This window comes from Lutimonas vermicola, from assembly GCF_038433205.1.
In the GTDB taxonomy this organism is placed as follows: Bacteria; Bacteroidota; Bacteroidia; order Flavobacteriales; family Flavobacteriaceae; genus Lutimonas; species Lutimonas vermicola.
On sequence record NZ_JBCDNA010000001.1, the window covers coordinates 1,609,396 to 1,667,066 of the forward strand.

The window sequence follows — 57,671 nt, forward strand, 5'->3', positions numbered from 1 at the left end:
AGGGGAATCAGCATGAGTCCTGATAGAATAAACAAAACGAATGCAGCTTGCAAACCAAAAATATGGGCCAAATACCCTACTAATGGCGGGCCTATCAGCATGCCAACTATACCATATGTTGAGATAATTGATATGGCCATACCGGGTGAATATTTTTTTGAGCTTCCGGCCAAAGAAAATGTCATTGGAAATACAGCTGAAACACCGATTCCCACTAAAGAAAAACCAATCAATACAGGTGTGAAATAAGGGAATATTATTGCCAGTAGCATACCAAATGTTACAATCGCCGCACCCAAAACATAGGTTTTTCTCATTCCGATAAGGTCAATTAACCGATCGGAGAAAAACCGCGAAAAAGCCATAAAGGTCATAAAGATCAAATAACCAAGCGTAAAGATCTCTTCTCCTACAACTTCCCTGAAATATACTCCACTCCAGTCAAACATCCCTCCTTCGCACAAAGCGGCAAAAAATACCATCAACCCGAGATATAACATGTATTTATCCGGCTTACCGAGAACCAGCCTGTTTCCAATAGCTGATTTGTCTTTTTTAAGAAGAAACGGGTATGCGATAATCCCAAAAAATAAACTTATCAGTGCCACATAGAGAAAATGCTCTTTCATGGGCACTTCTAATTTGACCATTACAGTCGAAAAAAGAGCTCCACCCAATCCTCCCAGGCTCCAAAGCCCGTGAAAAGAACCCATGATTTTCTTATCTCTCATCTTTTGGACGGCAAGTGATTGGGTATTTACCGAAATATTTGCGATGCGCATGCAAAATGAAAACACAGCTACTGCAATGACAAGGAATTCGAGTTTGGAACTATATCCAATGGCAAGTAAAGAAATAGAAAAGAATATATATGAAACAAACAGAGGTACCCTGCTATTATATTTAGAAACCAGCCAACCGGAAATAGGAAGACCTATTAAAGAGCTGATCGGCATCACCAAAAGCAAGTTACCTAATTCAGCTTCATTAAAGTCAAAGTTCGTCTTGATACTTGGTATTCGGGATGCCCAGGATGCAAAACCAAAACCAAGCAGGAAGAAATAACCACTCAAAGAAATCCGTTGCCTTGAAACTTCGCTCATTATTTTTATTAAATTGCAAATATCAGACCTGTTTTCGAAATAATCTATACAATTTAAAAGAAATATTATGCTGAAAAGCGCTGTCTTACATTTCTTCAATGAAGAAAAGATTTTGCTAAAAAAAAAGCCGAAGTATTTCATATACTTCAGCTTTATCTCATAAAAAAGGGCTTAAAAAAGACAATATCAACCCTAAACCATTAAAGTGAACAACTTATAGGCTTTAAATTCTTAACATCCTTATTGCTAGAAACAGTTTTATTTTTTTTCTCCTGGTTCAATACCCCTTCCTTTAGGCTCAATAGATTTTCCCTTAGGTTCTATTGATCTGCCTTTGGGCTCAATTGACCTTCCTTTGGGCTCGATTGATCTGCCCTTGGGCTCAATTGATCTGCCTTTAGGCTCAATAGATCTGCCCTTAGGCTCAATAGATTTACCCTTAGGCTCAATAGATTTACCCTTGGGTTCAATTGATCTGCCTTTAGGTTCAATTGATCTGCCATGCGGCTCAATGCCCTTTCCTTTGGGTTCAATCGATTTTGATTTTTCTTGCTTTGTCATGTTAAAGTTTGTTTGAAATTTTATCTATATTAGTCAAAAATATGGACTTTTCCAAGCAAATCCTGAATATAGGATGTAAGCCCTACAAATTATTGTATGAAATTTAATGAGTTTTTAAAAATATGTCATGAAAAGGAAGTTTTTAAAAAACTCTCTTTATACATTGTCTTTAGCTGGGTTTTGATTCAGGTAATCTCAGTAATATGGGAGCCAATGGGTTTGTCAAAAGATGCCATGACCTATTCGCTTATCCTTTTGCTCGTTGGTTTTCCAACCTATATTTTTTACGTTTGGAAGACCTACCTGAAAAATATTTATTCCACAATCAAAGAAGGAAGTGAACCCGGGAAAAAGAAAAAAATATCACGCAATCATTTTAATTTCCAGACCTACTATTTTGTTTCTCTGGGTATCATAAGCTTTATCGTGGGCTCAATGGTTGTGTTCGTTTATGACAATAAATTCAAAGACGATTATGTTATTGAAGAAATTGAACTGGAGGATAAAATCGCCGTTCTAAAATTTGGTAATAAAACAGGCCTTGTTGAAATGGACCCGATAGGTGACATGGCCGCTGACTGGATCATTCATGGCATTTCACAATATCAGGTCGCGCAGGTAATCACCCCTGAAACCTATGAGGAGTATACAAAACTCTATAAAGCGTCTTTGTTTCCTCTTGAAGGGACCAAATCCTTAAGGGAGTATTTTAATCCGAAGCAAATAATCACCGGTAACTACTTTTTGAAAAATGACCGCTTGATTTTTCAGGGTTCAATTCTTGACGGCAAAGCAAATACAGTGTCATTTTCATTTGAGTCAGTTGAATGTGATTCTCAAAATCCTTTAGACTGCATCGAGTTATTGAAGCAGAAGATATTGGGATTTTTAGTAACCGAGAAAAATGATGAACTTAATCTTCAGGAATCACCGCCAAATTACGAAGCCTATAGAAAATTACTCGAAGCAAAAGCCAATATTGATGATAATGATAAATACATTCGATTGCTCAATGAATCAATTGAAATAGATAAAGATTTTTTTGAACCTAAATATTTGAGGGTCGAGTTTTACTATAACAGGGCCAAATATGCAACCGCAGATTCATTATTGAAGGCTATCGAACCTACGTCATTAAACAACTTAAGGCAAAAAAATATTCTGGAATTATTGGAAGCACTTTTGGAAGGCAATAATAAAATGGTTTACCGTTATGTGAAAAAAGAATACAATTATGCGCCCTTTGATCTTTATAAAAACCTTAGCACCATGGTTGTGGCAAGTGAATTCGTCAACCTTCCTAATGAAGTAAAGAAAGTGTATTCACAAATTAATTCTGATAATCTGGATACCGAAAATTGCAAATACTGTGGCTATAGGAATTATATTCAGGCAATGGCATATTTCGAATTGGGAGAATATGAAAAGATCATCGATTTACTAAAGGATTTTGTTGACATATCTGATAACCCTACTTTAAAAAAGGTGTTGATAGCAGCTCATGTAAAACAGGGAAATTTTACAGCGGCAGAACAGCTGGTTTCCAAATATGAATTGGAGATAGACCTTGAAGAATGGCTTGATTTATCACTTTATATCGGCAAAACATATTTAATTGAAAAAAATGATTCCTTGGCACTACCCTATTTTGACAAAGTTATTTCAAAAGCAGATCCCGAAAAACATAAAGCATTTGTTGCCATGGCATTTTACTTTAAAGAAGACTTTGTTGAATCAGCATCTCTATTTAAGGACCTTGTAGTGGCCTCACCTGAAAATTTAGAATACAAGTCCAAACTTGCCGTGTCGTATTACAAGAATAAAGACATGAGCAACGCAAATCAAACCTTAGCTGATTTAGAAGCTTTACGTCAGGACTTTCAATACGGTTCTCTGGACTATGCTCTTGGACAATATTATGCCATGACAAATGACCCTGAAAATACAAAAAAACACCTTCTTAAATCGGTCGCTTCGGGTAATTGGTTCACCAATAATTCATTTCAGAATGACCCTCATTTCAAAAACATAAAATCAGAAAGCTATTTTAAAGAGATTTTAAATTTTTGGCATTAATGCAAATACAAGATGGGAATCATTAGCTGATTAAATGGAGCTGCTAAGGCTTTTCCCCTTCTTTTTCTTTGGGAGGCAAGGTAAAAACATCCGGCTGAGGATCCAGTGGTTTTAGCTCTTTCCCCTTAAAAGCAGGATGATCGGCTGGAATAAACGTAGCCCTAAAAACCCAATAGGTCATCGGCATCATAGCGACAGGATCTCCATTTAACTTGCGGATCTCACCTCTGTATGGATTTAAGAATTCCCAAACAACTTCCCCTTCGGGTGTCACTTCAAAGAATCTGCCTTTTGCCCCTTCATTGATAAACGTATTGCCGCTTTTCATGCGGTGAGCACCTGAGATAAAACTACTGTAAAACGATACCGTGTCTTTTGCAATATATTTCCAGGAGGGCTGCACAGGACCAAAAGGACGATCCTTTTCAAGTATATAATTCCCTTTTTCATCCTTGGGAAGCTTCAATTCAAAGATGGCAGAATAATTTAAACTGTCTTTTCTACCGGGAATATCATTGTTATACAAGGTTAGGTTCCCTGCTCCGGGTTTTTCATTTTCAATCCATTTAACATTATGCTGATAAAATAATTGCCGATCTATAGTATCACCTCTTTTATAATTTGTTGGATTTCCCCATCGATAAAGAAAATCGCCCCCCTTACCACTATTCCCGCCTTGATGCCCGGCTGCCTCTTGGGTACTCGTGCTGTGGTCTATGATAAAAATTTCATTTATTTCGGGAGAGCTGAACACAATCTGGTCAAGGTCTGCATTATAATGTATTGCATTGATATGATAAATATCCGATCCCTTGCTATAAGGTGTTTGATTTTTATCGGCTTTGTCAAGGGCGATCAAAATATCCAAACTGTCTTGTGTTATAGCGGGTGGAATATGATGTTTAATATTGAAATCCAATAATTCGGGATGATCAGCAGGATTGCCATAATTTGCTTTGCTTTTGTCAAAATCCTGAATCAAATGATCAGCTATATGCCACTCCCAAACAATCCTGGCCCCCCGACTTCCCTGTGGGTCGATCTCTATAATCTTTTCCATCCAGGGACCTGATTTAGGCGTCAACTCGGGTTTTCTTCCACCGGCGATTGCATCCTCAAAAGATTTTGCCTCATAAGCAATTGCAAGGATATGATCATTCGGCATTAAAGCAAAATCGTGGTGCAGGACATGATCGTCATTTGCATATTCAAAATCCCATAAAACCTTGCTGTCCCAGGATATCTTTTGGATGCGCCCATAGGGTCCGGCATCATCAAATATCGGATAATCAGGATCTATTGCTGCTTGGAAAAGAGAACCGTCATCCAATAGATAAGAATGAAATACCTCGTAATTACCTTTCCATTGGTGAACAACTTCTCCATTTCTGTTGACCAAATATATTAAGGACGAATTTGGCACGGCATACATAACATATCCAGGGGCCAGATTTTCAGAATTAACGGTTAAACCCCTGGGGATATGATGCCCGAACATATTCCTGTCTTTTTTCTCTGATGCCGCTTCCTTGTCTATTGATTTTTGCTTTGTGCAATTTGAAAAAATGCTTAAAAAAAGAACTGTTAGTGCGTAGATTTGAATTTTTTTCATAAAAAAGAGTTTGGTTGATTCATTGTAAAGCAATGGCAAATGGCATTCTTAAAAAATAAATATATGCATATTTATTTGATTTTTAATTGTTTGGCTTTTATCAATGATGATTTGGGCTTTATCTCTGAAAGCCATATCAAAAAAGTTCAACATCCAAATAGATCCCAACTTTGGGCTACTGTGCAATAGCCTCTTGATAAACATATACCAAGATCTGCATAAAACGTATTTAATTTTATGATGTCTAATGCATTGTTATAAGTTTTAATTATAACAAAATAAATAAAAAGTAATGTGATTTTGAGAATTTCTGTTAGATGTTCAGTAACTTAAGGCTTTAAAAACTTCAAATAAAAAATACAATGGATAATAATGAAAGTAAGTGCCCGTTTCACGGTGGAACAGTGAAGCACACTGCTGGTTCTGGAACCTCAAACCGAGACTGGTGGCCAAACATGTTAAATTTGAATATCCTTCGTCAACATTCCTCAAAGTCGGACCCAATGGGTGAAGATTTTAACTATGCCGACGAATTCAAAAGACTTGACCTTAAAGCTGTTAAGAATGATTTATATGAACTGATGACCAAATCTCAGGACTGGTGGCCTGCCGATTACGGTCATTACGGACCCTTCTTTATCAGGATGGCATGGCACAGTGCAGGTACGTATCGTATTCAGGATGGTCGTGGAGGAGCCGGTTCGGGAAGTCAGCGCTTTGCTCCGCTCAACAGCTGGCCTGACAACGGTAACCTGGACAAGGCGCGTTTGCTGCTTTGGCCTGTAAAACAGAAATATGGAAAGAAAATTTCATGGGCAGATCTGATGATTCTTGCCGGTAACTGTGCGCTTGAATCTATGGGCTTGAAAACCTTTGGTTTCGGAGGTGGACGGGAAGACATTTGGCAGACTGAAGAAGATATTTACTGGGGTACTGAAACCGAATGGCTAGGAGATAAACGATATGAAGGTGATCGCGAACTTGAAAACCCTCTTGGTGCCGTTCAGATGGGGCTCATTTATGTAAACCCCGAAGGCCCGAATGGAAATCCTGATCCACTTAAATCTGCGGTAGATATTCGTGAAACTTTTGGCCGTATGGCAATGAATGATGAAGAGACGGTTGCGCTTGTTGCCGGAGGACACACTTTTGGGAAAGCACATGGTGCTGCTGATCCTGAAAAATATGTGGGTAGAGAACCTGCCGGTGCGAGTATTGAAGAGCAAGGTTTGGGTTGGAAAAATTCATTTGGAAGTGGGCATGGAGATGATACCATTACCAGTGGATTAGAAGGTGCGTGGACACCAACACCTACTGAATGGAATAATGATTATTTTGACGTACTGTTGGGCTATGACTGGGAATTGACAAAAAGTCCTGCTGGAGCGCATCAATGGACGCCCACTGCAGCTTCACATGCCAAAAGGGCACCTGCAGCAGGTGATCCCTCAAAAACTCAGGCACTTATGATGACCACTGCAGACATGGCACTTAAGATGGATCCTATTTATGAGCCTATTTCAAGGCATTTTCACGAAAATCCCGATGAATTTGCAGAAGTGTTTGCTCGAGCCTGGTTTAAACTTACACATCGCGATATGGGACCCATTGCCCTGTACCTGGGTTCTGAAGTACCAAAGGAAGAATTAATTTGGCAGGATCCTATTCCAGCCGTTACGCATGAACTGTTGAATGACAAAGACATCGCCGAACTTAAAAGCAAGATACTTGCTTCGGGCCTTTCTGTTTCTCAATTGGTTTCTGTAGCCTGGGCGTCGGCTTCGACCTTCCGAGGATCGGATAAACGCGGAGGAGCAAACGGCGGGCGAATTCGCCTGGAACCCCAAAAGAGCTGGGAAGTAAATAACCCTGCTCAATTGTCAAAAGTGTTAGATACATTAGAGTCTGTAAAAAGAGATTTTGCTAAGCCTGTTTCTATGGCAGACTTGATCGTATTAGGAGGTTGTGCCGCTATTGAGCAGGCAGCCAAGAATGCAGGACTTGATATTAAGGTGCCTTTTACTCCGGGAAGAGCAGACGCTTCACAAGAGCAAACTGATGTGGAATCATTTGCTGCCCTGGAACCGACTGCTGATGGCTTCCGTAATTATTACAAACCTAAACATGTCTCGTCGGCAGAAGAAATGATGGTAGACAAGGCACAGCTTTTGACGCTAACCCCACCTGAGATGACTGTTTTGATTGGTGGTATGCGAGTTTTAAATACAAACTTCGATCAGTCTCAACACGGAGTATTTACCAGTCATCCGGAAACCTTGACCAATGACTTCTTTATAAACCTCCTTGATATGGGTACTACCTGGAGAGCAATTTCAGATGCACAAAATGTATTTGAAGGTCGCGACCGGACAACGGGTAAAGTCAAATGGACCGGTACACGAGCAGATCTCATATTTGGTTCCAATGCTGAGTTACGTGCTCTGGCTGAGGTATATGGATGTGCAGATTCTCAGGATAAGTTTGTCAAAGACTTTGTGGCCGTCTGGGACAAAGTGATGAACCTTGACCGTTTTGACCTGGCCTGAACTTAGACCAATCAAACAAAGCATTCTGATCCTAATCAGAATGCTTTGTTTATGAATAATCTGAATAACAGCATTTGGAGTTTTAAAAAATTTACAAGATGGTTTGTTGTGTCGTTGTGATACCCTTACAGAAATGTCAAATACTGCTCTTAAACAGGAGCGAACAAGCTGTGCTCAGTACACTCCTGGAATCGGGTTTATCATACAAACCCTTTATATTCAATTCATCCAAAGGGATGTATATTTTTGTTAAAAAGAAAGCATCTTTTCAAAATATTGAACAGATTCTTACAGCTTATTTTGATGAAATCAATCTAAAAAATGTCACAATACACGACACGAGTTTTCGTCCCGATTTTTTCAGGAACCGAACACGTCAGATACTGGATTCAGAGCAATTATCGGTTCTTGGATGGAAAAAATTCATCAGTAGTTTTATAATGCAAATCGATCCGTTTAACCCTTCAGTTGAGTCAAACAGCATTGAAGTATTCGAAAGGTTTTACAATTGTGTCAGACTTCATGGCAGTAAACATCAAAAAAAATATTTAAAACGGAAATTAAAAATATTGCGACAGCGGGTTTCGTTAAAACCTATAGAGAATTTACTGAAATTTAATTGACTAGCCTCCTTGGCAAAAAAAAGACTAGTAGTTTTGTGCAATGCTTCTTTTCTGCACGCAAACTGATACATCATTACGATCAATGCAGTAAGCAATTATTATTTTTACATATTTACTTAAATAGAAACTTGATCATCTTTTATTGGTGTATGCATTTCTGCCTGTTCAGGAAAGAATATTTAATTAAAATAAAGATAACATAAGAACAGTATCAGATAAATCAGCAAGTAGAAGCGGTAAAAATTGCGCTGCTTGACAAAATTAATGTCATCAACCTCATAGTAGCCAAACAATGCCTTTACTTCCCTTATAAATTTGGGTTGTATATTGATGAGCCAATGGTCGGTCTGATAGACCATTTTCCTGAATCGACTGCGGTAATACGTCAAGGGTAAGCCCCAAATGACAAATAAAATGAACCAGCCGTGTTTGTAAATAAAATCCATTAAGATTTTTGTTTAGGGAACCAAGGGAAAAAGGCACTTGTGGTTCGCACATATTCCTCATATCCGGGTTTGACTTCTGACAGTGATTTTTCGAGCAGGGCCACTCCTGATATCTTTAAGATCAGGTAGGTCATCAACAATGAGCCCAGACTGTACCAATATGCTCCTGAAGCGATGGCCAAAAGGCCGAATCCCCACCAAACCGCTGTATCGCCAAAATAATTGGGGTGTCGTGTATAACGCCACAGGCCACTGGTAAGCAGTTTTCCTTTATTATCGGGATCACCTTTAAAGACGACCAGTTGATAGTCGCCCACCGTTTCAAATACAAACCCAACCAGCCAGGCCAACAATCCCAGATAATCGAATAGGTTTAGGCTATTGGAAGATGTGAAAAGGGTAATCCCTAACAAAGGCAGGGATATGATAAGGATTAGTATCCCCTGAAGCAAAAATACCTGGAAAAAGCTGAACCACCAATAGCGTTTTGGTCCATAGTGTTGCCTGAATTCACGGTATCTGTAATCTTCTCCTTTGCCGTAATTGCGATACATTAAATACAAAGACAGTCTTAAACCCCAAAGGATAACCAAAAGCAGCATAAGTTTTGTCCTGATAAACATGACTTCGCAATTAAAGGCATAGATCAGGGCGGCAATGATAAACCCGATGCCCCAGAAATTGTCTACGATACTTACGTTTTTAAAGTAAATACTGAACAGCCATAAAACTGTCATCAAACTCAGTATACCTAAGGCAGCCGACAATACAATCATCATACATTTGTTATTTAGCTTAAAGATACTGTTTTTAAAGGATTCCTTTGTCCCGAATCACAAATTAGCCAAGGGTAGTTTCCAAATATATTCGGCCTTATCAAGTCGATACTTTATTCCTTTATTTTTAATGAAAACTTCAAAACCATGCATTGACTTAATGGGTTGGCTCCATATACCCTCATTTCATCTCTGATATATCAACCGAGTTCAGGAAAACTTAATTAAAATGAATTGATAACACAAACCCCATGAGTATCGAATTTAGTCATGCCCGGCAAGGCGATGGTTGCTTCCTGCAGTGAAATAGTTTTTTCTATTAGTTTTTCAGGTTGCAGTTTGCCATTCTTTATCATCTCCAGCATATCAGGATATTTATGTGCCTGCATTCCATGACTGCCTATGATTTCCAATTCATCAGCCAGGACTTTATCCATGGGAACCTTAGCTTTTTTATCCTTTCCTGTCATCAGGCCAACCTGGATGTGTTTGCCTCTTATCCTTAAATTAGAAACAGAATTATAACAAGTTATGTCGCTTCCCAGGGCATCAATTGATACGTGAACCCCGCCATTGCTTATTGTTTTGACTTGTTCTGCTATATCATTGTTTTGCGAGGCATTAATCGTTGCCATGGCTCCCAGTTTTTTGGCAAGTTTTAAAGATGCATCTTTAATGTCTACTGCGATTACCTGCGCCCCCAAAGCCCGGGCGATCATGATAGCTGAAAGCCCTACACCGCCGCAACCATGTACAGCCACGTATTGGCCTCCAGAAACCTTGCCCTGATAAACTATTGCCCTAAAGGATGTAATAAACCTGCAGCCCAGGATTGCAGCAGTTACGTCGTTGATTTCTTCAGGAAGTTTTACCAGGTTAATATCAGCATGATCCAAGGCAACAAATTGTGCAAAAGAACCCCAATGCGTAAAACCGGGTTGTGATTGACGTTCACATACCTGATGATTTCCTGACAAGCACTGCCTGCAACTTCCACATCCACAGACGAAAGGAGCGGTAACCCTGTCTCCTACCTTATGATTTTTGACATTTTTCCCAATAAGCTCAATTGTTCCGGCAAACTCATGCCCGGGAACATGAGGCAACTCAATGGATGTATCATGACCCATCCAACCGTGCCAATCACTTCGGCACAACCCCGTAGCTTTAACCGAAATAACGACTCCGTGATCATTTGGTTTAGGGTCTTCTACATTCTGGACGCTTATAGGCCCTTGAAATGTTTCGTAAACTGCTGCTTTCATATTCCTTTAAAAAATTAAGTATACCAAAGATCCGTTGGCCTTTTATTTTCCTTGTATCAGAGCTTTAAAATCAGGCTCCTCCTTTAAACTATAAAAATCAGGGTCATGCTTGATATATTCAAAATTTCCAAACCCATTATCTATTGCTCTTTTAAGATTATCAATTGACGCCTTTTTATCGCCTATCATTGCATAAAAACAGGCTGCATTATAAATAATAATAAGGTCGTTTGGATTGATCTCAATTCCTTTGCGCATTTCTTCTCTGGCCTCTTTTCTGCGACCCAGCCTTTCTAAAGTAAAAGCATAAAATTGATGGGCACGGGCATCTTCAGGCTTATGAAACAAATAGTTAGGGTAAAACAACGCTGCCCGCTCAATGGTATCCTTCAGCATTTCTTTGTCCTTTAATTTCTCATAAGACATTTGCAAATCTCCATAAGCCGAATGGAATTCAGGATTAAGTTCCAACACTTTATTAAAATCAATTACGGCTTCAGCATCTTTATCTTTCATTCTGTAAAGCCGGCCCCTTATCCAATAGGCAAAAAAATTATCAGGATCAAATGAAATTGCCTTTTGGACAGATAATAATGCTTCATCGAGTGAATTTCTATTATAATAAACCAATCCAAGGGCGCTATACGCTTCAGAAGAACCAGGATCGTAGATAAGTGCTTTCAAAGCTGCTTGCTCCGCCTGTTCAAGCCATACGGGTTTTTTATCATGTGTTTCATACAACATGGCACAGGCCTCGCTCATACCGGCATATGCTGCTGAATAATATTCGTCAAAATCCAATGCCTTTTGAAAAAGGTCTATAGATAACAAGAGGTAACTCTTAGTATATCTAAAAAGAAACTCCCGTGCCCTCAGGTAAGCATCGAAGGCATCACTGTTCATTGTAGAACTTTTACCCAGCGCCACTTTTTCTTTTGGACTGATCCTTAGTTCCAATGACTTTACAATCTGCTTGGAAACCTTTTCCTGAATTTCAAATACATCAGCCATTTTCCCACTGTAGATCTCGGCCCAAAGCTCAGCATCTTTTTCGACATCAATCAACTCCGTCGATATTCTTAAATCACCATTATTCCTGCGCACTGCACCTTGCAAAAGGTATCTTGCATTCAACTCGCGGCCCAAGGATACAATATCCAATTCCGAATCTTTGTATTGCATGGAAGTACTGCGCGAAGCAATCTCAAGCTCCTTGATCCCAGACAATCGAATAATGATTTCTTCGGTTAGCCCATCACTAAAATAGTCGCTGCTCCTTTCAGAACCGATATTGCGAAAAGGCAATACAACCAGTTTTTTATTGTTTTTATCAAATTTGCGATTGGATTTTGGCGAGACCGTTACCTCCTCTTCAACCTGTTTCGTTTTCTTAATTCCTTTAGGGGTGAATTCATATACCCAGGCAAAAATTAAATTCAAAGGAAAACCAATAATTAACAGAAACATCAGGGTTTTCATGATATATGGCGGTGCATCAAAAGTTCCAAGGACTATATCAGCCACCTGAACGATTAACCATGCGACTACTAAATAGGCTATTGCCGGTTTAAATACATTACGCCTTTTCAGTTCTGCTATGTATTCTTTTAAGTTCACTTCGTTTCAAAGGATCGTTTTTAGTCATTATTAAAGGTACCAATAAAAACGCATTGTATTGATTCCTGTATGCTTTAACCTTTCTTTTCAATGTGAAATTCGTGAGTCGCCTGGGCACTTTAAAGAATAAAAAACAGTAACCTTTACACTGCTCTTTTTTGTGTCTCCGTCATCGGGATCGAACTTGAGCAAAGACAAAATTCGACCAGCTGATTTTTTTAATGAAAGTATGAGATAACAAGATAAACACATGACTCATAAACAGTTTTTTATCATTACATCGGATGCAGATTAAATATGATTCGAGTCGATAGTAAAAAGTGAGATGGAACATCTAAATAAAAGGAGCTCCTTTTTGATTGAACACTTCGCCTAATTCCACTCTTTTTTCATATTTTCTTCTGTGGTATTGCTCAATGATCAAACGTGCCATAAGATAGCAAACCGCAGATTCCGCACCCTGATTCAAATTCACATTTTTTTCTTCCAATCCGTCAAAGCAGCCTCCTGAAACCGGATTATACATAATCTGACTTAATTGATTTCTTCCTAAAAACCACTCAAATGCAAGGTTCATTTTAGATTTATATGCTTTATCCCCTATAACCTGGTAAAAAACATTGAGAGTTTGGATAGTATAAGCCACGTCTATAGGCTGTTCACCAAATTGCATAGGGTTTTTATTTTTATGATACCAGCCCTTGTTCGAAATCACCTTAAAACCATCCTTCAAAAACATCTTGGACAATAAAAAATCCAAAGACTCGACCCCTGCTTTTTTATAGGCTGAATTACCTGTTGTCAGGTATGCATAAATCATGGCTTCAGGGAGGACACTATTGGCATATGTCATATAATTTTCAAACCATTTCCAGTTTTTGGTTGCATGCAGATCATACTTCGTAATCAAATTATTGGCAAGATGTTCTATAACCGGAATTACAAATTTTTCCTTTGTAGAGACATAATAAGCATAGAGTCCTTTGATACTAAACCCGATGGCCCTTGGAGACAGAAGGTTCGAAACCCATGGCTTACATTTCAAAAAGCAGGTTACAGCTCTTTTGATGATGCCTGCAGGCATATGATCTTCAAATGAAATTAAGGTACCAAGTGCCCAAACAGCTCTGGCGTTGGAATCTTCGAGATTGACGTATGAATTCTGGATGTGTTCCTGGTTAAATTGATCTATATAATTAATAAAGTTACCTGTTGGCTGCTGGCTTCGTTCTAAAAAATTAAGGTATATCTCTATATATAGCAAATCCTCCTTTTTTCTGAACAGCATATAATGCATGCTCATCATGATGAGTGCTCTGGCGTTATCATCAAGTGTGTAACCCGAATTTATATCGGGCAAATTTATTTTACTGAATTGAATAATACCATTTGAGGTCGTTAAGTTTTTTATATGGCTTAATTTGATTTTTGGAATTCGAAATTTGACATTTGAAAAAAGTTTTGCTTTTTCAGTATAGGCATTGAAATGTTTTATGGCAACATTTTCCCATGAGGATTCTCTGGTTTTTTGATAGGCATTTATAGCCATGGATTCCCGCAATGCATCATTTGATAATAACTTATTAACGGCTCTTGAAAAATCCCTGGAATTTCCAATGTCGACTATGATGCCTGTATCGGGTGACAGTTCTTCTCTTATATGCGGAATTGAGGTTGCTACAATAGGGCATGAACAACTCATTGCATAAGCAAAAGTACCACTTACCGCCTGTTCTGGATTTTTTGAAGTAAATAAGTATACATCGGTTGCTCTTAGATATTCCAGGAGCTCTTCAAGTTCAAGATACCGATCAATAAAAAGCACATGTTGATCGAGTTTTTTTTCACTAATTATATTTTTAAGATATTGACGATAAGGGTCAACGCCATCTTTTATGTTTTTTGGATGAGATTTTCCAATCACCAAATAAAGAGTGTCAGGATGGTTTTCTATAATTTCAGGCAAGGCATTAATTGCTGTTTCAATACTTTTTCCAGTTCCCAAAAGGCCAAATGTTGACAGTATTTTATGATTTTCCAACCCGAGTTTCTTCTTTGTTTGATTGGGTTCATTATATGCTACAATATGCGTTCCATGCGGCACATAGGTAATCAGGTTTTCATCAATATGATAATCAGACTGCAAGAGGTTCTTTGAATCTCGTGTCATTGCGAAAATAATACTGCTGTAAGAGGCCAGTAATTGCACAAAAGTCTGAAATTGTTTATGTGGATTTGGAATAACACTATGAAATGTAAAGGCAATCGGTTTTTTCAAATGTTCCAGTAATTCCAAGAGGTAATCTCCATAGTGCCCTCCGAACAAACCGAATTCGTGCTGTATATGAACAAGTCTTATTGAATCGTCTGCATTGATCTCCTCAGCCACCCGCCTGTAATCTTCTTTTTTATTGTAGTTTAATGTAAAACTTGTGTCAGGAACAACTTCAGAGATCTCTGTTAATTTACAATAAATGCATTCCAGATTTTCAAACGTACTTTGAAATGCGTCAATTAAATCTTTGGTATAGGTTGCTATTCCACACTGCGTTGGAGGAACTGTTGATACAAAAACAATTTTTAACTTCATATCTAAACTTGCTTGATATTTGCTTTGAGTTCGTCTAATAATGCTTTCAGGCTTAAAGAAGCAACTGCTACCTTACAATCGGCTGCTCCGTAATAAATGTAGAGCACATCACCAAACAAAGCAGTCCCTGTAGGGAATACGACATTATTTACATATCCTTCTTTTTCATATTTATGCGTAGGAGAAAACAAAGGCCTTTTAAGCCTTGAAATCAATATATTAGGGTTATTAATATCGAATAACGCAGCTGATGCATGGTATACATAGCCTTCGGGAGTCATTTCTGCAGAATGATAAATAAACAACCAACCGTCTTCTGTTTCAATAGGGGGGCATCCTCCTCCAATATGATCCTTCTCATGCTTATATTTTGGAATCAGCACAATATGCTTTTGAAGATTTGTGATATAGTCTTCCCAAAATTCAACGGTTAATTCTTCAGGATTGTCAAAATAGACTATTTGAACTGACGGATACAGCCTATGTATCAGTGCCAATTTTCCATGTATTCTTTTTGGAAAAAACATAAGGTTTTTATCCCATACATAAATTCTGCTCTTCATTATTTCAGCTAGCTTATACCTTATAAAAAGGTTGTAGAACATCAGGTGCATTAAATTGATACGGTTAAAATTTTTCTTGATCAATTTTGAATATTCTTCAAAAGTAAATTTTGGAGTTACTATTCCATGCCTTTTAAAAGATTTAAAATCCTTTGTTGTTGCATAAGCTCCAAACACATTGATGCCATCATACGCCGAGTAGGCCAGGTAATAAGTATCATCTATTTTAGTAAGCCGGGGATCCTCTACCCCCTGGAATTCTTCGGGCGTCATAGGAAAAAAAACCGGCTCCTTTTTTCTTTCAACAATGCTTAGAGGACCATCAAGTTTACAATAACCTAATGTTGAAAAATTACCATTTCTTGTCGCACGATAGAGCATGTGTACGGTATCTCCATCTTGGGCAACTGCAGGGTTAAAAACTCCGAGGTTTTCAAAACTATTGGCTGTTTTCTCCAGGAGAACCCCATGTTTTTTAATAGTCACCATGTTTATTGAAAAAAGAGTTAAACAATTGAAAACAACAAAATTTAACCCTTTTTAAATGATATACAATGATGTGAATCAAGCTTATAATTGATCCTCATCATTTTAATTATTTTAACATTGGGGTATTTTTAATAGATAAAAATACTGTGAGAAATTCGCTTGATTCTAAGATAAATTTTAAACCTGTTTTTATAATAATACATATTGTCTAATTCTAATATAAGTTCAAATGAAAAATATAGTTAAGTTACTATTATTGTTAATCGTATGGGGATGCAATGGCCAGGAGAAAAAGGATCTTAAGACCGAAGATGATAAAAAACAAGAAAAACAGCCCATTGAGCGATCCGAAGTGCACAGAGAATATGACGAGTTTGGAAATCTGATCAAATATGATTCCATTTATATGTGGTCTTATTCCAACAAGGAAGGTGATTCTCTCAGCGTGAACCTCGATAGTATTATGGATAATTTCAATGAGCATTTTGAAATTGTTTCACCTTTTAAGAATAAAGATTATTTTAAATATGCTCCTCAGCTGGATTCAATTTTTATGCGTGACTTTTTTGAAGAAGATTATTACTTCAGAAGTTGGGAGCACAACCAGGATGACATGAGAGAAATGATGAAAAAAATGGATTCTGTGAGAAATCAATTTCTTAAAGATATGTATCCCGGCCTTATGGAATCACATAAAAAGCCTCAAAAGAAAATTTAATTTTTGTTCTGTATAGTAAGAAAGGTGTATTTAATTTCGTGATTTTATTTCTTTTATAATTTTGGGGTACCTTGAAAGCTTTTGGGGTACCTGACAGGACACTTTCTTTAATCAAATAAGTTGACAACCTGCTATTTAAAGTAGAATCTAAGCATTACAATGCTGATATACTTTAAAGTTCTGGTTCATCCGTATAAGAATTTCACTATATTTATGGCATTGGCCCGGTATAGAATTTGACAAATATCGGTTGGCATCGAAACAGTAGAAATTTATTTTATAAATTAAAATTAGTGACTTATGGATTACAAGAAAACAATCATCAATCTTTTGACATGCTTAATTCTATCTCCTATTATCGTTTACCTTATTTTAGGAGCAGCAAGATTAGCCGGATCTACTTATGAAATGACCAATGGGGAGACCTTTATAATTTGGCTGCTGATGGCCATCGTGATCAATCTGTCGATAACCGAAAAGCAGAGTTCGTAAGTTTATTAAAGCAAAAAAGACCTCACATTGCTGTAAAGTCTTTCTGCTATTATGCTCCTCCTCTTGGGCTCGAACCAAGGACCCTCTGATTAACAGTCAGATGCTCTAACCAACTGAGCTAAGGAGGAATGTTATTTCCTTTTTAAGGTGTGCAAATATAAATGTTTTTAAATTTATCGCAAACGTTTTTAAAGAAATATTTTAAAAAATATACCCTCTTAAAATGATCTGTTCCAAACCAGTTATAAGAGGGTATTCTAAATCGTTGAAATTCTTTAGATATTTACTGAAAGTTTTCTGTTCTTTATAAAATAATCAAGGAACAACAAAGAACTTAAAGCAAAGAAGCTCAAACCGAACAAAGGCGAAGTAAGGATAGCCGGCAGGTCAAATGTCATGGAATTTGAAAGTAAATTATCCACTTTTTTCATAGTTCCGTCAATAGCCTGGGAAGCGGCAGCATTCTTTTCTCCTGTCAAGAGAACATATACAAATATCGATGCCACAAACATCATGATAAACGCCCATGCTTTTTTGCTTATAATAGGCTTGTCAGCTACTTTAACCGAAACTTTTTCAACCTCAGCCATAACTCTTGCCGTAAAATTTAAAGAAGGGCTTTCGAGTGCATTCTTTTTCAGCAAAGAACCTAACGCTTCTTCTTGTTTCGCATCAGCCATCTCAATCTGATTCATAATCTTATCCGTGAAATCAGCAGAGGGCTGCTCAATCTTCAAACTCTCTCGAATGAGTTTATCTATTTTCTTATCTTCCTTCATAATATTGTTTTTACTTCTTCCTTCAATAAGAGTGATAATTCAGTATTTAATTTTTTCCGTGCCCTAAACAATTTGACTTTGATATTTGTCTGTGTCAAGTTTGTGATTTGTTCTATTTCTTCGATCGAACTTTCGTTCATATAAAACAAGGTAATTAATATTGCGTCTTTTTCCGGTAACCTGTTAATCGCCTCTCTAACATACTTCTGCTGTTCTCCATTCTTAATTGCTTCTATCTGAGGAAAATCACTTCCTTCACTATAATTATCCATCACATAATCATCAATATCAGAAGTAGCTACTTTTTTCTTTCTGATTTTTGTGATGGAATTTCTGTATACTATGGTATATAACCATGTTGAGAACTTCGAGTTTCCTTTAAAGCTGTCCAATTTTTCGTAGGCCTTTAAAAAACTATCCTGGGCAACTTCTTCTGCGTCTTCATGGCTTTTAACGATTTTTATAGCTATCGTATAGGCCATGTCTTTATACTTATTTATTAAATAAGCAAAGGCGTTGGTATCTCCTTGCAAGACCTTATCAATATATATTTGATCAGAATTCTTATCCATCCATATTAATTATCCATCTGTAGTATCAGACATCATATTTGAGCTTTAGGTTACAAGTTAGTCTAAAAAAATTTATTTTAAAAAATATGTAACCTGTATTTTGATGTTGTTGTCTTATTAGGAAAGTAAAAAAGTTTAACTAAATAATTTATATCATGGAAGCAATTTTAATCCCCCTAATAGTATTTTCATCTATTTTTGGTATGGTTTACGTGTATTTAAACACGAGAAACAAGGAGCGTTTATCATTAATTGAAAAAGGAGCAGACGCATCTCTCTTTGCAAGTAAAAAGAACTATAAATCTAACCTGACTTTGAAATTTGGTATGTTAGCGGTTGGAATTGGTATAGGAATTTTGATTGCATCAATTTTGGAAACCTATACGGTTCTTGACGAAGAAGTCGCTTATCCGTCAATGATCTTTTTATTCGGAGGATTGTTTTTGGTAGCAAATGCGATGATCGAAAAGAAAGATAAAGTTGAGGAAGAGTAAAAAAGACTGATCTAAATAAAGAAAGCTGTCAATAATGACAGCTTTTTTTATGCGTAAAAGCCTTATAGGGCGGGCCTATTTTGCTGTAATATGCAGCCTGTTAAATTCTTTAGTAACCACAAAAGAATTGTCTCCATTGATCTTTAATTTTCTAAGGTCAAGCACTTCATGATCTATGTCAATTTTGGCAATTTTAAAGGGCAGGCCTTTTAAATTTATTTTAAAAGTGTCATAAGGAGTGGTATATTTTCCTGACTTGAACTGTTGAATCGTAAGTGATTTCTTTTTTCCTATCAGCTTTAAATCGCGTAAGCTAAACCTTCCCTTTTTATAATCATAGCCGTCATGAGCATCCTCATATACCTGAGAGGTTTCTTTTCCATTCTTATAATAAACATCCAGAACGAGTTGATCTATCTGTTTTTCTCCCACGTATTGCTGAATCGGATACTTTGGAATAATGGCCCCTGCTTTGACAAAGATTGGCATTGAATCAAGATCCGCATCTACCCATACTTCCTCTCCACCTATGTTTAGTTCGTCATCCCAGAAATTGTACCATTCGCCTTTGGGGATAAACATCCTTCTTCCTTTTGCATTAGGTTCGGCGATCGGGCAGGCCAGTATTTTTTCCCCAAAGATAAATTCATCATTCCTGTAATGCGTGTGAGGATCTTCCTGATCGAATAAAACCAATGACTTCAAAATTGGAATTCCCTCTTCAGCATATCTCCAGAAAGCCGTATATAAATAAGGCAGCAATTGGTACCTGATCTCTATGAATTTTCTAACAACATCGGTAATATTGGCTCCAAAACTCCAGGGTTCCTGATCTCCATGATCTCCGGAAGAGTGAGTTCTAAAAAAGGGATGAAACATACCCAATTGAATCCATCGGGCATAAAGTTCGCCGTTGGGTTGTTCGGCAAAACCACCAATATCAGATCCTACAAACGAGAATCCCGACATACTCAGGCGCTGTGCCTGAATATTGGCGATGTTCAAATGATCCCAGGTGGCAACATTATCACCGGTCCAGGTAGAAGTATAACGTTGTGTCCCCGAATATGCGGCCCTGGTAATTACAAAGGGCCGTTTTGGGTAAGAGAATTTCTTTAAACCCTGATATGTAGCTCTCGCCATCTGCATACCATAAATATTATGCGCCTTTCTGTGGCTGCACCTGTTGCCTTCGTAGTTATGTCTAACATCATCAGGAAATGTTTTTCCCGGAACATCCATAACAGCAGGTTCATTCATATCGTTCCAAACACCCTTCACGCCAATTTCTTCGATAAGTTCTTTGTACAACCCTGACCACCATTCGCGAACTTTAGGATCTGTAAAGTCCGGAAAAAAGCATTCTCCCGGCCATACCTTACCCTTCATATACGGGCCATCTGCTCTTTTACAGAAATAATCCTTTTCCAGGGCTTCCCTGAAGATATTATAATCCATATCAATCTTGATACCGGGGTCAATAATGGCAATGGTTTTAAACCCTTTATCTTCTAATTCCCTGACCATTCTTTTAGGGTCAGGAAAATATTCTTTATTCCAGGTAAAACACCTGAATCCATCCATATAATCTATATCAAGGTAAATGGCGTCACATGGGATCTTTAATTTTCTAAATTTATTTGTAATAGCCTTTACATTAGACTCCGGGTAATAACTCCATTTACACTGATGGTAACCCAATGACCACAGCGGTGGTAACTGATGCGGCTTACCGGTAAGGTCGGTGTATGAGGCGACCACATCGGTCATATCAGGGCCATAAATGAAATAATAGTTCATTTCGCCTCCCATTGCCCAATAACTTGTCACATTTCTTTGTTCTGCACAAAAATCAAAAAAGGATCTGAATGTATTGTCAAAAAATATCCCATAGGCCTTGGAATGATGCAGGCCTACATAAAAGGGGATGGATTTATAAATAGGATCCGTATCCCTTCCGTAAGCGTAAGAATCTGTTACCCAATTCTCAAAGCGTTTTCCTTTCAAATTAATGTGCACCGGTTTATCTCCCAGGCCATAATAAGCCTCACTATCCTGAGATACTTTTGACATTTTCACAATGTCGCCTCCGAATTCATAACTTTCTTCCCAATGAAATCCAGTTTCATCTTCGCAGATCAGTTCTCCGTTTTTAACTTCATATATGGATTTTCTCAAATCCTTTTTGGCGATTTTGCAGATCAGCTTCGAAGTAGTGATGATATAATGAGTATCATTTTCTTCCAGTTCCAAATGGTTATATCCTTCACTCGCATATTTTGTGATGGCATACGAAAAATCATTGTCAAAAATTGTTTTTGTGCTGTATCTGAATCGTAAAACACTGTCTCGTCTTACGGTAACCTGAAGCACTACATAGTTCTCGGTGGTAAAGTAAAAAGTATCAACATCTTTTCTGTAGGATATTATTTTAGAAGGAAATAAGTTTCCTTTACTTTCCAGCTCTGTATTTAGAATCATAGCTCTTCATTTTATCTGCCTGACAGGCAGTATATTTCATTGCAGACAAACCTAATAAAATTCGCTAATTCCCAACGTATGGATCTTTTAAAAATACCTCCTTATTTTTATGAAAAGTTTAAAAATAAGAAGGTATCTGTGATAAAAGTTTAAAATCTCTACTATATGATCTCAAAGGCAACCAAACTCAAAGGCGGAAGCGTAACTGCAGCAGAATAAGGCCTCCCGTCTCTTGATTTCTTTTTTATACCAATCTCCTTTGAATTGCTGATCCCACTTCCAAAGTACTTTTTAAAATCACTATTGAGTATCTGTTTCAGCTTTCCTTTGCGCGGCAGCCCAATCTCGTAATCTTTTCTAACAACTGAAGTGAAATTACATATCACAACTACATCATTCTTTTCATCATGACCCTTTCTAATATAAGAGATCACAGAATTCTCATGGTCACCATAATTGATCCATTCAAAACCTTCGGTACTAAAAGCCTTTTCATAAAGGGCTGGTGTATTTTTATAAAAGGAATTGAGATCTTTTACAAAGGTTTGTAACCCTTTGTGGGGTTTGAATTCTAGTAAATGCCAGTCTAAACTCTGAGCAAAATTCCATTCAGACGACTGACCAAATTCACCTCCCTGAAAGATTAGTTTGGTGCCGGGGTGGGTATACATATATGCATATAACAATCTTAAATTTGCGAAACGCTGCCATTCGTCTCCAGGCATTTTACCTAAAAGTGATTTCTTACCATATACTACTTCATCATGCGACAAGGGCAACATGAATTTTTCAGAAAACGCATAGGCTAGACTAAAAGTAATCTCATTCTGATGGTGCTTTCTGTAAATGGGATCCTTTGAGAAATACTCCAAAGTATCATGCATCCAACCCATCATCCATTTCATTCCAAAGCCCAACCCTCCATAAGACACGTCATTCGTTACTCCTGTGTAGGCTGTTGATTCTTCGGCTATGGTCTGAATACCGTCAAAACTGGCATAGACTTCATGGTTAAATTCCTTAAGGAATTCAACAGCTTCCAAATTTTCTCTTCCTCCATAAATATTTGGTTCCCATTCTCCTTCTTCACGAGAATAGTCAAGATATAGCATAGATGCAACCGCATCAACCCTCAAGCCATCTATATGATATTTGTCAAACCAGTAAAATGCATTACTGATCAAAAATGATTTTACCTCATTCCTGCCATAATTAAAAATCAAACTTTTCCAGTCTTGATGATAACCTCTGCGTGGATCAGGATGCTCATACAAATGACTTCCGTCAAAAAATCCAAGACCGTGGTCATCTGACGGGAAATGTGACGGAACCCAATCAAGAATAATCCCAATATCATTTTGGTGCAATCGGTCGCATAATTTCATAAAACCTTTGGCTGACCCGAATCTTGAGGTAGGTGCAAAGTAACCTATTAGTTGATAGCCCCATGAAGGATCAAACGGATATTCCATCACAGGCATAAATTCTACATGGGTAAAATTCATTTTCTTTAAATAATCAACCAAATTATCGGCCAGCTGATCATAACTTAAAAAACTGTCATCATCTTCATTTCTCATCCAGGAGCCCAAATGAACCTCATATACTGCATAGGGTTTATCGAGACCATTTTTATCTTTTCGATAACCCATCCATGCCTTATCCTTCCATTTATAACCTTCTATATTTGAAATAACAGATGCAGTATTGGGTGGTTTTTCATATGAAAAGGCATAAGGATCAGACTTTTCTGTGACAATATTGTTGTGGTTTGATTTGATCTTGTACTTATAGCGCATGCCTTCCTTCGCATCGGGGACAAATCCCTCCCAAATACCGGATGCGTCCCAGCGAACATTGAGTCGATGCTGTTTTTCATTCCAAAAATTAAAGTCTCCTATAACAGAAACCGACTCTGCCGAAGGCGCCCAAACCGCAAAATATGTTCCTTCAACTCCGTTAACCGTAACAGGATGAGAACCAAACTTTTCGTAGAGCCTGAAATGCTTTCCTGATTTGAATAAATTGATGTCAAAATCGGTAAATAGACTATATGTAATTACTTCTGCCATGTGATTAATGATTTAAAATATTAGAAATTCCCTTTAAAGGAATCAGCGCCCATTGCGGTCTTGAATTCAATTCATATCCAATTTCATATACTGCCTTTTCAAGCAAACAGTATTTAAGAATAAAAATGCGCTCTTGGTTATAGCCAATGTTTAGATTGGCATTTTGTATTTCTTCTGTATAAGTGCCCAGAAAAACGCTGGTAAAATAACTATACAGAATCTCAGCTGCCTTAAACAGTTCCTCCTGTGACCTGTTGTATGATTCAGGGTTGTTGAAAATTGTGGCATATATGGCATAATGAAACGACCTGAAAAGCCCGGCCACATCTTTTAATGGCGGCTGTTTGACTTTCCTGTCGCGTATCGTACTTTCGGGCTCCCCTTCAAAATCAAGAATGAAAAAATCCCCATCGGTCACAAGAATCTGACCCAAATGATAATCCCCGTGCACTCTAATTCGTTCCCCCTTAAGTTTGGTCCAGTCAAAGTTGGTTATGCGCTTCCTGATCAGGTTCTTTTTTTCTAAAAACTCTTTGGCCAGATCCAGGGCCATCCCATCGAGTTTATGCATTCGGTTCTCAATGGTATTGAGCCTGTTCTGAAACTGATACAGTAACCTGTTTTTAAGCCAAACCTCGTAATCTCCGTTAAAATGATTTGGAGTAAAAGCAGTATCCTCAAATTCAGAGCCAAGCACAATGTGCATTTCTGCTGTTCTAATTGCCAGCTGCCTGATCTTTACCAATACATTAAGCCCTACCCAGTCAATGATCTCGGGCCTTACCTCGTTGATCTGAAGCCTTTCGAACATATCAACAGTTGGCAGGGTATCAATAGCGATATGTTTTGCACTTAAGTTTAGAAAAACACCGTGAAGCTCCTTGAGCATATAATCCCAGGCATCACCCTCGTTAGGCACCAATTTCTGCATCAGTGCGATGGTGACATTTACTTCATCAGAATCAATAATGTTTAAACTTCCCTGATAAGCCGGTGTATTGTGAAAATCCTTTATTTCGGTGAGGAACCTGCTCATTTCATAATCAGGATTCTTATCGGCGAATATTCTTCTGAAGAATTTTAAAACATATTGTTCATTATAAATTATGGATGTATTGCTCTGTTCGAGTCCCATGAATCTTGAGGATTCATATACAACGTCCTTGAACGACTCGCTCCTGTGATATTGCACCTTGGTCCGGTCAAAAGGAGCGGCCCCTAAAATTCGCTCAAACACGAGTTTTCTAAAAGCCTCGAGATTGATGGCATCTATAATATAACCCTTTTGACCTTGAATTTTAATCGGTAAAATCCTATCGCTTTTTGCAAAATCAACATCCGTTACAAAAGCTATCGGCAAAAAATAATGATGGTAAAATGCCTCGACAAAATCGATTTCCAGCAACAGTCCGAAATATACTTCTCCATGTTGCTGTATCCTGAAATATTCACTCAGTTCAATATACTTGAGTTTACTGGCCTTACCGCCGTACCATCTTTGTCTGATAATATAATCCTCAAGCACTTCAGACAAAAATACCTTGATAAAATCCTTATTCTCAAGCAAATCTTCCCATACCCCCTCAAATTCAAAGGCAGCCTGTGGTATTGTTTTGATGATTTTATCCGGCATAAGTTATTTGATTAATTCGAAAATATGAAAAGGCATATTAGGGTGTAATTCCACAAAATTCCATTCTCCGTCCCATGTATATGTTATGTCTGGCAATATATCCCGCATCTGGAACTGGTCATTGGCTCCTATGCCCAAGTCATATATCGGTAACTGAACCGTTCCTCTTTGGGCGTGATGATGATCAAGGCTGATTACCACAAATATGTTACTTGTTTTATCGTCATTCCATTTATAAAATGCCATCAACTGATCATTATCAATATGGCAGAATTTGATGTTGTTGGTTTGCTGTAAAGCTTCATGTTCCCTTCTCGCATTATTGATCCCGGAGATCAGTTTAATGAGCCAATTATCCACGGTCCAGTCATAGTGTCGTACCTGAAACTTTTCTGAATTCAAATACTCTTCCCTTCCCGGAAGAGCGGCACTGATCATTTGCTCAAATACAGGGCCATAAATACCTATGTTTGAGCTCAACGTGGCAGCCAGGACATATCGCTGTATGTGTTTGGACTCATTGGCTCCCTGCAAATGAAAAGGGTTTATATCAGGAGTATTGGGCCAAAAATTGGGGCGCATGTACTCCGCCTGTTCGGTCTTGGTCAATTCTTCCACGTAGCCGATCAATTCGTGTTTGTTATCGCGCCAGGTAAAATAGGTATATGACTGAGAATAACCTTGTTTGGCCAATTGCTGCATGATTTTGGGCCGGGTAAATGCCTCGGCAAGAAAAATGATATCCGAATGTTTTTTTCTCACCTCATCGATGACCCAATTCCAAAAATAAAAAGGTTTTGTGTGCGGGTTATCCACCCTGAAAATTTTAATACCACAATCTATCCAGAAAAACAGAATATCGAGACATTCCTGCCAAAGATTTTTAAAGTCTTCAGATTCAAAATAGATGGGAAGTATGTCCTGGTATTTTTTTGGCGGATTTTCAGCGTATTGAACAGTTCCATCGGGCCTCCACTTAAACCAGGAAGGGTGTTCTTTTACCCAGGGATGATCAGGAGCTGCCTGCAAGGCATAATCCATTGCAATCTCAATATCAAGTTCTTTGGCTTTAGCTATCAATTCTTTAAAATCATCAAGTGAACCCAGATCAGGATGGATGTCTTTATGACCTCCGAGCCTTGAACCAATGCCCCAACAAGACCCCACATCTCCTTCTACGGTGACGGTGGTATTATTCTTGCCTTTTCTGTTTACCTCTCCAATGGGATGAACCGGAGGGAAATAAAGGGTATCAAAACCCATATCAGCTACCCTGTTCAACAGTGGAATACAATCTTTAAAGGTTCCGTGTTTATTTGGTTGCCCGGATGATGACCTTGGGAAGAACTCGTACCAGGTACTGAACAAGGCTTTTGTCCTGTCAACATAAACACCTAATTCCTCGGAATAATTAGCCAGAAATTTTTCAGGGTATTTTTCAAATAATGACCTGAGCCTGTCTGACACCGCTTGTGTAACCGCTTCGTCATAAGAGGCTTCATTTTTGAACAGCGCAATTGTCTTTTTCAAATATGCTTTTTCTGATGGAACTACCCTTTCCATAATTGCCTCAAGATAAAGACTGCCCTCTTCCAATTCTGAGCTTACGTGTTGCCCATCAGCAATCTTCCTGCCGATACCATATTGCCAGTTTAATGCATAATCCACCCAACCCTCAATCTTATAGGCATAAGCACCTTGTTTTTGAACTTTGAATGAGCCATACCACTCATCATTGTGACCAGGTACCATCCTTGATTCCTGCCATTTTTTTTCATTCTGATGCTTGTACAATACTGATGCTGCAAGCACATCGTGTCCGTCAGCTAAAATATCAGCCGAAACATTCACTACTTGACCAACAACCCTTTTTATGGAAAATATTCCCCCATTGATCTCAGGTGAAACTCGATCAACAACTACTCTTTGTTGCTTTTGCATACTTGATAAATTCAGTCTTAAATAACGTATCCCTTAGGGATTATCGCTCCTTTTTTAATAACCACGATACCATCCCTAATACAGTACAGGTCATTTTCCTCGTCTTTTAAATGATCTCCTCCATTAATCCTGACGTCATCACCTATACGGCAATTTTTGTCGATTATCGTATTCTTTATAAAGCAACGTTCTCCGATACCCATAAGTATGCTTGTCTTGTTATTGTTGATTTCGTCAAGGGTTTCATATGAATCATTACCCATCATATAGGTATTAATGACCGTTGATTCACTTCCGATTCTCGACCTGATTCCAATGACCGACTTGTCAATTTTAGCCGCATGGACGATACAACCTTCCCCAATCACACTTCTGTTTAGGGTAGTTCCGGATATTTTAGAAGTTGGCAACATCCTGGCCCTTGTATAGATTCTTCTATCTTTGTTATACAGGTCAAAGGCCGGAATATCATCCGTCAATCCCAGGTTGGCTTCAAAGAACGAATCTATATTTCCTATATCGGTCCAATATCCTTCATATTGGTAACTTACTATTTTATGCTCCCCTAGCGCCTGAGGAATGATTTCTTTCCCAAAATCATTCGTGTCGGGATTTTTCATCAATTCGATCAGCAGATCCCTGTTAAAGATATAAATACCCATCGAAGCAAGGTAATTTCTACCTTCTGATTTCATTTCATCGCTAACCTCAGAAGTCCAGTCGGGTAAAAGCTTTTCGTCCGGCTTTTCAATAAATGAGGTAACTTCATTATTGTCGTCTGATTTTAATATTCCAAATGAAGTGGCATCTTTTGAATTTACAGGTATAGTAGCTATGGAAATTTTAGCACCATCCTTTACATGCTGATCAATCATCAGGTTATAGTCCATTTGGTATAACTGGTCTCCTGAAAGTATCAGTGCATATTCAAAATCATGCCTGAGAAAATGATGCATACTCTGCCGTACCGCGTCTGCAGTTCCCTGAAACCAGGTATCACTCATAGGAGTCTGCTCCGCTGCAAGCACATCTACAAAGGCCTGGCTGAAAAAGCTAAAGTGATACGTATTTTTAATGTGCCTGTTCAAAGAAGCAGAATTGAACTGGGTTAACACATACATCCTTTTTATCTCAGAATTTATACAATTGGAAATCGGAATGTCAACCAGTCGGTATTTACCTGCTATTGGAACTGCAGGTTTGGACCTGCTTTGAGTTAATGGGTAAAGTCGGGAACCTTGTCCTCCTCCTAGTATAATTCCTAAAGTTTTTTTACTGAACATATTTTACGGGGTTAAAGATTTGTATAAAGTTAAATAATCTTGAGCTGAATTATCCCACGAATGGTCAATTCTCATGCATTTTTTTCTGATCCTTTTCAATTCCTTCTTATTTTTATATAATTCCTTGGCCCGGTTTATTGAATCGCATACATCCTGTACGGAGGCTTGTATATGACAGATTCCAAATCCACCGTCACCCAGGTCGATTACCGTATCATTTAACCCTCCTGTTCTTCTAACAATCGGAATTGTTCCGTAACGCAGGGCATACATCTGATTCAAGCCGCAGGGTTCAACCCTTGATGGCATCAAAAGAAAATCAGCTGCTGCATATAGTTGATGAGCCAAAGCCTCATCAAAACCAATGACGCATGCATAGTTTCTATTAAAATGTATCCTCAAGGATTTCAATTCAGATTCTATCGAATCTTTACCTGCCCCTAAAATGAACAGTGAACAATCCTTTTTTAACATCGATTTATATACTACAGCCGGAAACAAATCTGCCCCCTTTTCATAAACCAATCGTCCAATAAAGACAAATAAAGGCAATGACTCATCAAGCCCGAATCTTTTGCACAGCTCAGACTTATTGGGCTCTTTCCCCCTTGTAACATTGGTAATTTCGAGGGTTCTGTCCAATAATTTCTGCTTCATCAAATCAGCGATTTATATAAATCCTCTACCTGTTTTGCTATGGCGATCCAGTCAAACGTTTCTTCTACTCTTTTTCTTCCATTTTTAGCCATGGTGGCAGAAAGTTCTTTGTTTTGAATCAGTTTATTCACACCTGCCGCCAGGTCTCTTGAAAACTTATCAGCATCAACAGGCTCAAACGGAGCTTCTTTTTGCTGTTCAAGAGGGACGAGGATTCCTGTTTCACCATTGACAACAACTTCTTTAATACCACCGACAGCACTTGCGACAACCGCAGTTTCACAAGCCATAGCTTCAATATTAATAATCCCGAAAGGCTCATATATAGAAGGGCAACAAAATACATCTGCGTGAGAGTATAACTGGATTACCTCTTCTTTTTTCAACATGACATCGATCCAAATAACATTATCCCTATCTTTTTTAACCTCAGCCACACTATCCTCCATCTCCTTGGCGATTTCAGGTGTATCCGGTGCACCTGCACAAAGCACAATCTGCGTATCGGGATCTATATATTTAATTGCATTGACCAGATGTATAATGCCCTTTTGCCTTGTAATTCTTCCTACGAACAATACAAAAGGTTTTGACTGGTCAATACCATACTTCTCAAGTGTTGAAGTCTTATCGGTGACCACATACTCCTGAAGGTTAATTCCATTGTAAATGACCTTAACCTTCTCCTTGTCAACATTAAAGTGTTTAAGAACATCCGCTTTTGTTTCCTCAGAAACAGCGATAATCGCATCAGCCATCTCAATAGCCGTTTTTTCAACCCATGAAGAGGCATCATACCCTCTTCCTAATTGTTCTCTTTTCCACGGCCTTAAGGGCTCCAATGAATGCGTTGTAATGACCAGGGGGATTCCATAACAAAGCTTTGTTACTATACCCGCAAATTGGGCATACCAGGTATGGCAATGCACTATATCAGCATCTACTTCATCCGCATTCATTTGAATGCATGTGCTCAGGGTTTTAAATACAGCCTTAAGCTTTTCATTTGACTTGTCAAAAACAGGATTATCATAAGGAAAACCCTTAACTGATAAATTACCGTCTTTGCTATCCTGGTCGCCAAAGCACCGTACTTCGACCTCCATTAATTTGGCCAATTCGGCAGCCAGATACTCAACATGGACTCCCGCTCCACCATAAACATAAGGAGGAAATTCTCTGGTATAAAAAAGTGCTTTCATTATTTTGATGCTTTATTTGAATAGTTTTTTACAAGATGCTTGTCTGTTTCAGGATTCCAGACCCTTGTGTCGATTCCGTTCAGGATACCTGAAAATTTTTCACTTTCCTGATCTATCAATTGCTCCAGCCCATTAGCATTAGATTTCAACTCTTCCAGATAACCCGGAGACACTGTTGTTACCCTCCATGAACACTTGATGGCTGTAGCCAATGGATTGATCGCTCCGTCCCAATCTATAAGACCCATTTTTTTCAAATCAAATTCAGGGAAGTACCTCAACTTATCATAGCCAAACTGACCCTGATACTGAGCGTTGTGAATCGTAAAAACAGTTGGTATTTCTTTTAGGGATTCATAGCCTGCAGCATGCGACATTAAAAACGATATAAAACCCGTTTGATGATCATGTGAATGAACTATGGACGGCTTTTTATCAAGACTTAGTAACCAGTCCAAAACGGCTAATTGAAATGCTAAAAATCGCTCTACGTCATCGTCGTAAGAGTATATTTCAGGGCGATCAAACAAGCCTGGAATTTGAACCATGAAAACCGGGAAATCAAAAGGTTCTTCGGGAGTAAATATCTTAAAGTCATAATGCAGTTTACCCAAGGTTAAATGATTTTTATACTCAAGGTTCAAATGCAGATTTTTCATGAAATCATTACCGTATAAAGGCATAATTACTTTGGAGTGCACCCCTTCCTTTTGTTGGTATTTTGGTAAAGCTCCTACAACGTCAGCCAAACCGCCGACCTTGGCTAGGGGAAAACACTCGGCGCTTACATTCAAAATTTCCATAGGTAATTAACTACAATAAAAATATATACCACTGATAATCAATGGCATAATATTCTTTGTTTGAATTTTTTAATATATAAAATAATTATGTTATTCTAAAAAATTTGGACGCTTATATTAATTCAGCATAAAAACTATAAACAATTATTGTGAATACTCCTTTTTTTTAAACATTAAATTTTGAATTAATAAAACCTGTTTTGATGCAAAAAAAAACATATTACAAAAAGTAATATGTTTTTCATTTATTTCATTTATCCTATTTCGCAAGAGGCGCTTTGTCAGTTCTGATCGACTGGTAAGAAGGGTGCCCCATTTGCCAAAAAGCAAAGCTAAATATATCGGCAAACTCTTCAAATTGTTTTGTTTTAGCATCACTTCCATGACCAGATTCATAATCCACCCTAAACAGTATCGGGTTATCAGAACCGTTGGCAGCTTGCAGCCGGGCTGCAAATTTTCCTGGTTCCCAGGCCGATACTCTCCGATCGTTTATCCCTGTAGTGATCATTGTAGCCGGGTACTTTACGCCATCCTTAATATGCAAATAGGAATCCATTTCATACAAAGCTTTGAATCCTGCTTCGTCTTTAACGCTTCCAAACTCGGGTACATTTATAGGCCCATTGGGTGTAAGCTCGCTTCGCACGGTATTCATTGCGCCTACAGCAGGCACGACAACTCCAAAAAGATCGGGACGCTCAGTCATGGAACGACCCACCAATATACCACCTGCACTCCCTCCAAATATCATGGTTTTCTCAGGAGAACTGATTTTTTCTTTATGCATATATTCGGCACATGCTATAAAGTCTTTCCAGGTATTGGGTTTGGTCTGCTTGTAACCAGCCTTATGCCAGGCATCTCCTAGTTCTCCTCCACCGCGAACATGACCAATTGCTATAACCCCCCCTTCACTTATCCAGGTAAGAAACATCGATGAAAAGAAAGGACTGATGGAAATGCCATAGGAACCGTAGCCGTAGAGCATAAGTGGATTCTTCCCGTCTCTTTTCATATTCTTGTCATAGATTAATGATACCGGCACCATAACTCCATCATGGGAAGGCACCATGATCTCTTCGGCTACAATATTCTCAAATTCCGGGAATTCGGCCTTTGAAGACAGCATTTCATAAGTAAAACTCTTGTCATTAAGGTCGTACCTGTATCTGGCTCCATCACGTGTCCATCCGCCCATAGATATCCACAACTCTTTATGATCAACTCCTTTTGTACTAAGAGAAGCCGAGCCTGCCGTAAAGGGTAATTCTAGTTCCTCCGCAGCTGCTCCGGGTTCTTTAAGGTAATATACCTTGGTCTCCACCCCATTTCTTCGTTTTGCAAAGAAATATCCTTCTGAAGTAATGGCAAAATCAGTTATAACTGATTCTTCGTCGTGTGGTATCAGGGTAGTTGCTTTTGAGAAGTCTGTATTTGCAAGGGGTGACATCATAACTTTGTAATTTGGGGCGTCTTTTTTGGATCTCAAATAGAAATTCTTGCTGTCGGTACCCAAACTTGTGATCATATCTTCACGCTTTACAATTTGCTTCCATGGGGTGTGCTTTTGCTTTAATCCATCTGCATCAGCCATATAAATTTTAGCATTACGCTCCACCGTAGAAGCATACATAAATAACTTATCTGCATCCTTGTCATAATAAATACGTGGAATTTCCTCAGGTGTGATATTGAGTTCCGGATAGTCGGGAGCCCAAAATACAACAGGGTCATTGGCCGAATCCGAACCTACCTCATGAAGATATGTTTTTGTATTGATCTGCCTGTTTTGATCAGTGATATCATCTGAGTTGTACTTGCCGTAACTAAAGCTTTTGTTATCCTTCTGCCAGGCAGCACCACCCATACTTGAACTGATAGCCTCCGACAAAAGTTTATTGGTCTTCATATCCATGACAAGTATGGTCGATGATTCAGACCCGTTCGGAGCTATAGCAAAGGACAAGAGGCTACCATCCCGATTAGGACTAATGGATCCGACGGTATACTGTTTGCCTTCTTCCTTATTATAAGAAGAAGGATCAAATAATAAAGTTTCCTGGCCCTCATAACCTTTACGCATAAATAATTTTCCGGTCTCATCCTCAGGCGTAGTTTTCAAATAAAAATAGAAGTCATTTTCTGTAATATTCAAGTTGTAAACACGACTTGACCTTCTTTGATCCAATTCCTTGAACTTGGATATCAAAGCTTCCCGGCCATTCACATTCTTCATAGTATGCGCTGTGTAATCCCCCTGGCCTTTAAACCATTCGATTACTTTTTCGTCATTCATGTCTTCCAGATACTGATACGGGTCTTCAATTTTTTGGCCAAAGTACTCATCAACCACAATTTTTACAGGAGCCACAGGTTGGTTTTGTGCCAACACCCCAAAACAAGGAGTCAAAAGCAACAGCAATAATAGTTTTTTCATAAGGTTTAATTTTAATTAAAATGAATGTATGAATGGCAGCAAACTTGCTCATACAAGAATAACAACCACTTCAGATTCGAAACTGGCCATTAATAAATAGCAGGTATCATTCAAAGTTGAGTAAAGTTAAGCTAAATTTCACAAACCAAATTGCAGGTCAATTTGGCTTAAACGCAGGGTTTCTCAAAAAAGAAGCCCAACCTTATGAAGGGTTTTAAAAAAATTTTAGGAGTTTTTCCAATACTGAGGTTTTGTATCTTCCGATACCTGATTCCAGTAATCCTGATTGACAATATGTTTGCCATCAATAGTCTTCAATCTTCTTTGAAAAACATAAACTGCAGGGTTAAAGGTCATATCGGTAACCCCAACGGTATATAGTTGTGGTTCATCTTCAGACTTTCTCTTTTCTTCTCCTATAACAACCTCATACCCATTAACTTCCAGTAGGTTTTTTAAAAATTCTTTTCTAGGAGCTTCAATTTTCTTTTCTACAAAAGTGACACGTTGCTCTCCAATACTACCAAATAAATGTTTGCCTCCTAATCCCATAAAACATCAATTTAAAAAAGAATTACTAATTTCAAATATATAATTGTACAAAGGACTGTATACACCAGTTATTAAAATACCTAATGCGGCCAGAATCAAACCCAGCCTCATATAAATCTTACTGTTAAAGAAAGGTATGGCGTCTGGATTTTTCCTCAAGAACATGGCTCTTATGACCAATAAATAATAATACAAAGAGATTGTTGCATTGACTACAGCTATGAAAACCAAAAAATAATACCCCTTACTCGCTGCTGCCGCATATAAAAAGAACTTACCAAAAAAACCTGCTAAGGGTGGTATTCCCGCTAATGAAAACAAAGCCAGCATCATAACCAAACTCAGTTTAGGGTTCGTGCGATAGAGGCCTTCATAATCATCCATATTCTCTTTACCTGATGCAGTAGATATGGCCTGAACAACTCCAAAGGCACCTAAATTAGAAAAGATATAAACCGCAACAAAATAAACTATTGTAGAATAACCAAGTTGATCATTCGATAAAAATCCGAGCAAAATAAATCCGGCCTGTGCTATAGATGAATAAGCTAAAAACCTTTTCATATTTTGTTGTCTCAAAGCAAATAAATTACCGATAAACATCGTGGCAATTGCCACCATATAAATTATTTTACTCCAAACGGGCATCAAAGGTTTCATTACAGTAAACAAAATGATCATTAAAATCACTATGGCCGCACCTTTCGAAATTACCGAAAGAAACGAAGCGATACTTATGGGTGCTCCCTGATAAACATCTGCTGTCCAGAAATGAAATGGCACTAGTGAAATTTTAAAAGCCAATCCTGAAAAGAAAAATATAAATCCTAAAACAGATAAGTTAGAAATGCTTAAAATGGCTCCCATTGCATCAAAATAAATCGTTCCGGTGGTGGCGTATAAAAATGAAATTCCCAATAAAGCTGTTCCCGATGCTAAAGCAGATGACAAAATGAATTTAACACCACCCTCTGCCGAATCTCTTTTATATGTTTCATATGCTACCAAAGCAGCAACAGGTAAGGTTGCCAATTCCAAACCAATATAAAACATTAAGAAATCGCCTGCAGAAATCATAAAATACATCCCCAACAGGGAAGAAAAAAGCAACACAAAAAATTCAGTTGATTTATTTTGTGCTACTACAGTTTTATTAAGCCAATCAGCCGATTGCAACAATAAGATCAAAACGCCAATGTTCAAAGTGTTCTTAAAAAAGTACAAAAGCACATGGGTCTTAAACATTCCCCCGAATAAACTTCCCTCGTTTAAAGGTAAAAATCCAACAATGGTATGAATAATAAAAAGTACAATGGCAACCGAGACGATCTTGTCTTTTTGCTCCTTGGTAGAAAATATCTCGAAGATAAGCAGCAATAATATTACCGCCAACAGCCCCAATTCATTTCGCATTAATAGTAAACTTTCCCAGTTCATTTTTTTTATTTTTTAAAGTAATCTTTCTAAAAATGGCTCCAAACTTTCCTTTATCATTTCTCCAAGTCCAAATGGCATTATACCAATTAATACAACAGGAACCATCAATAGTACAAGTCCTGTTTTTTCATACCATGTAGCTTTTGGAAGATCATTATAATCTTGGTTGCTTAAAGGCCCCATCATTATCTTACCAATCATTCTAAGGATATAAACCGCAGTAATAACAATTGACGAAACAACCAATACGGTTGATACTCTGTGAAATGTGTCGTCGTGCTGAAAGGCTCCTACAAAAATGTTCATCTCTGCTACAAAACCACTAAAACCGGGTAAGCCTAAATAGGCTAGTCCAGTAATAACATATACTGCACCAATAAATGGCAATACTTTCATGAGTCCACCCAACTTCGCGATATCCCTGGTGTGGGTTCTTCCGTAAACCATGCCTATCAGGGCAAAGAATAAGGCTGTTAACAAACCATGAGATAAAGACTGGATAATAGCACCATTCCAGGCTGTTTTATTCATCATTAACAAAGCGAACAAAACCAAACCAAGGTGGCTTACAGATGCATAAGCATTGATGTATTTTAAATCTTTTTGCATTATTGCACCAAATGCCCCGTAAACAACTCCAATTACAGAAAGAACGATAAAGAAATCAGACCAGTTAATTGCACCTACAGGTAATAAATACATGGCAACCCTAAAAATTCCATAGCCACCCAATTTCATTAAAACACCTGCGTGTAACATAGATACTGCAGTTGGTGCCGAGGCATGACCCGAAGGTGACCAGGTATGAAATGGAAACAGGGCTCCCAATACGCCAAAACCGATAAAAGTCAATGGGAAAAATAAATTTTGGGCTGCTTCCGGTATATTAACCTTCGCTATTTCCAAAATATTAAACGTCAAATTTCCTCCATCTGCATTGGAATTAAAATAAATTCCCAATATCCCAACCGATAACACTGCCGAAGCACCCATTAACATCAGAGTTAATTTCATGGCAGAAAATTCTCTTGGACCTGAACCCCATATACCGATTAGTAGGTACATAGGTATTACCGCTATCTCGAAAAAGACGAACATGGTAAAAAGATCTATAGAAATAAAGAATCCAAATACACCTGCTGATAAAACGATTAAAGAAATAAAGAACTCTTTAGGCAGATCATCAACCATCCATGATATGAAAACACCTGCTAAAACAACCACAGATGTAAGCGCAATCATAACAACCGATACAGCGTCAACACCTATGATATAATGTATGTTAAAACTTTCAAACCAAGTATAATCCTTAACAAAAACCATGATGTCTTTGTTGACAGACCGTTCTTTTAGATAGGCAAAAATTAAGTTTACCGACATGCCGAACTGAACCAGCATTCCTATCAAAGCAACTACTCTTGTTTGCTTTAGATCTTTGGTAAAGCTTAAAACTATTACCGTTATAATCGGAACTATTACAAAAAGTGTTAAAATATCCATAGTTCTAAATTAACTTATCCATATATAAAAAATTACAATAGCGATAACCACACCACCACCAATAAAAGACATCGCATAATCCTGAAATTTACCCGACTGCATTCCTTTAATTTTATTCGAGAATGATGCGGTAACATTCCCAATACCAATCATTGAGGCATCAACTATATTTTTATCAATCCATGCAGACGGAGCTGCTATCATTCCAAAAATTATTTTCTTGGTTACGAATAAATAGATCTCATCAAAATAAAATTTATGATAGGCCCATGTATAAAGTACACCAAAGGCAGTTGAAATTCTTTCGGGTAAATTGTTTTCTTTTTTATAAAACACAAAAGCCAGGGCAAACCCAAGAAATCCGACAGCAGTGGCTATAGCGGCCAATGAAAAATTCAAATGTGCTTCAAATGGCTTATGATCAGCTGTTACATATTCACTAAAATGTATATACCCGCCAACTATACTCATAAATGCTAAAAACAGCATTGGTATTTTCATAGACATGGGAGATTCATGGGGGGTATGATCGTATTGTTTCTCCTTTCCCCAAAAAATCCCAAAATACAGTCTGAACATATAAAAAGCAGTTAGACCGGCAACAACAACACTACTGATATAAATGATCGTATTTTGCTCATAAGCCGCGGCTAAGATTTCGTCTTTACTGAAGAAACCAGCCAATCCGGGAAAACCTGAAATAGATAAAGCGGCAATCAAAAAAGTGATATGCGTAAAAGGCATATATTTTCTTAAGCCTCCCATATCTTGTAAATAATTGCTGTGAATAGCATGAATTACCGAACCTGCACCTAAGAAAAGTAAAGCTTTAAACATGGCATGAGTAAATAAATGGAACATGGAAGCCATGTATCCAAGCCCGTCATGACCCTCATATCCTGAAACACCCAAAGCCAACATCATATAGCCAATTTGCGACATGGTTGAAAAGGCTAAAACCCTTTTTATATCGTTTTGCGTCAAGGCAATAATTGCAGCCACCAACGAAGAAATTGCCCCTACATAAGCAACAACCTCCAAGGCAAATCCGTTTTCAACAAAATAGAAAGCGGGAAATAATCTCGCCACTAAATACACACCGGCTACTACCATGGTCGCCGCGTGTATAAGAGCCGAAACAGGGGTTGGGCCTTCCATTGCATCAGGTAACCAAATGTGAAACGGGAGCATGGCTGATTTACCGGCACCTCCCATAAAAATCAGGATAAGACCCCAGGTCATAACCGATAGCCCCATAAATGAGCTGCTGGCCCAATTGGTAATAAGATATCCTTCAGGATTATTCAATTCGCCAAAATCAAAAGTACCCGAGTAATAACTTACCAGTAAAATTCCCAGTAAAAAGCCCAGATCTGCAAATCTGGTAACTATAAAAGCTTTTTTTGCTGCTGCAACTGCTGAAGGTTTTGTGTAATAATATCCAATTAATAAAAAGGAAGAGGCGCCAACTAATTCCCAAAAAATATACATTTGAAATATATTGGTGGCTAAAACCAATCCGAACATTGAAAAACTAAACAATGCCAGGTAAGCGAAAAAACGAGTAAAACCATCGTCTCCCTTCATATAGCCTCTGCTGTAAAGATGCACCATAAAAGATATGGTTGATACAACGATCAGCATCATCACCGAAGTTGGATCTATTAAAACACCCATGTCTATGTGCAATTTATCCGAAAAAATTAACCAGGTATACTTATGCACAAAGGTTTGGTAAACACCGTCTACCTTAGCATACATAAAATAATTATAAGCTGTATAAAGTGACAATCCAAACGAAGTTGCCAGTCCCAAGGAACCCATCCATCCCGAAACTGAAGCCGGAATTTTCCTGCTGAATAAACCCAGGATCACAAAAAGTGCCAGTGGTATGAGCGGAATGAACATGCTATAAGTAAAATCCATTGTATTCTGTTTAAATTCTTTTTCCTCTATTTTAATACTTCATCTCCTGAGTATCCTTCACTTCAACCGAAACTGCAAGTTTGTACAGATTGATAATAATTGCAATTGCCAACGCTGTTTCGGCAGCTGCCATGGCAACAATAAAAATTGAAAAAATCACACCTTGCAAAAAATCCGGGTAGAGATATGTATTAATGATCACAAAATTAACAGCAGCTGCATTTAAAATCAATTCAATCGACATCAATACTGTTATCAAATTCTCTCTTGTAAAAAAACCGTAAACTCCGATAAAAAATAAAACACTCGAAAGCGTTAAAATTTCATATATGCTAATACCTTCGATCATTTTTTATTCATTTAATTTTTTTCCTTTAGCGATGACAATTGCTCCAACCATCACTGCTAACAATAGAACACTCATTACTTCAAAAGGCAAAATAAATCCACCTTCGCCGTAGCCCAATAATTTTCTTCCAATATCGGCTACTTCAATAGTCTTGTCTGTGCCAGCTGTTTGGAACGGAAATGTATAGATCGCCCAAAGCGTAATTCCAAGACCTACCGCACTTATAATTCCTGCCATTATTTTTTTTCGCAAAGCAGTAACTTCCAGTTCAAGTTCTACATGGTGAACCAACAAGACAGAAAAAATAATCAACACAATTACGCCACCTCCGTAAACGGCTAATTGAATAGCAGCCAAAAGACTGTAATCGATCATAAAGTATATGCCCGATATCGCTACCAATACAAATAACAGGTAAATTACTGCTCTTAAAATTTTACGGCTTGAAACAGATGCTATTGCAAAAATTAATATCAAGGCAGATAAAATGTAAAATAAAATTGTTTCCATAATATTAATCTTCGATTCCTGCTTTTACCTTTGAGCCGGGTTGATTCAGAACTTTAGTTAGCATGCTTCTGTCATAAACAGAATTTTCGTAATTCGGAGCCCAAACAATAGCATCGGTCGGACAAGCTTCGATACATAAACCACACATGGTACACATAGATAAATGGTAGATGTGCTTATCGATCATTTTTTTCTTTTTCCCCGTTGCCGGATCAATCTGTCTGTCCCAGATGATCTCAATGGAGCCGTTTGGGCATGCTATTTCACAAGATTGACATCCGGTGCAATAGTGTTCATTTGTATCGTCATGCGGCATTACAACTTCACCTCTAAACCGGTCGAACATTTTTAATGTATCCCTGTTATCGGGGTATTGTTGTGTTATACTACCTTTTCGTGCATGAATAAAATAACCACCGGTAACACTCATTCCGGTTAGCAAGGTTTTTATTCCGTTATATATATCTGAAAAGTAACTCATTATCGTTCTTTATCATTATTAAATTATCCAATTCAACCAAATTACAATAGCCATTATGACTATATTCACCAAATTTATTGGCAATAAATACTTCCATTCTAGAGTCAATAATTGGTCTACCCTTAATCTTGGGAAGGTCCACCTAAACCACATCATCACAAAAATAATTATCAATACTTTTATCAAAAACCAAACAGATTCCGGGAACCATGCAATATGATCTGTGATTCCGAAAGGAGATAACCATCCACCAAAAAATAATACTACAGCTATTGAAGCAATAATAAACATATTGATAAATTCTGCTAAAAAGAAATAGGCGAATTTCATACCCGAATATTCTGTATGAAACCCTGCTCCTAACTCGGATTCTGCTTCTACCAAATCAAAAGGCGCCCTGTTGGTCTCGGCTGTTCCGGCGATCATAAAAATCATAAAAGCAACAATCGCAGGAATATGCCCTTGCACGATTAACCAGCCACCCGTTCTTTGTACCTCAATAATTTCAGACAATTGTAGTGATCCTGTCAACAAAACCATAGTTAATATTGACATCCCCACAGATAATTCATAACTAATGGTTTGTAAACCGCTTCGCATAGCACCTATCAAAGCAAATTTGTTGTTACTTGCCCATCCTCCTAATAAAATTCCTATCACACCAATTGAAGAGACTGCAATTAAAAAGAACACCCCAATATTGATATCAAAAGCTTGAAATTGTTTTGAAAAAGGAAAAACTCCAATGGCAATTAGAGAAGAAACAATCACAAAATAAGGTGCCAAATTGAATAAGAATTTGTCAACCCTATCAGTACTTGTTAATTCTTTAGAAACCAGTTTTAAGGCATCTGCCATGGTTTGAAATATTCCACCCGGACCCACTCTGTTTGGTCCTAGCCTCAACTGAAACCATGCAGCTACTTTGCGTTCTAACAATACCAAATACAATCCTGCTACCGCAAATAAGGTTAGATAAGCTACTGCAACTAAAACCCAAATTGTAATTGTCGCCGCACTTTCGGGCATGATGGAATAAATCCAATTACTTATTGTTTTTGTTATGCTTAATGGTAAATTCATCATTAAAAAATTAGTCAAATTAGCGATCTATATCAGGTATTACAAAATCAAATGAAGCCATGGTAGCTACTAAATCGGCTATTTTACCTCCTTTTGAAATATGGTTCAAAGCCGATAAATTCGAAAACCCTGGTGAACGGAATTTAACCCTGTACGGATTTTTAGTTCCGGTACTGTTAATGTAAACCCCTAATTCTCCCCTTGCTGTTTCAACGCGCTGGTAAAATTCACCTTTTGGTAATTTAATTACTGCTTTTGTTGCCACTTTGGTTTCTCCTTCAGGGATATTATCAATCAATTGTTCAATAATTGACATGGATTCCCACATTTCCATAATTCTTACTTTATATCTCGCGTAAGTATCTCCTGATGTAAATAGAGCTTCTTTAAAGTCAACACGGTCAAAGGCGCTGTACGGATGGTGTTTTCTCACATCACTTGAAAAACCTGACCCTCTTGCAACAGGACCCGATACGCCAAATGAAATAGCGTCTTCTTTTGTAAGAATACCCACCCCTTTTGTTCTTTTTTCAAAAATTATATTACCCGTGAGCAACTTGTCGTACTCAGGCAATTTGTTCCTGAAATGTGTGATAAACTGCTTGGTGCGCTTTACGAAATTTGGATGGATATCGAACATCAGGCCGCCGGGAACATTATAATTCATGGTTAATCTGGCTCCACAGGTTTCTTCAAAAATATCATTGATCATCTCGCGGTCCCTAAAAGCATAGAAATAGGTAGTTAATGCCCCCAGGTCCATTCCCATTACACCCCACCATAAACAATGAGATGCAATACGGGTAAGTTCAGAAATTATAGTTCTTATAACCTGAACCCTATCCGGGATTTCAAGCTCTAAGGCTTTTTCCACAGTTAAGCAGACCGCTTCATTGTTAATATGAGAAGACAGATAATCCATTCTGTCTGTTAAATGAACTATTTGCTGGTAACTATCCCTTTCGCACATTTTTTCTATTGAGCGATGTATATAACCGAGATCGGGCTCAACATTTTTGATTATTTCCCCATCAATGGTTAATAACAAACGCAAAACACCGTGAGCTGCAGGGTGTTGAGGCCCCATATTGACGAAGTATTCTTCTGTCTTTATTTTGTTTTTTAATTCTTGATTGGTCATGAAAATCCTTATTTAACAATCATATTAGCTTCGTCTACATAATCTTTTCTCAATGGATAACCCACCCAATCCGGTGTTAAGAAAAGGCGTTTTAAATTTGGATGATTATTGAATTTTATTCCGAAAAAATCAAATATTTCCATTTCGTGAAACTCGGCTGTTCTCCATATATCACAAACAGAATCCAGCGTTGGATTCTCCCTGTCTTCAGTCTTAACTTTTACCACTATAGCGTGTTTAAATTCTGTGGATTCCAGATGATAAATAACACCCAATTCTTCACCCCAGTCCATTCCCGTAATACAAAATGCATAATCAAATTTTAGGTCGGGATCTGTTTTTAACTTACTGCAAACTGCATGAAGTTGCTCTTTAGAAACCGTTATCATTAAATATTCTGATCCTTCTTCAGAGAATTCCAGGTTTTCCCCTAAGCCATTGATAATATTTTGTAGTTCTTCGTTTTTCATGGTATCTGTATGCTTAAATACTAAATATTCCCTTCATCAAAACCGTCAATTGGATTGATCTTTTGCTTCATGTTCTCGGTCTTGATTTTTTTCTGTAACATAATCATCCCTTCCAATAATGCTTCGGGCCTGGGGGGACATCCGGGTACATAAACATCAACCGGAATTACATGATCGGCACCTTTAATTACAGAATAGGTATTGTAATAGAACGGGCCACCTGAAATTGCACATGCTCCCATGGCTATGACGTATTTAGGTTCGGCCATTTGATCATACAATCTTCTTAATACCGGTCCCATTTTATTCACAATAGTACCTGCAATTATGATTAGATCAGCTTGTCTTGCAGAAGGTCTGGCTACTTCAAAGCCAAACCGCGAAAAGTCGTGTTTAGGAGCTCCTGTCTGCATCATTTCTATGGCACAACAACTGGTACCAAAATACAGTGGCCACAACGAGTTGGACCGACCCCAGTTAATAACAGAATCAAGGGTCGTAACCACAATGTTTCCTCCATTCCCCGCGGGGATAACTTTGCCCGGAAAACTATCGGGAACAACCTCTTTTAAACCTTCAGCTTCTAACTGACTTAAATATCTTTTCTTTTCTACTCCCATCGTAAAGCTCTTTTTTTGTATGCGTACAACAGGCCTAATCCTAAAATAAATAAAAACACAATTATTTCAACCAGGGCCACTGTTCCTACTTCTTTAAAAACCACTGCCCATGGAATTAAAAAAGCTACTTCAACATCGAATATTAAAAATAATATGGCAAAAAGATAATATCCTACTTTAAACTGAATCCAGGTTGGACCTATCGTTTCAATTCCACATTCATAAGGTTCCTTTTTTGCCGGATTTTCCGATTTATGAGAAATCAGGTTTGATAAGAAATTCGCAAGCACTACCAAAAATACGCCCGCAATAAAAAATACTAGAATCGCTTCATAACCCATAACTGATATTCTTAATTAGTTCACAAATGTATCTTGTGATTTAAAAAAAAAGGATGACCATTGTCACCCTTTAAAAAATAATTTATTCTATTTAACCTCATAGGTTTCCCCGGAGAAAAACAAGTCATCAACTTTTGAAAATTGCGACTTGGATTTTACCTCAGCATTTAGCATGGCTTCCCGTTCTTCAAAAGTAGCATCTACAAAACTCCTGATGATTCCGGTAGCCAAAGGATATTGCAATTTAACAAGCATCTGATGCAAGGTGTTGTCTTCACATTTGGCATCGTGCACCAAAATATCCTCCTGAGTAACGCCATTCTCGCCTATGGTTACTACTTCCAGTTTCAGTCCGTTTAACACAAGCCCTTTATCTTTTTCTTTACCAAATATCATGGGCTTGCCGTGTTCCAGAAATATCTGTTTGTCTTCTTTTACATTTTTATCCGTAAACTGGGTAAAACAACCATCGTTAAAAATAACACAGTTTTGAAGGATTTCAATCAATGAGGTCCCTTTAAATTTCTCTGCTTCCACAAAAAGACTGGTCATTTCCTTAGGGCTATTTCCTCCTAATCTTGCAAAAAACCGCGCCTGTGCTCCAAGTGCGAGTTCGCCAGGATGAAAAGGCGGCTGGGTATTTCCATAAGGAGATGATTTGGTTTTTTGGCCTATCAAAGAAGTCGGTGAAAACTGCCCTTTGGTCAATCCGTAAATCTCATTGTTGAACAATATGATATTCAGGTTTAAATTTCTCCTGAGCACATGTATAAAATGATTTCCTCCAATCGCAAGGCTGTCACCATCTCCCGTGATCATCCATACACTGAGATCAGGGTTGGCCAATTTCACCCCACTCGATATGGCAGCTGCCCTCCCATGGATACTATGCATCCCGTAAGAATCAATATAATAGGGAAATCTTGACGAACAACCAATTCCCGAAATAAAGACCACGTCTTCTTTGTTTACACCCATCTCAGGAAGCGCTTTTTGCATGGACCTTAAGATCACATAGTCATCGCATCCCGGGCACCATCTAACCTCCTGGTCACTGGCAAAATCCTTGAATGTATATTTTTTTTCTATAGTATCTTGCATCTTAGTTTTCTTTAATTAAGTTCTTGAATTTCTCTACCAAATCAGTTACCGAAAATGGTAAGCCCATCACTTTATTATACTGTACGTATTCAAATTCAGGGTGTCTGCCTTTTAAAACTGTAGTCAACTGCCCCTTATTTAATTCACAAACGACTATTTTCTTAAATTTTGACAAGACCTCAGCCGTATTTTTAGGGAAAGGATTGAGATAATAGAAATGTGCATGGCCAATTTTATAACCTTCGTTGTCAAGGCTTCGAACAGCTGAGTGCAAACTTCCGTAAGTACCACCCCATCCAATGACTAAAAGATCACCTTCTTCATTATATTCCGACTTAAGTTCAGGAATATAATTTTCAACCCTCTTGACCTTTTCAGCCCTAATATTTGTCATATACTCATGATTATCAGGAACATAAGATACATTTCCGGTAATCTTATCTTTCTCCAGTCCACCAACCCTGTGTTCCAGGCCGGGTGTACCCGGTATGGCCCAGTTTCTGGATAAGGTTTCATTATCCCTGTCATACGGGTGCCAGGTTTCAGATTTTATAGTGACAACATTTGTCTTGATATCAGGCATTTCATTAATCGACTTGATCCTCCAAGGTTCTGAGCCATTGGCGATATATCCGTCTGTGAGAAGGATTACAGGCGTCATGTGTTCTAGGGTCAGTTTAGCTGCTATATAGGCGTAATCAAAACAGTCGGAAGGGGTACTTGCCGCAATAACAATTACCGGTGATTCACCATTTCTGCCATACATGGCCTGCAAAAGATCTGATTGCTCCGTTTTAGTAGGCAAACCTGTCGATGGCCCTCCTCTTTGGACATTCACAATGACTAATGGTAATTCTGTCATTAATGCCAGTCCAATTGCCTCCCCTTTAAGGGCAAGACCTGGTCCTGAGGTTGTGGTAATGGCAAGATCGCCTGCAAACGAAGCGCCAATTGAAGAAGTAACACCAGCGATTTCATCTTCTGCCTGAAAAGCTTTTACGCCAAAATTCTTGTGCTTTACAAGTTCATGCAAAATATCGGTTGCCGGCGTAATCGGATAAGAACCCAGAAATAATTCAAGCCCTGATTTCTCTGCTGCTGCAAGGAATCCCCAGGCTGTTGCCGTGTTTCCGTTAATAATACGGTAGGTTCCTTTGGGCATTTCAGAAGGAGCTATTTTAAATGCATTAGGAATCAATTCAAGTGTTTCGGCATAATAAAAACCTGCTTTAAGAACTTTTGCATTGGCTTCAGCGATCTCAGGTTTGTATTTAAACTTCTGCTCAAAGAAATTAAGGGTGTGAGTCATTTCCCGGTTATACATCCAGTATACCATACCCAGTGCGAACATATTCTTGCTTCTGGTAATGCTTTTATTATCGAGGCCAAGGTCCTTTAAAGCCTCCTTGGTCATTGTAGTCATAGCAACTTCTATCACCCTGTAGTTTTCAAGGCTTCCATCTTCTAAGGGGTTACTTTCGTACTCAGCCTTTTGCAGATTTTTTTTTGTAAAAGCATCAATATCCACTATGATAGTATGTCCTGCTTTAACCGCATGTAAGTTTGTCTTTAGCCCCGCAGGGTTCATAGCTACTAACAGATCCAGATCATCTCCCGGCGTACTGATCTCAATACTGCCAATGTGGACCTGAAATCCAGAGACACCGTAGAGGCTTCCCTGGGGCGCCCTTATCTCTGCAGGATAATTTGGGAACGTAGCCACGTCATTTCCAAACATGGCTGAGGTGTCAGTAAACTGAGTTCCTGTCAACTGCATCCCATCTCCTGAATCCCCGACAAATCTAATTACAACCGCACTAAGAGATTCAACCACCTGCTGCACGGGTTCCATTTTATTATCAGCCATTTTCTTTAATTTTTTATAAATTTACTAAAATTTAGATTATCCTATTTTAAATAGTGGTTAAAAGTAAGAAGCTCATAACAATCAGAATATGACTTTTATCAATCTGTGATTTTTATTGCATTTAAAGTCCTCAGCTTATCTTATTTAGAATTATTCTAAATTCTTATTTGGAATTATTCTAAATTTCATTTTTACTGAATTTTATAAAATTTTAATTCTTTAACTTTGCCGGGTAAATTTAAATAATTAGAAAATGGCTATTAAAATAACTGACGAATGCATCAACTGCGACGCGTGTGTGGCAGAATGTCCTAATAACGCAATATATGAACCAGACAGCGAATGGTCTTATTCAGATGAGACTTCCCTTAGTGGTGAAGTAACCACTCCTGACGGAAGAACTGTTGACGCTGATGCTGAAAATGAACCGATAAGTGATGAGTTTTACTTTATTGTAACCGATAAATGTACAGAGTGTAAAGGATTCCATGATGAACCCCAATGTGCCTCTGTTTGTCCGGTTGACTGCTGTGTTCCTGATGAGGATCACGTGGAGACAGAAGAAGAACTTTTGTCTAAAAAAGTGTGGATGCACGGAGAATAAACTATTTTAGTTCAAAAAATTAAAAAAGAGCATTTGGTAACAAATGCTCTTTTTTTTTGTACTCAACTGACCTCCATTGGCCTATGACTTATATCATAATTTAAGTGTTCCATATGCCATAATTTTACCCTGATTTAATCATATAACTTTAAAATGATTGACGATAAAAAACTTATCTCCTATTTAAACTTTCTTTAAAATGAAAAAACAATTCGAAAAAATAATATGTGATGCTAATGAGGCGGTTGCCAGAGTAGCACATAAGACCAATGAAGTATGTGCGATTTATCCTATTACTCCTGCATCACCCATGGGTGAACATGTAGATCTTTACAGTTCAAAAGAACAGACAAACATTTGGGATAACATTCCGCGTATCGTTGAAATGCAGAGTGAAGGTGGAGCAGCCGGTGCCGTTCACGGATCCCTGCAGGCAGGAGCCCTTACAACTACCTTTACGGCGTCTCAGGGCTTATTACTTATGATACCTAATATGTATAAAATGGCAGGTGAGTTATTGCCTACGGTCATTCATGTAGCCGCCAGAACTGTTGCAACGCATGCCCTTTCTATTTTTGGGGACCACAGCGACGTGATGGCAGCAAGGCAAACAGGCTTTGCTATGTTATTTGGAGGATCTGTTCAGGAAGCACAGGATTTTGCGCTTATCTCTCAGGTTGCCACCTTAAAATCGAGAGTACCTTTTATGAATATTTTTGATGGGTTCAGAACCTCTCATGAAATTTCCAAAATAGATGCTATTCCTGATGAGATTATCAAGCAAATGATGCCCGAAGACCGCATTATGGCGCATAAAAAACACTCGCTGGATCCTGATAATCCCGTGATCAGAGGTACTTCCCAAAATCCTGATGTTTTCTTCCAGGCCAGAGAAGCTGCCAATACCTATTATGATAATGTTCCGGGTATTGTCCAGGAAGTGATGGACGAATTCTACGAACTTACCGGAAGACGGTATGACCTGTTTAATTACGCAGGACATCCTCAGGCAGAAAGAGTAACCATTATTATGGGATCTGGTGAAGGACCGGTATACGAAGCTTTGGAAAAAATGATCGCAGATGGTGAAAAAGTTGGTGCCCTGTTTGTACGCCTGTTCAAACCATTCTCTGTGAAGGATTTTATAGACAAAATTCCAAAAACAGTTAAAAAAATAGCGGTTCTTGACCGCACAAAAGAGCCTGGAAGTATAGGTGAACCTTTGTATATGGATGTGTTGAGTGCTTTTATAGAAGGAAGTGACACCATGCCAACTATTGTAGGGGGCCGATATGGCTTATCATCTAAGGAATTCACGCCAAAAATGGTAAAAGGAATTTACGATGAACTTTTAAAAGACAAACCTAAAAATCATTTTACTGTTGGTATATTAGATGATATCACGCATACAAGCCTGATGCCCGATCCAACATTTGAAGTAAGAAGAACTACTTTCAACTGTATGTTCTACGGTTTAGGATCTGACGGTACTGTGGGTGGTAATAAAAACTCCATTAAGATCATTGGAGAAACCACCGATAATTTTGTACAGGGTTATTTTGTGTACGATTCAAAAAAAGCAGGAGCACAGACCATTTCTCATTTGCGATTCGGGCCTGAACCTATTCACTCTTCCTATTTAATTGAAAAGGCCGATTTTATTGCCAGCCATCAGTTTAATTTCATTGAGAAATACGACATGATCGATGAGTTGAAAAAAGGCGGAACATTTTTGTTAAACTCGCCTTATTCAAAAGATGAAATTTGGGATAAGCTTCCTGAAAAAATGCAACAACACCTGATTGAAAACGAAGTTAATTTCTATATCGTAGATGCTTCCAAAGTAGCTCAGGATGCTAAATTGGGGAAAAGAACCAATACGGTTCTTCAAACGTGTTTCTTTGCCATTTCAGGTATACTTCCAAAGGATGAAGCCATTCAAAAGATCAAGGATGCCATTGTAAAATCTTACTCACATAAAGGTGAAAAGGTCGTACAAATGAACTTTAATGCTGTTGACAAATCATTGGAAAACCTTGAAAAGGTTGATTACCCTAAAAATGTAACCAGTAAAAAACAATTTGTTTCTGCGATGACAAATGCCCCAGACGGTTTTGTTACAGAAGTACTTCAAACCATTCTTGCAGGCCGGGGAGATGAATTACCGGTGAGTGCTTTCCCGGTAGATGGAAGTTTCCCAACAGGAACAACTCAATACGAAAAGAGTGGAATTGCACAATTTATTCCTATTTGGGATGATGAAAACATATGTACACAGTGTAACAAATGTGTTGCTATTTGCCCACATGCCGCCATTCGTGCAAAAGTTGTTGCAAAAGACGAATTATTCGAAGCGCCGTTAACGATGAAACACGTTCCGGCCAAAGGACGTCCTTTTACAAAAGAAGACAGCTATGTGCTGCAGGTATCACCCGAAGATTGCACGGGATGTGATCTTTGTGTGGAAGTTTGTCCTGCCGAAAGCAAAGAAATACCAGGTTTCAAATCGATAAACATGCGTAAAAAACTCGATCATGATGCCGTTGAGAATCTAAACTGGGATTTCTTTATCAATCTACCTGACTATGACCGTACTCAATTAAGTACGTCAAATGTTAAAGGTGCTCAGTTCCTTCAGCCTCTGTTTGAATTCTCAGGAGCATGTTCAGGATGTGGAGAAACCCCTTATATCAAGTTGATCACACAATTATACGGTGACAGTATCTTGATTGCGAACGCCACAGGTTGTAGTTCAATTTATGGAGGGAATTTACCAACAACACCTTACAGAACAAATGAATTTGGCAGGGGCCCTGCATGGGCAAACTCTCTTTTCGAAGACAACGCCGAATTTGGTTTAGGTATGCAGCTGGCACTTTCCAAAAAGCAAGAAATTGCAGTAAGCCTGTTAAAATCAATGGAATTATTGGTAGGAAGTGAATTGGTTTCGGATATTTTAGATAATCCGGAAGCCGATGAAAGCCAAAAAGCCAAAAAATTTGCAGACATTGACAGATTAAAAGAGACCCTTAACATTCTTGACAACAATGAAGATGCTAAAAAGCTCAACCAATTGACCGAATACCTGCGCAAAAAAGCAGTTTGGATATTTGGTGGAGACGGATGGGCCTATGATATTGGATATGGCGGTGTGGACCATGTACTGGCATCAGGAGAAAATATCAATATACTGGTAATGGATACCGAAGTTTACTCGAATACGGGTGGCCAGACCTCCAAAGCAACTCCATTAGGGGCAAGTGCGAAATTCTCTATAGCAGGTAAAAAAACACCTAAAAAGAGCCTTTCCATGCAAGCTATTTCTTACGGAAGTGTTTACGTTGCTCAGATCGCTATGGGAGCCAAAGATGTTCAAACCTTAAAAGCCATTAAAGAGGCTGCTGAATTCAATGGGCCTTCGCTGATCGTAGCTTATTCTCATTGTGGGGAGCATGGATATGATTTGAAAGATGGCGCAACTCAACAAGGAAAAGCCGTTGAGACAGGATATTGGCCATTATTCAGATTTGACCCTTCTAAACCAAAAGGGAAGAAATTCAGACTTGACTCTAAAACCCCTTCGGCTCCATTAGAAGATTTTATGTACAATGAAGCCCGTTTCACAAGGGTTGTAAAAGATAATGCTTCTTTGGCAAGCGAGTTACTTCAACAGGCTCAGGAAGAGGTTGATTCTAAATGGGAACGCCTGGAATTGTTCAAAAGTTTATAATTTTGTTAAACCACACCCCGCATGATTATTATACATGCGGGGTTATTTTTTTTTCAAGTTATGGATCAAAAAGCCAAAGATCATTTTGAAAAAGCGAACAAACAACTTCAAAAAGCAAATGAAGAATTGTTCAAACCCATGGAAGACGTCGTCTCTTTTCTTGTCTGTAAAAATTCTTTATTCGCCATAGAAAATTATTTAAAAGGCTACTTGACCAAAAGAGGCTTCCATACCAAAGAGAATGAATCTTTAGATATTCTTTTAGAAAGGTGCCGATTACTTGATAAAAAATTCCATCAGATTAACCTCAGTGTCATAGATTGCAGCTCTAGTCCCGATCACAATCGCTATTGTGAAGATATCGACAAAGTAAATTCCTGCTTCCAGACCGCAGATCACCTGGAAAATTTTCTTATCAAAAAAAGTATTATTTAAGAACATCTTCCCTTACCCATCAATTGGCCCAGGAACAGGCACAATGGAGCCATTCTATAGAAAATTCATAAAAACGCGTTGATCATCTTACAGGGCAAAACCAGCCCGTAAGAATTAAAAAGGATTTATCGAAAAATGATAAAAAAGGTCAAAAGAAAGGCAAAGGCCCTGACCTTTTCTCAGAAAAATAAGACTTATTCGTTGAGTTTTAAAACTGCCATAAAAGCTTGTTGAGGGATTTCCACATTACCCACCAGGCGCATGCGCTTTTTACCCTTTTTCTGTTTCTCCAGCAATTTTCGTTTACGAGAGATATCACCACCATAACACTTGGCTGTAACATCTTTCCTCAAGGCTTTAATAGTTTCCCTGGCGATGATCTTTGCCCCGATTGCTGCCTGAATAGGTATATCAAACTGTTGTCGCGGGATTAATTTTCGCAGCTTTTCACACATTTTCTTACCTATGCCATACGCCGTACTATCATGCAATAAAGCCGACAATGCGTCAACGGGTTGTCCATTGAGTAGTATATCCACCCTAACCAATTTCGACGCTCTGAATCCTATCGGATGATAGTCAAAAGAGGCATAGCCCTTGGACACGGTTTTTAATCGATCGTAAAAATCAAATACGATTTCTGAAAGTGGCATATCAAAACTCAATTCAACCCTTTCTGTGGTTAGATAAGTCTGATTTGTGATTTCTCCTCTTTTCTCAATACAAAGGCTCATTACCGGGCCTACGAAATCAGATTTGGTAATAATGCTCGCTTTGATAAATGGCTCCTCCACCCTATTCAGGGTCGAAGGTTCGGGTAAATCAGTTGGGTTGTTCACCAGGATCATATTATCCGGGTACTTATTTGTGTAAGCGTGATAGGAAACGTTGGGAACCGTGGTGATTACGGTCATATCAAACTCCCTTTCCAGCCTTTCCTGAATAATTTCCAAATGCAGCATTCCAAGAAACCCGCATCTGAATCCAAATCCAAGTGCTGCTGAACTTTCAGGTACAAAAACCAGGGAGGCATCATTGAGCTGCAACTTCTCCATTGAAGCTCTTAATTCTTCATATTCATCTGTATCAACAGGGTAAATACCGGCAAAAACCATGGGTTTTACATCTTCAAAGCCTTCAATTATTTCCTGGGTAGGGTTCAAAGCATCAGTAATGGTATCACCCACTTTTACCTCACTAGCGGTTTTTATTCCCGTAATCAAATAACCTACATCTCCTGCTTTTATACTTTTTTTTGGTACTTGAGTCAATTTCAAAGTTCCTACTTCATCAGCAAAATACTCCTTATCAGTAGCAACAAATTTGATCTTTTGCCCTTTTTTTATCTCTCCGTTGATCACTCGAAAATACGTTTCAACTCCTCTGTACGAATTGTACACAGAATCAAAGATCAAAGCTTGAAGCGGTCCATCAGGATTTCCTTTGGGCGCCGGCACTCTTTCAATAATCGCCTTTAATATATTTTCAACACCAAAACCTGTTTTTCCACTTGCGTGAATCACTTCTTCAGGATCACAGCCCAAAAGACCAACGATATCATCAGTTACTTCATCAGGATTGGCACTCGGCAGGTCGATCTTATTTAAAACAGGTATAATCTCAAGATCATTATCAAGGGCCAGATACAAATTAGAAATGGTCTGTGCCTGAATACTCTGCGCGGCGTCGACGATAAGCAAAGCACCTTCGCATGATGCAATGGACCTTGACACTTCATATGAAAAATCTACGTGACCCGGAGTATCAATCAGATTCAAAACATATTGCTCTCCCTCAAATTCATAATCCATTTGAATCGCATGGCTTTTGATTGTTATTCCGCGCTCTCTTTCCAAATCCATGTTGTCGAGCAACTGATCCTGTTTTTCACGGTCAGTTATGGTATTCGTAAATTCCAATAGCCTGTCGGCCAAGGTACTTTTACCATGATCGATATGGGCAATAATACAAAAGTTTCTAATATTCTTCATCCGTGCTTACCTGTCTTCAATATTTGCGCAAATATAACTAATTAGTTGATTGGCAAAACCTAATTTTCAGGTTTAATCATGCTTCGGAAATACAATACCAGCATCCTTTCTGACGGCATCCATGATTTCCATCAACTCTCTGCTTAGAGACAAGGGCAAAACCGGACTTTCAATCAATCCTTTGTCAAGGCATTCCATTACATGAACTGCTTCCAATTCATAACCCATCCCTTTTGGCTGCTCAAAATAAATTTCTTCCCGTACGCCGTTTTTTTCAATAAGAATAGGAAATTCAGGTTCTCTCACAAATTTAATAAAACCATGCTCAAAACACAGTTCCGTTTCATTATTACAGGAGCTTTCAAAACTTGAAGTAAGCACTGCCATTGCACCATTTTTGTATCCAAAAAGCATACTTATGCTATCTTCTACCCCTGTTGAACGAATATTGGCCATAGTTTTTATGGAGTCAGGTTTTCCCAATAACATCAAAGACCTGAATATGGGGTAAATACCTATATCCAGTAAAGAACCGGCCCCTAAATCAATATTATACAACCTTTTGTCTGGATCAAAATCAGCTTTGAACATAAAATCGGATTTTACAAATCTGAGCTGGCCCAGGTCTTTATCTTTGGAAAGTTCCAGGACCTTATTAAATTTCGATGAAAAAATGGTCCAAAACGCTTCCATAAGAAAGGTGTTATGTTCTTTAGAAGTCTTAATCATTTGATCTACTTCACTTGTATTCATAGCAAAGGCCTTTTCACATAAAACTGCCTTTTTATGTTTAAGACACAAGGTGCTATGAGCTAAATGCATCGCATGGGGCGTTGCTATATAAACAATATCCACTTCAGGGTCCTGTACCATCTCGTCATAGGACCCATAAGCTTTCTCAAAGCCTAAATCATTTGCAAATTCCCGTGCGTTGTATAAACTTCTCGAAGCAGCAGCATATAACTTTGCATTTTCGAGCAATCCAAGGTCTTCTGCAAATTTCCTTGCGATTTTTCCGCAGCCTAAGATGGCCCAATTATATGTTTTTTTCATGTCTTTATATTTTTTAATCCACCCAATCAGCTACAAAAAGGTTTGTGTCATGTGTTCCGTAATTATTTCTGTTTGAAGAGAATACAATTTTTTTCCCATCCGGAGAAAACATAGGGAAAGCATCAAAAACTTTGTCATATGTTATTTGTTCCAAACCCGTTCCGTCTGTATTAATCATAAACAAATTAAAGCTTCTTTTGGATATATGATTGCTCGAAAAAATAATCTTTTCCCCCGAAGGATGGAAAAATGGCGCCCAGTTTGCACTGCCCAAATCGGTTATCTTGGTCAGTTCAGTTCCGTCTATGTTGCAAATATACAGTTCCATATGTGTTGGTTGTACCAGACCAAGGGCTAATAAATCTTTATATTCTTTAATTTCATCTTCGGTTTTTGGGCGTGAAGAACGAAAAATCAGCTTGCTTCCATCAGGTGAAAAGAAGGCCCCTCCATCGTAGCCTAATTCATTGGTAACCTGCCTAACATCACTTCCGTCTAAATTCATGGTAAACAATTCCAGGTCACCTGTTCTTGTTGAGGTGAAAACAATTTTATCTCCCTTGGGTGAAACTGTAGGTTCAGCATCATAGCCCTCCTCAAAGGTTAACTGTTTTAACTGATTTCCCTCGGTGTCGGCTAAAAAAATATCATATCCTTCATATACGGGCCAAATATATTTATTGCCGTAATCTTCCTTTTTGGGCACCGGGGGGCAGTCTTCACTCGCCAAATGTGTAGAAGAATACACTATAGTTTTATTATTTGGCAAAAAATAACTGCAGGTTGTCCTTCCTTTACCTGTACTTATCATTTGAGGAATTTCAAGACTATCCAAGGGCCTGGAAGCATCCATGATAAAGATTTGGTCACAATTCAACCCCCAGGCTTTGTTATTCGCCTGAAAAACTAATTTTGAACTGTCAAAACTCCAGTAGGCTTCAGCATTGTCTCCCCCAAAAGTGAGTTGCCGAATATTTTTAAAATGCTTCTCCTTTGGGTAATGCAACGTGTTGACCATTTTAGTCGCGCCAGATTTTCCGTCATAACTATGTTTGTTATGAGACGTTTTACAAGATAACGCGATCACTAATACAATAAGTAAAAAATATTTAACATTCATGGATAAGGAAATTTCTAAATTCAAAAATACATTATTTAAAAAAACAAGGTTAAAAACATTCACATAATTTCCATGTGCAGGAATAGCCTGCCCATTCAGGGAATCATTAAAAAAATATGTAATTTTGCAGCCTAAAATTTAGGTTTGGCAAAAATAGGTGACATAGAATTAGGAGAATTTCCACTGTTGTTAGCACCCATGGAAGATGTTAGTGACCCTCCGTTCAGGGCGCTTTGCAAAGAGAATGGAGCTGACGTAGTGTATACAGAGTTTATTTCATCCGAAGGGCTGATCAGAGACGCTGCAAAAAGCGTACAAAAACTTGACATCTATGATAAAGAACGACCAGTGGGAATTCAGATTTTTGGGGCAAATCTTGACTCCATGTTAAAAACGGTTGAAATTGTTGAAAGATCCAAACCTGATTTTATTGATATCAATTTTGGTTGTCCGGTAAAGAAAGTGGTAAGTAAAGGGGCCGGGGCCGGGATTCTCAAGGATATTCCATTAATGGTGAAATTGAGCGAGGCCATGGTAAAACACACCAAACTCCCGGTAACGGTAAAAACAAGGTTGGGCTGGGACCACGACTCCATTTATATCCAGGAAGTTGCAGAAAGACTTCAGGACATTGGTATACAGGCTATTGCCATACACGGTAGGACAAGAGCCCAGATGTACAAAGGAGAAGCTGTTTGGGAACCGATCGCAAATGTAAAGAACAATCCAAGAATGCATATTCCAGTTTTTGGAAACGGCGATGTGGATTCTCCTGAAAAAGCAGCGCTTATGAGGGATCAATTCGGATTGGACGGAGCCATGATCGGGAGAGCCAGCATTGGTAACCCCTGGTTTTTTAACCAAGTGAAGCACTATTTCAAAACCGGAGAACATTTGGCATCACCTGATATTGCACAAAGGGTTAAAACCGCAAAAAGACACCTCGAAATGGCCATTGCCTGGAACGGGGATCATGCCGGTCTTTTTGAAACACGTCGTCACTACACCAATTACTTTAAAGGAATACCGCATTTTAAGGAATACAGGCTTAGAATGGTTACCGGAAACACTAAAGAAGAGGTGTTTGAAGTATTTGAAGAGGTCTTGGAGAAGTTTGGAAATGAATAGTTTGTCATCATGTAGTACAACTTTCTTAGGTTAAGGGCTCACTTTTTCAAAAATTTTACTCCATCATTCCTTATTCCACCAATTTTTTTGAGATCCTTGCACTCGCAATTTTAGCCGACAGATAGCCCAGGACAATTATGGTCAGCGTTACCACCATTACATTCAGAAATCTGAATTCCACAGGATAGGCCAGGGACTGAGTGATCATGATAAAACCATATTTTTTCTGTAAAATAACAAATGGAATTGCAAGTAACAGCCCAACACTTAAACCAAATAAAGTAAGCAAAAAGCCCTGTAAAACAAATATCTTTCTGATTTCCCTTACGGATGAGCCGAGGTGAAAAAGCGTTTTTAGATTTTCTCTTTTATCAATAATCATCATCACGATGGCTCCA

At 38.2% G+C, this 57,671-nt stretch carries 48 protein-coding genes and 1 tRNA gene (2 of these 49 only partly in view); 10 read left to right on the forward strand and 39 right to left on the reverse strand.

Annotation, left to right across the window (positions count from 1 at the left end; genetic code table 11):
- Together AABB81_RS07165 and AABB81_RS07170 are read right to left on the reverse strand one after the other, a co-directional pair.
- On the reverse strand, positions 1-1,103 hold the 5' portion of the coding sequence (locus tag AABB81_RS07165) for an MFS transporter (RefSeq protein WP_342159551.1). 34 nt of this gene lie to the left of the window's left edge; only the first 1,103 of its 1,137 coding nucleotides appear in the window; the start codon lies at positions 1,101-1,103; its stop codon lies off the left edge, out of view.
- A 258-nt stretch (positions 1,104-1,361) separates the two neighbouring features.
- Entirely contained in the window at positions 1,362-1,664 is a 303-nt protein-coding gene (locus tag AABB81_RS07170; protein ID WP_342159552.1) for a hypothetical protein, read from the reverse strand.
- A gap of 96 nt (positions 1,665-1,760) precedes the next feature.
- On the opposite strand from AABB81_RS07170, the gene AABB81_RS07175 reads away from it, so the two are divergent.
- The gene (locus AABB81_RS07175) at positions 1,761-3,740 is read left to right on the forward strand and encodes a tetratricopeptide repeat protein (protein WP_342159553.1); all 1,980 of its coding nucleotides are present in this window, start codon (positions 1,761-1,763) and stop codon (positions 3,738-3,740) included.
- 43 nt (positions 3,741-3,783) lie between these two features.
- Here AABB81_RS07175 and AABB81_RS07180 read toward each other — a convergent pair whose 3' ends face one another.
- The gene (locus AABB81_RS07180; RefSeq protein ID WP_342159554.1) at positions 3,784-5,352 is read right to left on the reverse strand and encodes an aryl-sulfate sulfotransferase; all 1,569 of its coding nucleotides are present in this window, start codon (positions 5,350-5,352) and stop codon (positions 3,784-3,786) included.
- Between the two features lie 362 nt (positions 5,353-5,714).
- Between AABB81_RS07180 and katG the strand changes: the two genes are divergently transcribed.
- Both katG and AABB81_RS07190 read left to right on the forward strand, forming a co-directional pair.
- Entirely contained in the window at positions 5,715-7,898 is a 2,184-nt protein-coding gene (gene katG / locus AABB81_RS07185; protein ID WP_342159555.1) for a catalase/peroxidase HPI, read from the forward strand.
- A gap of 170 nt (positions 7,899-8,068) precedes the next feature.
- A complete protein-coding gene (locus AABB81_RS07190) occupies positions 8,069-8,521 on the forward strand; it encodes a hypothetical protein (RefSeq protein ID WP_342159556.1) in 453 nt (150 codons plus the stop codon).
- A gap of 179 nt (positions 8,522-8,700) precedes the next feature.
- Here AABB81_RS07190 and AABB81_RS07195 read toward each other — a convergent pair whose 3' ends face one another.
- From AABB81_RS07195 to AABB81_RS07220, 6 genes are all read right to left on the reverse strand, one after another.
- A complete protein-coding gene (locus tag AABB81_RS07195; RefSeq protein WP_342159557.1) occupies positions 8,701-8,967 on the reverse strand; it encodes a hypothetical protein in 267 nt (88 codons plus the stop codon).
- Positions 8,967-9,746: a DUF1295 domain-containing protein gene (locus AABB81_RS07200; protein ID WP_342159559.1), complete on the reverse strand. Its 780-nt coding sequence runs from the start codon at positions 9,744-9,746 to the stop codon at positions 8,967-8,969. Before AABB81_RS07200 ends, AABB81_RS07195 begins: the two co-directional genes overlap by 1 nt.
- A gap of 221 nt (positions 9,747-9,967) precedes the next feature.
- Complete coding sequence (locus AABB81_RS07205) at positions 9,968-11,008, reverse strand: zinc-dependent alcohol dehydrogenase family protein (protein ID WP_342159560.1); 1,041 nt, start codon at positions 11,006-11,008, stop codon at positions 9,968-9,970.
- 42 nt (positions 11,009-11,050) lie between these two features.
- Positions 11,051-12,625, reverse strand: coding sequence for a TPR end-of-group domain-containing protein (locus tag AABB81_RS07210; RefSeq protein ID WP_342159561.1), 1,575 nt, complete (start codon positions 12,623-12,625; stop codon positions 11,051-11,053).
- A 334-nt stretch (positions 12,626-12,959) separates the two neighbouring features.
- Positions 12,960-15,215 carry a glycosyltransferase gene (locus AABB81_RS07215; protein ID WP_342159562.1) on the reverse strand — a complete coding sequence of 752 codons (2,256 nt, stop codon included), beginning with the start codon at positions 15,213-15,215 and terminating at the stop codon, positions 12,960-12,962.
- Positions 15,216-15,217: 2 nt separating this feature from the next.
- The gene (locus AABB81_RS07220; protein ID WP_342159563.1) at positions 15,218-16,267 is read right to left on the reverse strand and encodes a glycoside hydrolase family 130 protein; all 1,050 of its coding nucleotides are present in this window, start codon (positions 16,265-16,267) and stop codon (positions 15,218-15,220) included.
- A 229-nt stretch (positions 16,268-16,496) separates the two neighbouring features.
- Here AABB81_RS07220 and AABB81_RS07225 point away from each other — a divergent pair, with 229 nt between their 5' ends.
- Together AABB81_RS07225 and AABB81_RS07230 are read left to right on the forward strand one after the other, a co-directional pair.
- The gene (locus tag AABB81_RS07225) at positions 16,497-16,985 is read left to right on the forward strand and encodes a hypothetical protein (protein ID WP_342159565.1); all 489 of its coding nucleotides are present in this window, start codon (positions 16,497-16,499) and stop codon (positions 16,983-16,985) included.
- Between the two features lie 300 nt (positions 16,986-17,285).
- Positions 17,286-17,477, forward strand: a complete 192-nt coding sequence (locus AABB81_RS07230; RefSeq protein ID WP_342159566.1) for a hypothetical protein — start codon at positions 17,286-17,288, stop codon at positions 17,475-17,477.
- 54 nt (positions 17,478-17,531) lie between these two features.
- Here AABB81_RS07230 and AABB81_RS07235 read toward each other — a convergent pair.
- The 3 genes from AABB81_RS07235 to AABB81_RS07245 all read right to left on the reverse strand — a co-directional run bounded on the left by AABB81_RS07235 (position 17,532) and on the right by AABB81_RS07245 (position 18,828).
- Positions 17,532-17,605, reverse strand: a tRNA-Asn gene (locus AABB81_RS07235).
- A gap of 147 nt (positions 17,606-17,752) precedes the next feature.
- Positions 17,753-18,256, reverse strand: a complete 504-nt coding sequence (locus AABB81_RS07240; protein WP_342159568.1) for a hypothetical protein — start codon at positions 18,254-18,256, stop codon at positions 17,753-17,755.
- Complete coding sequence (locus AABB81_RS07245; protein ID WP_342159570.1) at positions 18,253-18,828, reverse strand: RNA polymerase sigma factor; 576 nt, start codon at positions 18,826-18,828, stop codon at positions 18,253-18,255. Before AABB81_RS07245 ends, AABB81_RS07240 begins: the two co-directional genes overlap by 4 nt.
- Before the next feature lie 155 nt (positions 18,829-18,983).
- Here AABB81_RS07245 and AABB81_RS07250 point away from each other — a divergent pair, with 155 nt between their 5' ends.
- Positions 18,984-19,322 (forward strand): DUF6249 domain-containing protein, encoded by a 339-nt coding sequence (locus AABB81_RS07250; protein WP_342159572.1) that lies wholly within the window; start codon positions 18,984-18,986, stop codon positions 19,320-19,322.
- A 75-nt stretch (positions 19,323-19,397) separates the two neighbouring features.
- Here the strand turns inward: AABB81_RS07250 and AABB81_RS07255 are convergent, their stop codons facing one another.
- The 23 genes from AABB81_RS07255 to AABB81_RS07365 form a co-directional block, all read right to left on the reverse strand.
- Positions 19,398-21,803: a glycoside hydrolase family 31 protein gene (locus AABB81_RS07255; protein ID WP_342159573.1), complete on the reverse strand. Its 2,406-nt coding sequence runs from the start codon at positions 21,801-21,803 to the stop codon at positions 19,398-19,400.
- A 161-nt stretch (positions 21,804-21,964) separates the two neighbouring features.
- The gene (gene glgB / locus AABB81_RS07260; protein WP_342159574.1) at positions 21,965-23,875 is read right to left on the reverse strand and encodes a 1,4-alpha-glucan branching protein GlgB; all 1,911 of its coding nucleotides are present in this window, start codon (positions 23,873-23,875) and stop codon (positions 21,965-21,967) included.
- Between the two features lie 4 nt (positions 23,876-23,879).
- Entirely contained in the window at positions 23,880-25,508 is a 1,629-nt protein-coding gene (locus AABB81_RS07265) for a trehalose synthase (protein ID WP_342159575.1), read from the reverse strand.
- Between the two features lie 3 nt (positions 25,509-25,511).
- On the reverse strand, positions 25,512-27,449 hold the full coding sequence (locus AABB81_RS07270; protein WP_342159577.1) for an alpha-1,4-glucan--maltose-1-phosphate maltosyltransferase: 1,938 nt from the start codon (positions 27,447-27,449) through the stop codon (positions 25,512-25,514).
- 17 nt (positions 27,450-27,466) lie between these two features.
- Positions 27,467-28,732, reverse strand: coding sequence for a glucose-1-phosphate adenylyltransferase (locus AABB81_RS07275; RefSeq protein ID WP_342159578.1), 1,266 nt, complete (start codon positions 28,730-28,732; stop codon positions 27,467-27,469).
- 3 nt (positions 28,733-28,735) lie between these two features.
- Complete coding sequence (locus AABB81_RS07280; protein WP_342159579.1) at positions 28,736-29,389, reverse strand: glycogen synthase; 654 nt, start codon at positions 29,387-29,389, stop codon at positions 28,736-28,738.
- Positions 29,389-30,591: a glycogen synthase gene (glgA, locus tag AABB81_RS07285; RefSeq protein ID WP_342159580.1), complete on the reverse strand. Its 1,203-nt coding sequence runs from the start codon at positions 30,589-30,591 to the stop codon at positions 29,389-29,391. The genes AABB81_RS07280 and glgA overlap by 1 nt, the downstream gene beginning before the upstream one ends.
- A complete protein-coding gene (locus AABB81_RS07290; RefSeq protein WP_342159581.1) occupies positions 30,591-31,394 on the reverse strand; it encodes a glycogen synthase in 804 nt (267 codons plus the stop codon). Before AABB81_RS07290 ends, glgA begins: the two co-directional genes overlap by 1 nt.
- A gap of 259 nt (positions 31,395-31,653) precedes the next feature.
- Positions 31,654-33,834: a prolyl oligopeptidase family serine peptidase gene (locus tag AABB81_RS07295; protein WP_342159582.1), complete on the reverse strand. Its 2,181-nt coding sequence runs from the start codon at positions 33,832-33,834 to the stop codon at positions 31,654-31,656.
- Positions 33,835-34,059: 225 nt separating this feature from the next.
- A complete protein-coding gene (locus tag AABB81_RS07300) occupies positions 34,060-34,386 on the reverse strand; it encodes a hypothetical protein (protein ID WP_342159583.1) in 327 nt (108 codons plus the stop codon).
- Positions 34,387-34,392: 6 nt separating this feature from the next.
- Positions 34,393-35,823, reverse strand: coding sequence for an NADH-quinone oxidoreductase subunit N (locus AABB81_RS07305; protein WP_342159584.1), 1,431 nt, complete (start codon positions 35,821-35,823; stop codon positions 34,393-34,395).
- 12 nt (positions 35,824-35,835) lie between these two features.
- Positions 35,836-37,323: a complex I subunit 4 family protein gene (locus AABB81_RS07310; protein ID WP_342159585.1), complete on the reverse strand. Its 1,488-nt coding sequence runs from the start codon at positions 37,321-37,323 to the stop codon at positions 35,836-35,838.
- Between the two features lie 9 nt (positions 37,324-37,332).
- Positions 37,333-39,249, reverse strand: coding sequence for an NADH-quinone oxidoreductase subunit L (nuoL, locus tag AABB81_RS07315; RefSeq protein WP_342159586.1), 1,917 nt, complete (start codon positions 39,247-39,249; stop codon positions 37,333-37,335).
- 31 nt (positions 39,250-39,280) lie between these two features.
- Positions 39,281-39,598, reverse strand: coding sequence for an NADH-quinone oxidoreductase subunit NuoK (gene nuoK / locus AABB81_RS07320; RefSeq protein WP_342159588.1), 318 nt, complete (start codon positions 39,596-39,598; stop codon positions 39,281-39,283).
- A 3-nt stretch (positions 39,599-39,601) separates the two neighbouring features.
- Positions 39,602-40,108 carry an NADH-quinone oxidoreductase subunit J family protein gene (locus tag AABB81_RS07325; RefSeq protein ID WP_342159589.1) on the reverse strand — a complete coding sequence of 169 codons (507 nt, stop codon included), beginning with the start codon at positions 40,106-40,108 and terminating at the stop codon, positions 39,602-39,604.
- A 4-nt stretch (positions 40,109-40,112) separates the two neighbouring features.
- Entirely contained in the window at positions 40,113-40,589 is a 477-nt protein-coding gene (locus AABB81_RS07330) for a 4Fe-4S binding protein (RefSeq protein ID WP_342159590.1), read from the reverse strand.
- An 18-nt stretch (positions 40,590-40,607) separates the two neighbouring features.
- Positions 40,608-41,675, reverse strand: coding sequence for an NADH-quinone oxidoreductase subunit NuoH (gene nuoH / locus AABB81_RS07335; protein ID WP_342159591.1), 1,068 nt, complete (start codon positions 41,673-41,675; stop codon positions 40,608-40,610).
- 16 nt (positions 41,676-41,691) lie between these two features.
- The gene (locus AABB81_RS07340; protein WP_342159592.1) at positions 41,692-42,813 is read right to left on the reverse strand and encodes an NADH-quinone oxidoreductase subunit D; all 1,122 of its coding nucleotides are present in this window, start codon (positions 42,811-42,813) and stop codon (positions 41,692-41,694) included.
- 8 nt (positions 42,814-42,821) lie between these two features.
- A complete protein-coding gene (locus tag AABB81_RS07345) occupies positions 42,822-43,283 on the reverse strand; it encodes an NADH-quinone oxidoreductase subunit C (RefSeq protein ID WP_342159593.1) in 462 nt (153 codons plus the stop codon).
- A 20-nt stretch (positions 43,284-43,303) separates the two neighbouring features.
- Positions 43,304-43,903 (reverse strand): NADH-quinone oxidoreductase subunit B, encoded by a 600-nt coding sequence (locus AABB81_RS07350; RefSeq protein WP_342159594.1) that lies wholly within the window; start codon positions 43,901-43,903, stop codon positions 43,304-43,306.
- Positions 43,894-44,244 carry an NADH-quinone oxidoreductase subunit A gene (locus tag AABB81_RS07355; RefSeq protein WP_342159595.1) on the reverse strand — a complete coding sequence of 117 codons (351 nt, stop codon included), beginning with the start codon at positions 44,242-44,244 and terminating at the stop codon, positions 43,894-43,896. The genes AABB81_RS07350 and AABB81_RS07355 overlap by 10 nt, the downstream gene beginning before the upstream one ends.
- 87 nt (positions 44,245-44,331) lie before the next feature.
- The gene (locus AABB81_RS07360; RefSeq protein ID WP_342159596.1) at positions 44,332-45,345 is read right to left on the reverse strand and encodes a 2-oxoacid:ferredoxin oxidoreductase subunit beta; all 1,014 of its coding nucleotides are present in this window, start codon (positions 45,343-45,345) and stop codon (positions 44,332-44,334) included.
- A 1-nt stretch (position 45,346) separates the two neighbouring features.
- Positions 45,347-47,212 carry a 2-oxoacid:acceptor oxidoreductase subunit alpha gene (locus AABB81_RS07365; protein WP_342159597.1) on the reverse strand — a complete coding sequence of 622 codons (1,866 nt, stop codon included), beginning with the start codon at positions 47,210-47,212 and terminating at the stop codon, positions 45,347-45,349.
- A 253-nt stretch (positions 47,213-47,465) separates the two neighbouring features.
- Here AABB81_RS07365 and AABB81_RS07370 point away from each other — a divergent pair, with 253 nt between their 5' ends.
- From AABB81_RS07370 to AABB81_RS07380, 3 genes are all read left to right on the forward strand, one after another.
- Entirely contained in the window at positions 47,466-47,816 is a 351-nt protein-coding gene (locus tag AABB81_RS07370) for a 4Fe-4S binding protein (protein ID WP_342159598.1), read from the forward strand.
- A gap of 199 nt (positions 47,817-48,015) precedes the next feature.
- Complete coding sequence (gene nifJ / locus AABB81_RS07375) at positions 48,016-51,546, forward strand: pyruvate:ferredoxin (flavodoxin) oxidoreductase (RefSeq protein ID WP_342159599.1); 3,531 nt, start codon at positions 48,016-48,018, stop codon at positions 51,544-51,546.
- A gap of 21 nt (positions 51,547-51,567) precedes the next feature.
- Positions 51,568-51,981: a hypothetical protein gene (locus AABB81_RS07380; protein ID WP_342159600.1), complete on the forward strand. Its 414-nt coding sequence runs from the start codon at positions 51,568-51,570 to the stop codon at positions 51,979-51,981.
- A 194-nt stretch (positions 51,982-52,175) separates the two neighbouring features.
- Here AABB81_RS07380 and lepA read toward each other — a convergent pair whose 3' ends face one another.
- The 3 genes from lepA to AABB81_RS07395 all read right to left on the reverse strand — a co-directional run bounded on the left by lepA (position 52,176) and on the right by AABB81_RS07395 (position 56,145).
- Positions 52,176-53,972: a translation elongation factor 4 gene (lepA, locus tag AABB81_RS07385; RefSeq protein ID WP_342159601.1), complete on the reverse strand. Its 1,797-nt coding sequence runs from the start codon at positions 53,970-53,972 to the stop codon at positions 52,176-52,178.
- A gap of 72 nt (positions 53,973-54,044) precedes the next feature.
- A complete protein-coding gene (locus AABB81_RS07390) occupies positions 54,045-55,025 on the reverse strand; it encodes a Gfo/Idh/MocA family protein (RefSeq protein WP_342159602.1) in 981 nt (326 codons plus the stop codon).
- Between the two features lie 13 nt (positions 55,026-55,038).
- Complete coding sequence (locus AABB81_RS07395; RefSeq protein WP_342159603.1) at positions 55,039-56,145, reverse strand: TolB family protein; 1,107 nt, start codon at positions 56,143-56,145, stop codon at positions 55,039-55,041.
- A gap of 144 nt (positions 56,146-56,289) precedes the next feature.
- Here AABB81_RS07395 and dusB point away from each other — a divergent pair, with 144 nt between their 5' ends.
- Entirely contained in the window at positions 56,290-57,273 is a 984-nt protein-coding gene (gene dusB, locus AABB81_RS07400; RefSeq protein ID WP_342159604.1) for a tRNA dihydrouridine synthase DusB, read from the forward strand.
- Positions 57,274-57,343: 70 nt separating this feature from the next.
- Here the strand turns inward: dusB and AABB81_RS07405 are convergent, their stop codons facing one another.
- Positions 57,344-57,671 carry the final stretch of an ABC transporter permease gene (locus AABB81_RS07405; RefSeq protein WP_342159605.1) on the reverse strand. The gene runs 872 nt beyond the window's last position, so 328 of the gene's 1,200 nt are visible here — the last part of the coding sequence; its start codon lies beyond the right edge, outside the window — the gene reads right to left on this strand; its stop codon occupies positions 57,344-57,346.

What these genes read in the sequence shown, in the direction of transcription:
- glgB (WP_342159574.1), bottom strand. Translation starts at nt 23,875, where the DNA reads ATGGCAGAAGTAATTACATATAGTCTATTTACCGATTTTGACATCAAT.
- AABB81_RS07200 (WP_342159559.1), bottom strand. Translation starts at nt 9,746, where the DNA reads ATGATGATTGTATTGTCGGCTGCCTTAGGTATACTGAGTTTGATGACA.
- AABB81_RS07295 (WP_342159582.1), bottom strand. Translation starts at nt 33,834, where the DNA reads ATGAAAAAACTATTATTGCTGTTGCTTTTGACTCCTTGTTTTGGGGTG.
- katG (WP_342159555.1), top strand. Translation starts at nt 5,715, where the DNA reads ATGGATAATAATGAAAGTAAGTGCCCGTTTCACGGTGGAACAGTGAAG.
- AABB81_RS07300 (WP_342159583.1), bottom strand. Translation starts at nt 34,386, where the DNA reads ATGGGATTAGGAGGCAAACATTTATTTGGTAGTATTGGAGAGCAACGT.
- AABB81_RS07345 (WP_342159593.1), bottom strand. Translation starts at nt 43,283, where the DNA reads ATGAAAAACGAAGAACTACAAAATATTATCAATGGCTTAGGGGAAAAC.
- AABB81_RS07370 (WP_342159598.1), top strand. Translation starts at nt 47,466, where the DNA reads ATGGCTATTAAAATAACTGACGAATGCATCAACTGCGACGCGTGTGTG.
- AABB81_RS07340 (WP_342159592.1), bottom strand. Translation starts at nt 42,813, where the DNA reads ATGACCAATCAAGAATTAAAAAACAAAATAAAGACAGAAGAATACTTC.
- AABB81_RS07250 (WP_342159572.1), top strand. Translation starts at nt 18,984, where the DNA reads ATGGAAGCAATTTTAATCCCCCTAATAGTATTTTCATCTATTTTTGGT.
- AABB81_RS07195 (WP_342159557.1), bottom strand. Translation starts at nt 8,967, where the DNA reads ATGGATTTTATTTACAAACACGGCTGGTTCATTTTATTTGTCATTTGG.
- AABB81_RS07350 (WP_342159594.1), bottom strand. Translation starts at nt 43,903, where the DNA reads ATGGGAGTAGAAAAGAAAAGATATTTAAGTCAGTTAGAAGCTGAAGGT.
- glgA (WP_342159580.1), bottom strand. Translation starts at nt 30,591, where the DNA reads ATGAAAGCACTTTTTTATACCAGAGAATTTCCTCCTTATGTTTATGGT.
- AABB81_RS07265 (WP_342159575.1), bottom strand. Translation starts at nt 25,508, where the DNA reads ATGCCGGATAAAATCATCAAAACAATACCACAGGCTGCCTTTGAATTT.
- AABB81_RS07245 (WP_342159570.1), bottom strand. Translation starts at nt 18,828, where the DNA reads ATGGATAAGAATTCTGATCAAATATATATTGATAAGGTCTTGCAAGGA.
- AABB81_RS07240 (WP_342159568.1), bottom strand. Translation starts at nt 18,256, where the DNA reads ATGAAGGAAGATAAGAAAATAGATAAACTCATTCGAGAGAGTTTGAAG.
- nuoK (WP_342159588.1), bottom strand. Translation starts at nt 39,598, where the DNA reads ATGATCGAAGGTATTAGCATATATGAAATTTTAACGCTTTCGAGTGTT.
- AABB81_RS07175 (WP_342159553.1), top strand. Translation starts at nt 1,761, where the DNA reads ATGAAATTTAATGAGTTTTTAAAAATATGTCATGAAAAGGAAGTTTTT.
- AABB81_RS07310 (WP_342159585.1), bottom strand. Translation starts at nt 37,323, where the DNA reads ATGGATATTTTAACACTTTTTGTAATAGTTCCGATTATAACGGTAATA.
- nuoH (WP_342159591.1), bottom strand. Translation starts at nt 41,675, where the DNA reads ATGATGAATTTACCATTAAGCATAACAAAAACAATAAGTAATTGGATT.
- lepA (WP_342159601.1), bottom strand. Translation starts at nt 53,972, where the DNA reads ATGAAGAATATTAGAAACTTTTGTATTATTGCCCATATCGATCATGGT.
- AABB81_RS07230 (WP_342159566.1), top strand. Translation starts at nt 17,286, where the DNA reads ATGGATTACAAGAAAACAATCATCAATCTTTTGACATGCTTAATTCTA.
- AABB81_RS07390 (WP_342159602.1), bottom strand. Translation starts at nt 55,025, where the DNA reads ATGAAAAAAACATATAATTGGGCCATCTTAGGCTGCGGAAAAATCGCA.
- AABB81_RS07180 (WP_342159554.1), bottom strand. Translation starts at nt 5,352, where the DNA reads ATGAAAAAAATTCAAATCTACGCACTAACAGTTCTTTTTTTAAGCATT.
- AABB81_RS07220 (WP_342159563.1), bottom strand. Translation starts at nt 16,267, where the DNA reads ATGGTGACTATTAAAAAACATGGGGTTCTCCTGGAGAAAACAGCCAAT.
- nuoL (WP_342159586.1), bottom strand. Translation starts at nt 39,249, where the DNA reads ATGGATTTTACTTATAGCATGTTCATTCCGCTCATACCACTGGCACTT.
- AABB81_RS07365 (WP_342159597.1), bottom strand. Translation starts at nt 47,212, where the DNA reads ATGGCTGATAATAAAATGGAACCCGTGCAGCAGGTGGTTGAATCTCTT.
- AABB81_RS07225 (WP_342159565.1), top strand. Translation starts at nt 16,497, where the DNA reads ATGAAAAATATAGTTAAGTTACTATTATTGTTAATCGTATGGGGATGC.
- AABB81_RS07355 (WP_342159595.1), bottom strand. Translation starts at nt 44,244, where the DNA reads ATGGGTTATGAAGCGATTCTAGTATTTTTTATTGCGGGCGTATTTTTG.
- AABB81_RS07255 (WP_342159573.1), bottom strand. Translation starts at nt 21,803, where the DNA reads ATGATTCTAAATACAGAGCTGGAAAGTAAAGGAAACTTATTTCCTTCT.
- AABB81_RS07380 (WP_342159600.1), top strand. Translation starts at nt 51,568, where the DNA reads ATGATTATTATACATGCGGGGTTATTTTTTTTTCAAGTTATGGATCAA.
- AABB81_RS07215 (WP_342159562.1), bottom strand. Translation starts at nt 15,215, where the DNA reads ATGAAGTTAAAAATTGTTTTTGTATCAACAGTTCCTCCAACGCAGTGT.
- AABB81_RS07205 (WP_342159560.1), bottom strand. Translation starts at nt 11,008, where the DNA reads ATGAAAGCAGCAGTTTACGAAACATTTCAAGGGCCTATAAGCGTCCAG.
- AABB81_RS07290 (WP_342159581.1), bottom strand. Translation starts at nt 31,394, where the DNA reads ATGGAAATTTTGAATGTAAGCGCCGAGTGTTTTCCCCTAGCCAAGGTC.
- AABB81_RS07360 (WP_342159596.1), bottom strand. Translation starts at nt 45,345, where the DNA reads ATGCAAGATACTATAGAAAAAAAATATACATTCAAGGATTTTGCCAGT.
- AABB81_RS07305 (WP_342159584.1), bottom strand. Translation starts at nt 35,823, where the DNA reads ATGAACTGGGAAAGTTTACTATTAATGCGAAATGAATTGGGGCTGTTG.
- AABB81_RS07275 (WP_342159578.1), bottom strand. Translation starts at nt 28,732, where the DNA reads ATGTTCAGTAAAAAAACTTTAGGAATTATACTAGGAGGAGGACAAGGT.
- AABB81_RS07270 (WP_342159577.1), bottom strand. Translation starts at nt 27,449, where the DNA reads ATGCAAAAGCAACAAAGAGTAGTTGTTGATCGAGTTTCACCTGAGATC.
- nifJ (WP_342159599.1), top strand. Translation starts at nt 48,016, where the DNA reads ATGAAAAAACAATTCGAAAAAATAATATGTGATGCTAATGAGGCGGTT.
- AABB81_RS07170 (WP_342159552.1), bottom strand. Translation starts at nt 1,664, where the DNA reads ATGACAAAGCAAGAAAAATCAAAATCGATTGAACCCAAAGGAAAGGGC.
- AABB81_RS07325 (WP_342159589.1), bottom strand. Translation starts at nt 40,108, where the DNA reads ATGGAAACAATTTTATTTTACATTTTATCTGCCTTGATATTAATTTTT.
- AABB81_RS07395 (WP_342159603.1), bottom strand. Translation starts at nt 56,145, where the DNA reads ATGAATGTTAAATATTTTTTACTTATTGTATTAGTGATCGCGTTATCT.
- AABB81_RS07330 (WP_342159590.1), bottom strand. Translation starts at nt 40,589, where the DNA reads ATGAGTTACTTTTCAGATATATATAACGGAATAAAAACCTTGCTAACC.
- AABB81_RS07280 (WP_342159579.1), bottom strand. Translation starts at nt 29,389, where the DNA reads ATGAAGCAGAAATTATTGGACAGAACCCTCGAAATTACCAATGTTACA.